The sequence below is a fragment of the Paenibacillus sp. FSL L8-0494 genome (assembly GCF_038003695.1).
Lineage (GTDB): Bacteria > Bacillota > Bacilli > Paenibacillales > Paenibacillaceae > Paenibacillus_AQ > Paenibacillus_AQ odorifer.
Genome location: NZ_JBBOPQ010000001.1, coordinates 2,188,692 through 2,246,362, shown reverse-complemented (window position 1 = coordinate 2,246,362; position 57,671 = coordinate 2,188,692). Strand labels below are relative to the sequence as shown.

The 57,671-nt window shown below is 44.7% G+C and carries 57 protein-coding genes, 2 tRNA genes and 1 riboswitch (2 of these 60 cut by a window edge); of the genes, 13 read left to right on the top strand and 46 right to left on the bottom strand.

Features of this window, described 5'->3' with window-relative positions:
- The 6 genes from NYE35_RS10000 to NYE35_RS09975 form a co-directional block, all read right to left on the bottom strand.
- A protein-coding gene (locus tag NYE35_RS10000) for a glycoside hydrolase family 32 protein (protein WP_038574312.1) crosses the window boundary here: on the bottom strand, nt 1–1,371 show its 5' portion. The gene continues 171 nt to the left of window position 1, outside the view; only the first 1,371 of its 1,542 coding nucleotides appear in the window; it begins with the start codon at nt 1,369–1,371; the stop codon falls past the left edge of the window.
- A 93-nt stretch (nt 1,372–1,464) separates the two neighbouring features.
- On the bottom strand, nt 1,465–2,949 hold the full coding sequence (locus tag NYE35_RS09995) for a glycoside hydrolase family 68 protein (protein ID WP_339212060.1): 1,485 nt from the start codon (nt 2,947–2,949) through the stop codon (nt 1,465–1,467).
- Between the two features lie 138 nt (nt 2,950–3,087).
- Entirely contained in the window at nt 3,088–4,365 is a 1,278-nt protein-coding gene (locus tag NYE35_RS09990) for an ABC transporter substrate-binding protein (RefSeq protein ID WP_339211727.1), read from the bottom strand.
- A 29-nt stretch (nt 4,366–4,394) separates the two neighbouring features.
- Complete coding sequence (locus NYE35_RS09985; protein WP_339211726.1) at nt 4,395–5,591, bottom strand: response regulator transcription factor; 1,197 nt, start codon at nt 5,589–5,591, stop codon at nt 4,395–4,397.
- Nucleotides 5,592–5,596: 5 nt separating this feature from the next.
- Entirely contained in the window at nt 5,597–7,378 is a 1,782-nt protein-coding gene (locus NYE35_RS09980; RefSeq protein ID WP_076107542.1) for a cache domain-containing sensor histidine kinase, read from the bottom strand.
- Nucleotides 7,379–7,587: 209 nt separating this feature from the next.
- Nucleotides 7,588–8,370, bottom strand: coding sequence for a helix-turn-helix domain-containing protein (locus tag NYE35_RS09975; protein WP_076098504.1), 783 nt, complete (start codon nt 8,368–8,370; stop codon nt 7,588–7,590).
- 209 nt (nt 8,371–8,579) lie between these two features.
- On the opposite strand from NYE35_RS09975, the gene NYE35_RS09970 reads away from it, so the two are divergent.
- Nucleotides 8,580–8,945: a VOC family protein gene (locus tag NYE35_RS09970; RefSeq protein ID WP_051491055.1), complete on the top strand. Its 366-nt coding sequence runs from the start codon at nt 8,580–8,582 to the stop codon at nt 8,943–8,945.
- Between the two features lie 106 nt (nt 8,946–9,051).
- On the opposite strand, the gene NYE35_RS09965 is transcribed toward NYE35_RS09970, so the two are convergent.
- Nucleotides 9,052–10,257 carry an MFS transporter gene (locus NYE35_RS09965; protein ID WP_076098505.1) on the bottom strand — a complete coding sequence of 402 codons (1,206 nt, stop codon included), beginning with the start codon at nt 10,255–10,257 and terminating at the stop codon, nt 9,052–9,054.
- A gap of 192 nt (nt 10,258–10,449) precedes the next feature.
- On the opposite strand from NYE35_RS09965, the gene NYE35_RS09960 reads away from it, so the two are divergent.
- The gene (locus NYE35_RS09960) at nt 10,450–11,025 is read left to right on the top strand and encodes a TetR/AcrR family transcriptional regulator (protein ID WP_036679201.1); all 576 of its coding nucleotides are present in this window, start codon (nt 10,450–10,452) and stop codon (nt 11,023–11,025) included.
- A 336-nt stretch (nt 11,026–11,361) separates the two neighbouring features.
- Here NYE35_RS09960 and NYE35_RS09955 read toward each other — a convergent pair whose 3' ends face one another.
- On the bottom strand, nt 11,362–12,237 hold the full coding sequence (locus tag NYE35_RS09955) for an SDR family NAD(P)-dependent oxidoreductase (protein ID WP_076317062.1): 876 nt from the start codon (nt 12,235–12,237) through the stop codon (nt 11,362–11,364).
- A gap of 168 nt (nt 12,238–12,405) precedes the next feature.
- On the opposite strand from NYE35_RS09955, the gene NYE35_RS09950 reads away from it, so the two are divergent.
- Complete coding sequence (locus NYE35_RS09950) at nt 12,406–12,864, top strand: MarR family winged helix-turn-helix transcriptional regulator (RefSeq protein WP_341120843.1); 459 nt, start codon at nt 12,406–12,408, stop codon at nt 12,862–12,864.
- A gap of 74 nt (nt 12,865–12,938) precedes the next feature.
- The gene (locus NYE35_RS31405) at nt 12,939–13,004 is read left to right on the top strand and encodes a putative holin-like toxin (RefSeq protein ID WP_368665214.1); all 66 of its coding nucleotides are present in this window, start codon (nt 12,939–12,941) and stop codon (nt 13,002–13,004) included.
- 151 nt (nt 13,005–13,155) lie between these two features.
- Here the strand turns inward: NYE35_RS31405 and NYE35_RS09945 are convergent.
- The 3 genes from NYE35_RS09945 to nrdR form a co-directional block, all read right to left on the bottom strand.
- Nucleotides 13,156–13,228: transfer RNA gene (locus NYE35_RS09945), tRNA-Lys, on the bottom strand.
- Between the two features lie 10 nt (nt 13,229–13,238).
- Nucleotides 13,239–13,314, bottom strand: a tRNA-Ala gene (locus NYE35_RS09940).
- Nucleotides 13,315–13,565: 251 nt separating this feature from the next.
- Nucleotides 13,566–14,042, bottom strand: coding sequence for a transcriptional regulator NrdR (nrdR, locus tag NYE35_RS09935; RefSeq protein ID WP_036678976.1), 477 nt, complete (start codon nt 14,040–14,042; stop codon nt 13,566–13,568).
- Between the two features lie 164 nt (nt 14,043–14,206).
- Here nrdR and NYE35_RS09930 point away from each other — a divergent pair, with 164 nt between their 5' ends.
- A complete protein-coding gene (locus tag NYE35_RS09930) occupies nt 14,207–14,425 on the top strand; it encodes an alpha/beta-type small acid-soluble spore protein (protein ID WP_036678974.1) in 219 nt (72 codons plus the stop codon).
- An 84-nt stretch (nt 14,426–14,509) separates the two neighbouring features.
- Here NYE35_RS09930 and NYE35_RS09925 read toward each other — a convergent pair whose 3' ends face one another.
- The 11 genes from NYE35_RS09925 to NYE35_RS09875 form a co-directional block, all read right to left on the bottom strand.
- Nucleotides 14,510–15,073, bottom strand: coding sequence for a lytic transglycosylase domain-containing protein (locus NYE35_RS09925; RefSeq protein ID WP_036678971.1), 564 nt, complete (start codon nt 15,071–15,073; stop codon nt 14,510–14,512).
- Entirely contained in the window at nt 15,070–15,666 is a 597-nt protein-coding gene (coaE, locus tag NYE35_RS09920) for a dephospho-CoA kinase (RefSeq protein ID WP_339811248.1), read from the bottom strand. Before coaE ends, NYE35_RS09925 begins: the two co-directional genes overlap by 4 nt.
- Before the next feature lie 9 nt (nt 15,667–15,675).
- Nucleotides 15,676–16,422, bottom strand: a complete 747-nt coding sequence (locus tag NYE35_RS09915) for a manganese efflux pump (protein WP_036678965.1) — start codon at nt 16,420–16,422, stop codon at nt 15,676–15,678.
- Between the two features lie 132 nt (nt 16,423–16,554).
- Entirely contained in the window at nt 16,555–17,391 is an 837-nt protein-coding gene (mutM, locus tag NYE35_RS09910) for a DNA-formamidopyrimidine glycosylase (protein WP_036678963.1), read from the bottom strand.
- Between the two features lie 52 nt (nt 17,392–17,443).
- Nucleotides 17,444–20,113 (bottom strand): DNA polymerase I, encoded by a 2,670-nt coding sequence (gene polA / locus NYE35_RS09905; protein ID WP_036678960.1) that lies wholly within the window; start codon nt 20,111–20,113, stop codon nt 17,444–17,446.
- Between the two features lie 188 nt (nt 20,114–20,301).
- Entirely contained in the window at nt 20,302–20,961 is a 660-nt protein-coding gene (phoU, locus tag NYE35_RS09900; RefSeq protein WP_036678957.1) for a phosphate signaling complex protein PhoU, read from the bottom strand.
- A 73-nt stretch (nt 20,962–21,034) separates the two neighbouring features.
- Complete coding sequence (pstB, locus tag NYE35_RS09895; protein ID WP_036678954.1) at nt 21,035–21,790, bottom strand: phosphate ABC transporter ATP-binding protein PstB; 756 nt, start codon at nt 21,788–21,790, stop codon at nt 21,035–21,037.
- Nucleotides 21,791–21,988: 198 nt separating this feature from the next.
- The gene (locus NYE35_RS09890) at nt 21,989–22,717 is read right to left on the bottom strand and encodes a response regulator transcription factor (protein ID WP_036678951.1); all 729 of its coding nucleotides are present in this window, start codon (nt 22,715–22,717) and stop codon (nt 21,989–21,991) included.
- A gap of 109 nt (nt 22,718–22,826) precedes the next feature.
- Nucleotides 22,827–24,623, bottom strand: a complete 1,797-nt coding sequence (gene pnpS / locus NYE35_RS09885) for a two-component system histidine kinase PnpS (RefSeq protein WP_036678948.1) — start codon at nt 24,621–24,623, stop codon at nt 22,827–22,829.
- 178 nt (nt 24,624–24,801) lie between these two features.
- Nucleotides 24,802–25,188: a VOC family protein gene (locus NYE35_RS09880; RefSeq protein WP_094901417.1), complete on the bottom strand. Its 387-nt coding sequence runs from the start codon at nt 25,186–25,188 to the stop codon at nt 24,802–24,804.
- Nucleotides 25,189–25,349: 161 nt separating this feature from the next.
- Nucleotides 25,350–26,909 carry a fumarate hydratase gene (locus NYE35_RS09875; RefSeq protein WP_076146271.1) on the bottom strand — a complete coding sequence of 520 codons (1,560 nt, stop codon included), beginning with the start codon at nt 26,907–26,909 and terminating at the stop codon, nt 25,350–25,352.
- A gap of 102 nt (nt 26,910–27,011) precedes the next feature.
- Here NYE35_RS09875 and yfbR point away from each other — a divergent pair, with 102 nt between their 5' ends.
- On the top strand, nt 27,012–27,617 hold the full coding sequence (yfbR, locus tag NYE35_RS09870) for a 5'-deoxynucleotidase (protein WP_094901415.1): 606 nt from the start codon (nt 27,012–27,014) through the stop codon (nt 27,615–27,617).
- Nucleotides 27,618–27,700: 83 nt separating this feature from the next.
- On the opposite strand, the gene thiH is transcribed toward yfbR, so the two are convergent.
- From thiH to NYE35_RS09840, 6 genes are all read right to left on the bottom strand, one after another.
- Nucleotides 27,701–28,816: a 2-iminoacetate synthase ThiH gene (gene thiH / locus NYE35_RS09865; protein ID WP_094901412.1), complete on the bottom strand. Its 1,116-nt coding sequence runs from the start codon at nt 28,814–28,816 to the stop codon at nt 27,701–27,703.
- Nucleotides 28,817–28,850: 34 nt separating this feature from the next.
- Complete coding sequence (locus NYE35_RS09860; protein ID WP_036678942.1) at nt 28,851–29,618, bottom strand: thiazole synthase; 768 nt, start codon at nt 29,616–29,618, stop codon at nt 28,851–28,853.
- 55 nt (nt 29,619–29,673) lie between these two features.
- Entirely contained in the window at nt 29,674–29,877 is a 204-nt protein-coding gene (gene thiS, locus NYE35_RS09855) for a sulfur carrier protein ThiS (RefSeq protein ID WP_076100105.1), read from the bottom strand.
- Nucleotides 29,878–29,915: 38 nt separating this feature from the next.
- Nucleotides 29,916–30,521, bottom strand: a complete 606-nt coding sequence (locus NYE35_RS09850) for a thiamine phosphate synthase (RefSeq protein ID WP_076100104.1) — start codon at nt 30,519–30,521, stop codon at nt 29,916–29,918.
- 115 nt (nt 30,522–30,636) lie between these two features.
- Nucleotides 30,637–30,738, bottom strand: a riboswitch (TPP riboswitch).
- 87 nt (nt 30,739–30,825) lie between these two features.
- Entirely contained in the window at nt 30,826–31,698 is an 873-nt protein-coding gene (locus NYE35_RS09845) for an SDR family oxidoreductase (protein ID WP_341120838.1), read from the bottom strand.
- Between the two features lie 236 nt (nt 31,699–31,934).
- Nucleotides 31,935–34,046, bottom strand: coding sequence for a GDSL-type esterase/lipase family protein (locus tag NYE35_RS09840; protein ID WP_341120836.1), 2,112 nt, complete (start codon nt 34,044–34,046; stop codon nt 31,935–31,937).
- Between the two features lie 195 nt (nt 34,047–34,241).
- Between NYE35_RS09840 and NYE35_RS09835 the strand changes: the two genes are divergently transcribed.
- Entirely contained in the window at nt 34,242–35,180 is a 939-nt protein-coding gene (locus NYE35_RS09835; RefSeq protein WP_341120834.1) for an AraC family transcriptional regulator, read from the top strand.
- 76 nt (nt 35,181–35,256) lie between these two features.
- Here the strand turns inward: NYE35_RS09835 and NYE35_RS09830 are convergent, their stop codons facing one another.
- The 4 genes from NYE35_RS09830 to citZ all read right to left on the bottom strand — a co-directional run bounded on the left by NYE35_RS09830 (nt 35,257) and on the right by citZ (nt 39,388).
- Nucleotides 35,257–35,685: a hypothetical protein gene (locus tag NYE35_RS09830; protein WP_036678923.1), complete on the bottom strand. Its 429-nt coding sequence runs from the start codon at nt 35,683–35,685 to the stop codon at nt 35,257–35,259.
- 127 nt (nt 35,686–35,812) lie between these two features.
- On the bottom strand, nt 35,813–36,754 hold the full coding sequence (gene mdh / locus NYE35_RS09825; RefSeq protein WP_038569673.1) for a malate dehydrogenase: 942 nt from the start codon (nt 36,752–36,754) through the stop codon (nt 35,813–35,815).
- Between the two features lie 78 nt (nt 36,755–36,832).
- Complete coding sequence (gene icd, locus NYE35_RS09820; RefSeq protein ID WP_038569672.1) at nt 36,833–38,128, bottom strand: NADP-dependent isocitrate dehydrogenase; 1,296 nt, start codon at nt 38,126–38,128, stop codon at nt 36,833–36,835.
- A 147-nt stretch (nt 38,129–38,275) separates the two neighbouring features.
- Nucleotides 38,276–39,388 (bottom strand): citrate synthase, encoded by a 1,113-nt coding sequence (gene citZ, locus NYE35_RS09815; protein ID WP_038569670.1) that lies wholly within the window; start codon nt 39,386–39,388, stop codon nt 38,276–38,278.
- Between the two features lie 397 nt (nt 39,389–39,785).
- Between citZ and ytvI the strand changes: the two genes are divergently transcribed.
- Nucleotides 39,786–40,901 (top strand): sporulation integral membrane protein YtvI, encoded by a 1,116-nt coding sequence (gene ytvI, locus NYE35_RS09810; protein WP_038569669.1) that lies wholly within the window; start codon nt 39,786–39,788, stop codon nt 40,899–40,901.
- An 89-nt stretch (nt 40,902–40,990) separates the two neighbouring features.
- Here the strand turns inward: ytvI and NYE35_RS09805 are convergent, their stop codons facing one another.
- Genes NYE35_RS09805 through NYE35_RS09795 form a run of 3 tightly spaced genes read right to left on the bottom strand, consistent with a single transcriptional unit; the run spans nt 40,991 to nt 43,137 of the window.
- The gene (locus NYE35_RS09805; protein WP_036678910.1) at nt 40,991–41,389 is read right to left on the bottom strand and encodes an FxsA family protein; all 399 of its coding nucleotides are present in this window, start codon (nt 41,387–41,389) and stop codon (nt 40,991–40,993) included.
- Entirely contained in the window at nt 41,386–41,913 is a 528-nt protein-coding gene (locus NYE35_RS09800; RefSeq protein ID WP_038569667.1) for an acyl-CoA thioesterase, read from the bottom strand. Before NYE35_RS09800 ends, NYE35_RS09805 begins: the two co-directional genes overlap by 4 nt.
- Nucleotides 41,914–41,952: 39 nt before the next feature.
- Nucleotides 41,953–43,137 (bottom strand): MFS transporter, encoded by a 1,185-nt coding sequence (locus NYE35_RS09795; RefSeq protein WP_036678905.1) that lies wholly within the window; start codon nt 43,135–43,137, stop codon nt 41,953–41,955.
- 127 nt (nt 43,138–43,264) lie between these two features.
- On the opposite strand from NYE35_RS09795, the gene NYE35_RS09790 reads away from it, so the two are divergent.
- Nucleotides 43,265–43,966 (top strand): G1 family glutamic endopeptidase, encoded by a 702-nt coding sequence (locus tag NYE35_RS09790; protein WP_244886450.1) that lies wholly within the window; start codon nt 43,265–43,267, stop codon nt 43,964–43,966.
- A gap of 185 nt (nt 43,967–44,151) precedes the next feature.
- Here the strand turns inward: NYE35_RS09790 and pyk are convergent, their stop codons facing one another.
- The 6 genes from pyk to NYE35_RS09760 all read right to left on the bottom strand — a co-directional run bounded on the left by pyk (nt 44,152) and on the right by NYE35_RS09760 (nt 52,421).
- A complete protein-coding gene (pyk, locus tag NYE35_RS09785; RefSeq protein WP_038569666.1) occupies nt 44,152–45,570 on the bottom strand; it encodes a pyruvate kinase in 1,419 nt (472 codons plus the stop codon).
- A 330-nt stretch (nt 45,571–45,900) separates the two neighbouring features.
- Nucleotides 45,901–46,902: an acetyl-CoA carboxylase carboxyltransferase subunit alpha gene (locus NYE35_RS09780; protein WP_036678900.1), complete on the bottom strand. Its 1,002-nt coding sequence runs from the start codon at nt 46,900–46,902 to the stop codon at nt 45,901–45,903.
- Nucleotide 46,903: 1 nt separating this feature from the next.
- Nucleotides 46,904–47,797 carry an acetyl-CoA carboxylase, carboxyltransferase subunit beta gene (gene accD, locus NYE35_RS09775; protein WP_036678897.1) on the bottom strand — a complete coding sequence of 298 codons (894 nt, stop codon included), beginning with the start codon at nt 47,795–47,797 and terminating at the stop codon, nt 46,904–46,906.
- Between the two features lie 72 nt (nt 47,798–47,869).
- Nucleotides 47,870–48,058, bottom strand: a complete 189-nt coding sequence (locus NYE35_RS09770) for a hypothetical protein (protein WP_036678895.1) — start codon at nt 48,056–48,058, stop codon at nt 47,870–47,872.
- Nucleotides 48,059–48,204: 146 nt separating this feature from the next.
- Nucleotides 48,205–48,705 (bottom strand): phosphatidylglycerophosphatase A family protein, encoded by a 501-nt coding sequence (locus NYE35_RS09765; RefSeq protein ID WP_036678892.1) that lies wholly within the window; start codon nt 48,703–48,705, stop codon nt 48,205–48,207.
- 74 nt (nt 48,706–48,779) lie between these two features.
- Nucleotides 48,780–52,421 carry a DNA polymerase III subunit alpha gene (locus tag NYE35_RS09760; protein WP_076213877.1) on the bottom strand — a complete coding sequence of 1,214 codons (3,642 nt, stop codon included), beginning with the start codon at nt 52,419–52,421 and terminating at the stop codon, nt 48,780–48,782.
- A gap of 141 nt (nt 52,422–52,562) precedes the next feature.
- On the opposite strand from NYE35_RS09760, the gene NYE35_RS09755 reads away from it, so the two are divergent.
- From NYE35_RS09755 to NYE35_RS09745, 3 genes are all read left to right on the top strand, one after another.
- Nucleotides 52,563–52,886 carry a YtrH family sporulation protein gene (locus NYE35_RS09755; RefSeq protein WP_036678886.1) on the top strand — a complete coding sequence of 108 codons (324 nt, stop codon included), beginning with the start codon at nt 52,563–52,565 and terminating at the stop codon, nt 52,884–52,886.
- 5 nt (nt 52,887–52,891) lie between these two features.
- Nucleotides 52,892–53,392 (top strand): DUF4044 domain-containing protein, encoded by a 501-nt coding sequence (locus tag NYE35_RS09750; RefSeq protein ID WP_038569663.1) that lies wholly within the window; start codon nt 52,892–52,894, stop codon nt 53,390–53,392.
- A gap of 83 nt (nt 53,393–53,475) precedes the next feature.
- Nucleotides 53,476–53,784, top strand: a complete 309-nt coding sequence (locus NYE35_RS09745) for a YtpI family protein (RefSeq protein ID WP_341120830.1) — start codon at nt 53,476–53,478, stop codon at nt 53,782–53,784.
- A 134-nt stretch (nt 53,785–53,918) separates the two neighbouring features.
- Here the strand turns inward: NYE35_RS09745 and NYE35_RS09740 are convergent, their stop codons facing one another.
- The gene (locus tag NYE35_RS09740; RefSeq protein ID WP_036678878.1) at nt 53,919–55,253 is read right to left on the bottom strand and encodes a DRTGG domain-containing protein; all 1,335 of its coding nucleotides are present in this window, start codon (nt 55,251–55,253) and stop codon (nt 53,919–53,921) included.
- Between the two features lie 306 nt (nt 55,254–55,559).
- Between NYE35_RS09740 and NYE35_RS31400 the strand changes: the two genes are divergently transcribed.
- A complete protein-coding gene (locus NYE35_RS31400) occupies nt 55,560–55,901 on the top strand; it encodes a DUF4236 domain-containing protein (protein ID WP_445255022.1) in 342 nt (113 codons plus the stop codon).
- Nucleotides 55,902–55,958: 57 nt separating this feature from the next.
- Here NYE35_RS31400 and NYE35_RS09730 read toward each other — a convergent pair whose 3' ends face one another.
- The 4 genes from NYE35_RS09730 to NYE35_RS09715 form a co-directional block, all read right to left on the bottom strand.
- Nucleotides 55,959–56,294, bottom strand: a complete 336-nt coding sequence (locus NYE35_RS09730; RefSeq protein WP_341120827.1) for a YolD-like family protein — start codon at nt 56,292–56,294, stop codon at nt 55,959–55,961.
- Between the two features lie 10 nt (nt 56,295–56,304).
- Nucleotides 56,305–56,499, bottom strand: coding sequence for a hypothetical protein (locus NYE35_RS09725; RefSeq protein WP_341120825.1), 195 nt, complete (start codon nt 56,497–56,499; stop codon nt 56,305–56,307).
- Between the two features lie 209 nt (nt 56,500–56,708).
- On the bottom strand, nt 56,709–56,915 hold the full coding sequence (locus tag NYE35_RS09720; RefSeq protein WP_341120822.1) for a transcriptional regulator: 207 nt from the start codon (nt 56,913–56,915) through the stop codon (nt 56,709–56,711).
- Nucleotides 56,916–57,576: 661 nt separating this feature from the next.
- Nucleotides 57,577–57,671, bottom strand: partial view of an N-acetylmuramoyl-L-alanine amidase gene (locus NYE35_RS09715; RefSeq protein WP_076098421.1) — the end only. The gene runs 619 nt beyond the window's last position; the window shows 95 of its 714 coding nt (coding positions 620–714); its start codon lies off the right edge, out of view; its stop codon occupies nt 57,577–57,579.

Genomic DNA, 57,671 nt, shown 5'->3' with positions numbered 1-57,671 from the left:
ATGCACTTTTTTCTTGTTCACATCAAAGGGGGCCTTGCTTTCAAGATATCTGTCACTCTTATCAGGTTGTCCAGTAAAGGCTCTGTTAACATAAGAATATTGTCCTTCAACAAACACTCCTACATCCACATGGCGCGTCTTATCTGCTGATTCACGAAGTCTTAAGCCTACATTGGTAATCTCTGACCAAGATAGATCTGCATCGAGCTGGTAATTTTCACCTGTGATATCAAGTGTTGACGAGCCGTTCACTTTTATTTTTTGCAAGGAATCCGTTGAAGTTACCATTTGATCTAATGCTTCGATGGGCTGTGATACTAACTGATACGATTGCTCTTCATCTCGTGTTAATTTTATTTGACGCACGATTGAATCCATTCCGTTAAAACCTTCGTTAAGATTGGGGGTAACATGAGGGTAATCCCAATTATTCATCCAGGCCAAAGCATATCGATGATTGTATTGATCCTTATCCTTTCCCTCTTCAAACGTTACAGCACCATACCAATCAAATCCATAATCTAGCCACTGTGGTTCATGATAATCCGTGATAAATTCATTCCCATTAAAATCTCCAGTCCAGTAGGCATACGTGTTGGGTTTACCTATCGACTTACCATTTGCACTGACCCCAAGAACCCATTTATAAGTGCCATCATTCGCCCGCATCATATAGAAGTCAGGACACTCCACAATTCCGATATTTTCTGTTTCGAAGCCGCTTGTGTAGTGCCAATCCTTTAAATTGTCAGACTCGTAAAAGCCTACTTTCGTACCTTCGGCTAGTGTCATCACCCATTTATGAGAATGTTGATCCCATATTATCTTCGGATCTCTGAAATCTTCTGTGCCCGGATTTGGCAAAATAGGATCATCACTATATGATTTAAACGTCAGCCCACGATCCGTACTGAACCATAAATATTGTTCTTGCTTCCCCGCCTCTGCAGAGGGCTGTGTTAAAATCGCCACAATTGCCCCTTCGCCAAAACCTGCTGTATTGCTATCGTCAACAACAACAGATCCTGACCAGGGATCACCATTGGGTGTTGTATATTTTGGAATCGCAACGCCTTCATCTGTCCAGCTCACCAAATCCGTTGATGTGGCATGTCTCCATTCTGTACCATTTCCATCCGGGTAATCAGCATTATAGAGATAATAGTAATGATATTTACCATCAAAATAAATGGGCTTCTGCGGATCGTTTTTCCAATGCTCAGGTACAGTGAAATGATAGCTAGCCCGAGTGGTAGGTTTATGATCAGGAACGTCGGTCCCCGGCTTATTCTTCTCTCCAGCGCCATAAGTTACTAATACTATTGTCACAATACAAATTAAACAAAGGATTAATATAGTGATTCCTATCATTTTTTTCTTATTCAAAATATACCTCGCTTTTTTCACATTGCTTATAAAAAGAAAAGTAAACGCCAACTACATCGGCATTTACTTTGTAAATAATTAATACGGTTTGTTACCTTTAAGTGTCAATTGCCCTTGTTCCAAAATGCTGTTCGGTATAACTGAAGTCTTGGAGCCTTTAATATTCAGCACAAAGCTTGGGGCAAAAGTGGAATGATGATCCCCAAAGTAACCTCTATTCGTCATGTAACTTGTGATGACTACATTATTCCCTTTCACTTGCGGAATCGCAAAGTGAGCATAAGTCCAGGTAATATCATAAGGATTAAGATCTTGATGGAGGACAAGTCCTGTACCATTTAATGGTTTATACGGTCCGTTTAAAGAATTAGATACGTACCCGAGCATGTAGATGTCTTCATCATCAATGCCATCAATGAACATTTTAGAACCTCTTGAGCTTGTGAACAGATACCACTTGCCATTCAATTTAAATATGTTCGCACGTTCAATTTCATCTGTCACGGTATTGGAGGCAAGTAGCGGCTTCATTTCTTTTTTGAATGTATAATCATTATTTAATTCAATGATACCAAGCGCACCATTCGCGGTTTCCGCAGATGTTTTGTCAGCACTGCTTAGTAATTTCTTTTTCTCCGCTTGGAAGAAGGCATTGCTATTACCATAATAAGCTTTGTTAAAGAGAGATTCTTCACCCTGGTAACCCGTAGTTGTCCCTGTATTTGCTTCAAACACAAGATACTTGTGGCCTTTATCCTCCACATAGTGAGGATCTCTTAAGGTATGATTATCGTCGTAATCGCCTTTGCTGAAACCGGTGATATCAAGACTTTGATAAATTTCACCTTGATTACCGTCATAGATGGATTTCATATCTTCTACGCCATCAATCTTAAGGGTATCCCCATCCGGGGCAGAGACATTAATTTGAGCTGTAGTTAAAGTTTGTTTCCCGTAAAATCCGCGATCTGGATCCCAAGGATGACGATTGGTGTAGAACAAGCGAACTTTGCCATCAGATGTCATGGTTGCTGAACCGGACCATTCTTCGGCTTGATTGTTTAAAACATAATCATCAGGTACAAGTTTGTCACTATCCTTAAACACCCGGCCGGCATTCTTCCAGCTGCTGATAGAGTTGTCTCCTTCTTTCTTATAGAACAAATAAATAAATGTGTCTGATCCGTTATTAGGGTCGCCCGCCAGACCAAAAACAATTTGATACCCCTTATAACTTGCTGCAGTTCCATCTGCATTTTGCAGCGGCCAAGTATCCCAAACATCCATTTCAATTTTGTTTCCATTCTCATCGAACTTAACGGCTGCAGGAATGTTCTTAATCGTTGAAGCATCAAATTTTGGGACTTGGAATTGATTACTATTTTGTTGTTTGGGTAATTTCAACATGTCAGCGCGAGTGATATGAGAGAAACCGTAGTCATTGTACTCCGGCTTGTTCGGCTTGTTATTTCCTTTCGCAAAGGTTTGAGTAGCTCCACCTAACATTAAAGCAGCTGTAAAGGTTAGGATTGTTGTTTGTTTAATCATTTTCTTGAAATTCATCATCTAACTCCTCTTATACTTTAAATTTGGGTTTCGGTCTTCCTTTGTGCTGTTCCCCTTTTAAATTCTAATGAAGAGTAGACGTTATGAGTATGTCGTGAATTGATGCATTTACAGGGTTATATTGATTTGGTTTTATTACTTCACATGGCTATCCCACGATTTTTGAAGCTCTTGAAGCAATTGATCCCGATTGATTTGCTCTCCTACATAAGCTTGCATAAGATAGCCAAACTCCTCTCTTGCTCTGGGAGGGAATTTGAACCAATTCCAAGATAATGTTTTCTGCTCATCGACGTATCGCATAAGATCTTTTACAAGCGCTCCCGAACGGTCCGTCTCTATATTTTTAAAAGCTGAAATAAAATGAAAGCGATCCTTCATGAACTTTTTCCCTGTTTCCGAGGAAACCATCCAGTTCAAAAACTTTTTGGCTTCCTTCTTCTTTTCTGGCGAAGATTCTTTATTAACAGCCCAATTATTAGATATCCCTACTGGCAACGCATTGTTTTCGGCACCATCATTAATAGGCATGGGTAAAAAACCGATATTCATATTCGGCGATATTTGATCAATTTTAGACTGAACCCAATTCCCTTGTTTAAGAATCGCCGTTCTCCCTGTTGCAAATAACTCAACTTCCGAATTATAATCTGTTGTCAAAAAATTTTCGTTACCATATTGTACGGTCAAATCCAGCATCCGAATGACATCTTTAACTTCCTTATTCTCTCGAAAAGATTGTGTTCCGTTGTTTAACCCTTGAATAAAAGCATCCGGCTCCTCCTGTTGTGCAATAGCAATATTCAACAGAAGTACAAAAAACCAATGATCGGAATACCCAACAGAAAAAGGAGTCACACCTATAGCCTTCAGCTTTTTCGCCGCCACTTTTAATTCAGTAAACGTTGTCGGGAGAGGAGTAACCCCAGCCTTTGCGAATAAATCCTTATTATAAATAAAACCGTAGCCTTCAAAATTGATCGGCATCCCGTATATTTTCCCGTCCATCTTCATCGGTTCTAGCGCCTCGTCATAAGCCTGTTCCACCCAGGGTTGATCCGATAAATCTTCAAGATATCTACTCCATGCCCTCGCTTCTTCATAACCGCCATTTGGAAAAATATCCGGACCAACATTGGCCGCAAACCTCGCCTTTAGCTCATCAAGGTAGTTAGCTCCTCCGCCAAAGGTTAGAATTTCCACGTTAATATTCGGGTTTTCCTTTTCATATTCCTTAACCATCTGCTCGAATTCTATAGAAATTTCCACTTTAGGATTCAGTACCTCCAAAGTGACTGTCTTATCCGCTACCTTCAAATCCGCTTCCTTCAGTGGACGTGTATGCGCACCACATGAAGAAAGCGTTAGCGTAATCAACCCCACGATAATCATTTGAACCCTTTTTATTTTCATAATTCCCCCAGATGCATTCAACAATGAACTTATGTATTGGCTATCCTGACTTCCGCGTCTATTTCTCTTGCTCCCTGTGAATTACGATATTCAGCAGGCGTCATACCGACGTTTTTTTTGAACAGCTTAGAGAAATAAATCTCATCTTGATACCCTAGCTTTAAGGCAATCGAGTACATCTTTTCATCCGATTCCAGTAACCACTGTTTCGCTTGATTTATTCGTAAATGAATGACGTAGTTAGTAAGAGTCATCCCTACTTCTTGCTTAAATCTCCGCGAGATATGTTCTCGGCTCAGAAAAAAACGGGTGGATAATTTGTCCAAACTTAACTCTTCCATATAATGCTCATCAACAAATGCGACAATATCATTCATACGCCTAACATCATCTAAATCCGCCAAACGATGGATTGCTCTAAAATTTTGTTCAGCCATAGACCTTTGTGCAGATTGAAAAGATAAGGATATCTCTGCGAGCGATTGAATGGAAGGGCCACTAACCAAACGAACAGGTATATCAAAATGCTGGGTAATCCATTCCTCTATCGGGAAAAACTGTCCATGAAGGGACAGAATCACACAGACATTAGGATCATTTTGAAGCGTAAATGCATTTCCCCACTCCCGTGTAACCAGTTCTTCGGTCAAAAGCTGAATGTATGGCTCCGAATAATGAGATTGGTAAAAATACATCATGGTGAAGTCGTATACGTCTGCCTGTGGGAGAGCTGAGGCAATTTCGCCTGCATCAAAAGCTTCACCGTTACAAGCAGCAGTAATCTCCCTGTTTAAGCGAAATATTTTTACTTCTTCATAAAATCCGGACTCCATATTGCGACGTTCTCCCTCTTCTTGTTCCCAGGCTCTCAACGCCCCTTCTAAAGTTTCATTCAGCATTTTCTCTTCAATTGGCTTCATCAAATAATCAAAGCATCCCAGCTTAAACGCTTTACGCATGAAACAATAATCGTCAAACCCAGAAATCATAATCACTTTTCCCGGATAGTCTTTAGCAGCCAACCACTCGATTAACTCCATCCCGCTATTTTTGGGCATTTTAACATCTGTCATTATGATCTCTGGAGATTTCTGCTCAATCAACGCCTTAGCCTCGAGACCATTTCTGGCTTCCAGCACTTCGGTAATCCCGTATTGCTCCCACCGTCCCAAAAAACGGATGATTTTTCTAACATTAGACTCATCATCTACAATAAGAGCTTTCATAAACGTTACTTCTCCTTTAGGTAGAGTGGAATTACTAGCCGTACAGTGAACCCTTGTCCCTGCATTGAATCCAGTTTGATTCCCGCTGTGTGATCGAAATGAAGAACCAAGCGATCATGAATGTTTTTTAACCCGATATGTGCAAAAGAAGGATTGCCTTCGTTAACCGGTGTGTAGAGATTATTTTTTAATGCCTCAAGTTCATCATCCGTCACGCTGTTTCCGTTATTTTCTACGACTAGATTCAAATATTCACCTTGTATTTCACCATAAATATGGATGTAAGCTTGTTCATAGCCCTCGTCATAACAGTGCTTAAAAAAGTTCTCAACGAGCGGCTGCAGGATCATACTGGGAACCGGAATATCAAAAATATCTTTAGGTATATCAATGGAATAGCTAAAATCAGTCTGAAAACGTTCCGCTTGAAGATTCAAATAAGCCTGTACATAATCCACTTCGCTTTGAACCGTCGCCTTCTGATCCACACGAATCGAGTACCGCATCATTTTGGATAAAGAGGTAATCAGTTGATATACTTTTGGAGATTCAGAGAGTAGGGCAACAGCAGCAATGGATTGTAAAGAATTAAATAAAAAGTGCGGATTAATCTGCGACTTTAGCGCCCTATGCTGATTTTTCCTGTTCTCTATCTCAAGCTTATACTCCCGGTCAATGTGACGGTTGATCCGATTCATCATCTCCTTGATATGTCTTTCTAGAATACCGATTTCGTCCTCCCGCATATCGTCGAATGGGGCATTCATATTCCTCCCCTCGATGCGCTGGACTTTTTGACTAAGCAATTTTATCGGCCGTGTAAATCCATATGAAATGATTGTTATCATTATCAAGCCCAGTCCACCTACAACCACACCTACAATGATGTTTGTATAGGCGGTTTTCCTTACATCTTCAAATAAAAAAGAGCTCGGGGTTACCTTAGCAAAATGCCACTCTTTTATCGGTTCCTGCAATGTTCTAGTAAACACAATATCTCCTTCTGGAGATTTAGTATCTGCCTGTGCCGGACTTATTTTCCTTTGCAGTTCATCAGGAACGGTTTTGCCTATCCATGTTTCATCACTGGCGTAAATGACATGATCCTCCGCATCGGAAAGCCACACGCTCTCTTTATTTTTCTGTAGAAAATGATTAGCGATATGAGCAATCTTGTCCAAATCAATATCTATAGTGATGACGCCCAGAAATTCCTGCGTTAGGACATCCACAATTTTGTGATGAACCGTCAAGACCATCGTTTTATCCGAAGGAGGCATAATGGAGGTATCGTTATAGTTCTCAATCAGATGCGGAGCTTCAATAAGATAATTGCTATTAGAGCTCATCAGCTTCTGAATGGAAGCTTGCTGTAATAAATCCGGATTCCTTTTACGGGAACTTAACATGGCATTATAAACTGTAAATGAGCTTTTCCCTTCGTTTATGAATAAACGAATCTGACGAATTTCACTCCTCATGAGATAGAAGTTAGTCATACCCTTATTAATTTCAAGCTGCTTAAAATAAAAATCTTCTTCTAACCCTTCTTCAAACACCCTGAATAAGTCTGGATTTCGGTATAAAATATATGGAAGATTAATGATTTCATCAAAATATTGCTCTAGATCGGCTGACGCCTGCTGAATTTGCTCTTGGCTGTTCTCAAGTTCATGTCGTTCCACATTCTCTTTCGTCTGCCGATAGATCAACAACACGGATAAAAAATACGGTAGAATTATAAACACAAGCAGCAAGAATAATAAGCGCTTATGAATGCTTTTCAAATAAATACTCCTCTGTAAAAATTTCGGTTTTCAGCAAAAAATCTAATATCAGGTTTTATATTTTCACAAATATCCAACACAAAATCAAAATACTTGTTGCTGAGCAACAAGTATTTTTGCCGGATCCATATATGACAAACGCCAATCGTTTATTACCCAGATTATATCCATATGAAACAACCGTAAAGAAATTTCCGCAAATTAATCAGCTATTTGAAGATTGAAATAATTCCCTGCACAATGGGCTTCCAAAGATGGGGGTATTCTTGCTGAATTAACTGTCTTACCTCCTCCCCCTTGATGTCGTTGAAATTATTATCTTGAGTAATAAAGGTATAAGCACCTTTTACGGTATCCCCTATAGCTATATGCCCGCTTGCATATCCACCCATTGCAATATGGGAAGCGATAGAGAGACCACCCAAGGAGAACATACCTACAGCTAAACCTCCAACAGCAAATATCCCCAATGCTATTCCACCAACGGCCATTGTACCCGCCGCAATGCCCCCAACGGCTAACAAAAGCCCTAGAGCCAGACCTGCAAAGCTGATGAGTCCTAAAGCAAGCGCACCTAAACATAATCCGCCCAAAGCAACAATACCAATGGATACAGCACCAATCGCAACATTACCTATGGCAATAACCCCTTTGGCAACGTATAGCCCCCGTCCGATATGGATATGAACCAGAGGAATTCCAAAGCATGTTCTCTTACTTTTGTACTCATAATGAAACAAGGAATTCAGATCTACATATACGGGGCTTGCGACATGCTCTGCTTTGGTATCGCTTGAAGCATCCTTCACCAGATGATCCAAACTTACGTGAAATAATTCACTTAAACTAATCATCTTATCCATTTCGGGATAGGATTGACCTGATTCCCACTTAGACACGGCTTGCCGCGAAACACCAATCACCTCCGCCAAGTTCTCCTGGGACATTCCTCTCTGTTTCCTATAGCTTTGCAATTTATTTGCAAAGTCCATTCGCCATCACCTCATGCTCATCATATTATAACGTTCTGTAATTGACTACCTATCTACCCTTACATACTGTCAACCACTGGTTGCACAGCTGATTTTGCGGGCTTTTATCCTCATTAAACGTTCTTGATTCCCCATTCTCCCTGTTTCCGGGCAAGATGATAGCGTATAATATACGATATAGAATATTCATCAGAGGAGACTATAAAACCATGAAATTGAGTATGAATTGGATTACGCTTCGGGTCCGCGATCTGGAGGCTTCCCTTCATTTTTATAACCGGATACTGGGGCTACCCATTGAGCGTAGATTTGAAAGCAGTGGAAAACAGATCGTCATGTTAGGTCTGGAGGGGCAACCCAAGATCGAGCTTATTCAGGGAAGTGACCCGGCTTTGAAACCGGAATGTGGCGTTTCTGTGGGTTTCGAAGTGGAGTCACTTGATGAAGCGATGGAGAGTTTAAAAAGCCAAGGTATCCCAGTAGCGCGCGGACCAATCGCCCCCAATCCCCACCTGCGGTTCTTTTATATCCTGGACCCGGACGGGTTTGAGGTGCAGTTAGCGGAGCATAACTAACGTTTATCAAGCGCGTTATTACCTCAAAAAGAAATAGACCGCCCTAACCAAAGGTAGCGGTCTATTCTGCCGTGTAAAACCTAACCCCCACTCTTAAAGCAAGGCTTTATTCAACAGCTTTAGTTGATCTTTTTTCAGTGAAAAAGTAAACCAAAGCCAATAGCGGCAGGATCACTCCGATGAGTGAGGCGAAGGTCCATCCCCCATAGGCATAAGCCCAACCACCCAAAGATGATCCAACGGCTCCACCCACGAAGAAAATCGCCATAAAGATCCCATTAAGACGCCCCCTCGCTTCACTACCCAATGAATAAATCACACGCTGTCCGAGTACAAGATTTCCGGATACGGCCATATCCAATGTAATCGCGGAAATAAAGAGCAGAATGAGAGCAAAAGTTGAGTGGCTATGGAAAAGATGAATTAGTAAAAAAGACAAGGTGGCAATGATCATGGCCAGCCCGGTTAACCATTTGCTCCAACCTTTATCTGCCAGTCTTCCAGCAATCGGCGCGGCTACAGCCCCACCAACACCTACTAAAGCAAACCATGCGATACCTTGCTGCGACATTCCAAAATCATCCGCCAACCGCAACGGAACCACCGTCCAAAAGAGACTAAAAGCTCCAAATAAACAAGCTTGATATAAGGCACGTCGGCGCAATATAGGCGTTTGTTTTAAAAGGGTGCCTAAAGAGACAATTAATTTACCATAGCTTACCGAAGGTGCAGGTTTACGTTCAGGAAGAAATCGCGACAGCAGAATGGCTAACAACGTGATGACGACCGCTGAAAAAATAAACACGGCTTGCCATCCCCAGATGCTGGTGATAAAGCTTGCCACGGGCCGGGCAAACATAATACCTAGCAAGAGTCCACTCATAACATTACCAACCACACGGCCACGCTGCTCTTCAGACGCTAAATAGGTGGCATAAGGCACCAGGATTTGGGCTACCACAGAACCGGTTCCTATAAACAAAGATGCTGTCAGGAATAAAGGCGCATTAGCTGCGAAGGCTGCAACCAGCAATGCACCCACTGCAACCATTAACGTGATTATCGTGAGACGCCGATTCTCAACAATGTCACTCAACGGCACGATAAATAACAAACCTACAACATAACCGATTTGAGTTAAAGTGACTATCAAGCCTGCGGCTGTAGAAGAAAGTCCTGTCGAGACACTGATAGGTCCAACAAGGGTTTGAGCATAATAAAGATTGGCCACGATAAGCCCACATGCGGCTGCTAACATAAACATCATCCAACTTGAAATGTGGTTCTCTTTCACCGCTTGTTCTTTTTGCATGTGAATCCTCCTCAGATGGTCTTAATAATTTAAATACTGTACGTTCAGTTCACTAATTCATGTTTAAATAATATACTGAACGTATCGTTTTGTAAATAGGTGATAGTCATTTATTTTTTTAGGTTTTTTTAGTATACTGAACGTATAGTTTATATTTTGATTGGAAACAGATTAATGAAAGGGTGATTTCAGATGGAGAGTAAACGAGGGCGTCCGCGTAATGTTGAGACGGAGAAGTCTATTCTTACCGCATCCTATGATTTGTTATTGGAAAATGGTTTTGGAGCAGTTACGGTGGAAAAAATAGCGGATCGTGCCAAGGTCAGCAAAGCTACGATATATAAATGGTGGCCTAACAAGGCTGCCGTGGTGATGGATGCATTCCTATCCTCCGCTGCGGACAGACTGCCCGTACCTGACACAGGTTCAGTATTTGATGATATTCTCATGCATGCAACGAACTTATCCCGGTTCTTGATTAGTCGAGAGGGTAAAATCATTACGGAGATCATTGGCGAAGGACAGATGGATTCAGGTTTGGCGGAAGCTTATCGGACCCGATATTTCCAGCCTCGTCGGCTTGAGGCACGGCTGCTTATGGAACGGGGTGTTCAGCGCGGGGAATTGAAGGATAATCTCGATATTGAAGTAGTTACCGATCTTATTTACGGGCCGATATTCTACCGCTTGCTGGTGACCGGCCAACCCATAGACGATGCTTATGTGCAGCAGTTGGTGAGGTACGCTTTTCAAGGAATACGTAACTAACGGGAACGGTAATGGAAAAATAGACCGCCCTCTCTCACCAGAGATGCGGTCTATTTCTGCTCGTAGTACTATAAAAGGTCGGCCTGGCGGAAGGTTGAGATACAACGGACCGAGGTGCTCTTATTTTCTGATTATGGGGCGTTTTCCCAAGATATCGGACTCCTACGCACTTATTTAGTCTTTTCAAAGCAAAATACTGCTACTGGAGAGGAAATAAGTGCGCTACGGTCCGATCACCCGACTAATTGCACCGAATATAGAAAACAAGAGCTATACAGTCCGCAGGATCATAAGTGGGTGATTCGAACGGACAGGAGCTCAGTTTCACTAATTAAATCAATTTCCAACGAAACCTTTCTGCTGCAAAATGTCTCCCGTATCGTTCCATAATTTATTTTCCATTACCTTATCTCCTCCCGGTTGTACGGGTACAATGGGATTGCCTGTCCCAACGTTAAAATATCCCCCGGTGCTCTCTTGATACTTAGGATCGGTCATTAAACGAATAATGATCTCAGCTCCTTTACGAGGATCGCCAATACGAAAGAAATTCAATAAGTGCTTAAGCATCGAAGAAAACCAAAGTTCACGCCCGAGACCTGTAACGTTAAAACCCGGATTCAATGCATGAACGCTAATTCCCGTTTCCGCCCATCGACGTGCAAGCTCACTGGTAAACATAATATTTAACAGTTTGGTTTTCCCATAAATCTCAGATGATCCTCTGGAAGTAAAAGAAGCTGTATTGAGCAAATCTTCTGGCAACTTTAGCACTCCATGCCGGCGTGAAGCTTCCGAAGCAACATTTATAATTTTTGCATTTCCTGCTGCTCTCAAAGAACGTTCTAAAGTATGCGTCAATAACCAAGGTGCAAAATAGTTCACAGCCATCATTTCTGAGAATCCATCTGCAGTTATCCGCTGTTCAAACCCATGAAGCCCTGCATTATTTATTAACACATCTATCTTCGGAAAAACACTAGATATTTCTTGTCCTAACCTAGTGACATCCTTCATTGAGGATAGATCTCCGTAAAAAAAACTAATTTCGGCTGCTGGTACGCTCTCCTTTATCATTTTTTCAGTTGCTTCCGAACGCGTATTACTCCTTGCAGTCAGAACAAGATGGGCACCTCGCTTAGCCATTTCAAGTGCAACGAGTTGTCCCAAACCGCTTGTAGCTCCAGTAATTACAATAATCGGCTTTGTCATCTTCAACATTCTCCTTTATATAAGGAATTCATAAGGGCCAATTTCATTTTGACAGCGTATTGTCCAAAACATATAATTGATATATATCAACTATATGACGATGATTGATATATGTCAACTACATAGATGTTTGATGACTTTAAAATACAAGGTTAGGTGGCTAAAACAATGAATGCCGAGCGTAAAGACACGTTGAGAGGGCAATTAGAACTGAAGCTAGGTGGACAAATTAGTGCCCTCATTAGTGCTTCGCATGCCCTAAATGTCAGAACTACTGCCGCTTTCGATTCAACTATACAGCCTGCTGCTTTCCATATAGTCCGTTGGCTGTACTCTTATGGACCAACAAGCGCCTCTGTGTTGGCAGAATCAACGGCTATGGATCGTAGTTCAGTCAGCCGTCTCATCAAGCAACTCGAGAATTTGGGTTATGTTAGAAGAGAAGATTCTCCTAATGATCGTCGAGCTATACTTCTTACTCTCACTGATCTTGGACGGCAAAAAACCTTTGACGCGTTACAGGATAAGGAGTTCATATTTTATGAGCGCATAGCCCAATGGGATAATCAACAGCTTGAAACCTTTATCCTAATGCTTCAGGAGTTTAATGGATTTAATGATAATTAATAAATGGAAACAAAAAAAGAAACAGCATCTTGCTGTTTCTTTAGATATGGATTGTCTGTAATTGGAGTCAGCAATTGTCACTGATGTTCATCTTCGGCATGTTCATTATTGCACTGCTCAACTACCTCAAAAAGAAATAGACCGTCCTCTCGCAAAGGAATGCGGTCTATTTCCTGACTAAACTTCCGAAGCCGCTTTTATCCACCCAAACTATACCACGATCAAAACCAAATAAATAGTCACTCACTCCCCAAACAGCAAAAAAACGGCATTTCTGCCGTTTCTTTAGGATGGACTCTCAGGGGCTCGAACCCTGGACAAATAGATTAAGAGTCTACTGCTCTACCAACTGAGCTAAGAGTCCATATGATGTTTGGTGGAGCCAAGGGGGATCGAACCCCTGACCTCATCGCTGCCAGCGATGCGCTCTCCCAGCTGAGCTATGGCCCCAAACTGAAATTTCAGATGTATGTAATCACACATTTTTAAATTTTAGTTTGGTCGTAATTGAGTTGTTCCGATAAACTCAAGCGTCGTAGGCGACTTCTATATAATATAAAAAATCGCCCTCTATGTCAACACTTTTTTTAAAATTCATTTTTCCACTCAAATTCCCCGCTGAGAACTTAGAGGAAACAAACCAGTAGAAGCACTCCTAGCAGACCCTAGGACTGGCTGTAACGCCCTAACTGGGCAAAACCCTATAATCCCTCTAATTCTCCCGTACTCTTGGACAGCAGCCCCTTGAGTTCCTTCATGAACATGTTAATATCCTTGAACTGGCGATATACGGACGCAAAACGAACGTAAGCCACTTCATCAACTGGGTAGAGCTGCTCCATCACGAATTCACCAATCTGTTGGCTTTCCACTTCCGCAACGGCGATGCCGCGCAAAGATTTCTCAACCTCGGACACGATCTTTTCTAGACGTTCCACAGAAACCGGCCGTTTCTCACAAGCACGGATAAGACCGCGGAGTATTTTATCACGACTGAATTCCTCACGGCTGCCGTCTTTTTTAATTACAATCAGTGGCGTCTCTTCAATCATTTCAAAAGTAGTGAAACGTTTGCTGCAACGCTCACATTCACGCCTACGACGGATTGACTTATTTTCATTCGCTGGTCGCGAGTCCAGCACTTTAGTATTTGTGTGATCGCAGTAAGGGCATTTCATAAGCTTCATCACTTCCTATTACATAATGGTATTGGTCCCGGAATGTTATAAATCCGGCTTTTGAACGGCTTTTTTATTATTTCCAGAAATCACCGTTTTTTTCTTGTAATGATAATGGCAAGTCCGGCACATAATACAGTTACCAACAGAGGAGGTGAACAGCAATGAGCCAAAGCAACAACTCCAATAACCTTGTAGCTCCAAATTCCCGCGGTGCCTTGGAACAACTTAAATACGAAGTTGCCCAAGAACTAGGAATCACGCTTTCCCCAGATGGTTACCAAGGCAATAAAACTTCTTATGAAAATGGTTCGATCGGTGGTTACATCACTAAACGTCTTGTAACCCTGGCAGAACAACAACTGGCAGGTCAATACAAATAACCTGACCAACATAAGCTTTTTGAAGAAGTATTAAACGACCTACAAGTCGTTTAATACTTCTTTTTATACATAACACGGCAGAAATTAAAATTCTTTGTAAATGTCCGTGTACTGATCATAGTAATAATTAACGCGCTGTACATAATGCCTGGTTTCACCAATGGGAATATCTTTAATGGTTGCATCTGTCCCATCCCAGATCCCTTCATCCAACCAGCGTTGAACTTTTCCGGGCCCAGCATTATAAGCTGCGATAATTGCTGTACGTTTACCTTCGAACTGACGGGATAAAGTTGAAAGATACCATGTACCCAGTTCAATATTAGCCGAAGGCTCATGCTTGAGTTCTTCCATAGATACGTTTGGAAGCTTGGCCTTTTCCAGCGCCCACTTCGCGGTATCCGGCATAAGCTGCATCAGCCCTAGTGCGCCTTTTTTGGATTCTCGTCCAGTTTTAAAGTTCGTTTCTACACGAATAATCGCGGTTACAAGAAACGGGTCTATCTCATAAGTGATGCTGTGCTTGCGAATCTCGTCTTTAAAATGGATGGGATAAAACCACGACATCCAGTTTGTACTCAGAAACAATATTGCCGTAAAACCAACAAATAGCAGAAGCAGTACTCTTTTTTTACGTAACCATTTCATGATAAACCCAGCCTGTCCCAAAAAACAGCAACCTGTTGCTCAGTGTACGCAAGATCGCCACTGTTGTCGATGATGTAGTCCGCTTTATTACGTTTCTGTTCAATATCCATCTGTGCATTCAATCGCGCTTCTGCTTCTTCTAAAGAGAGCCTATTACGTTCCATTAATCGAGCAATTTGCACTTCACGGGGAACGTAGACTACTACAATCTCATGGAACAGGGATTCAAGCCCTGATTCAAAAAGAAGCGGAATATCCACAATAATAAGCCGCTTCGGCTCTTCCTGCTCCATGCTGTACATACGATTTTTGATTTCCTGCCGGATGGCAGGATGCGTCAAATTGTTCAAGGTTTGCAGGGCCACCGGATCTTGAAAGACGATTTCACCTAATTTGGCCCTATTCAGTGTTCCATCCGAAAAAAGGATCTCTTTTCCAAATTGCTTAGCAGCAGCAGCCAACACTTCATGCCCGGGAAGCATAACTTCTCTGGCGATCACATCGGCATCAACCAGCCTCGCTCCCTTGTTCACAAGCAGTGCAGACACTGTGCTTTTTCCGGATGCGATTCCTCCGGTTAAGCCTATAATCATGTACTCACCTCATAATAGCTTCAGTATTCCCATTGCAATTAATAATAACGCTGGTAATGCGGCAGCATGCTTCATCCAGTAGTTCCCGGCAAATCTAAGTCCAGTCTTCATACCCAGTAATAGAAATGTACCACTAAATAAAGCTATTGTAAGTGATGTCCATATCGGATTGAAGCCAAGCAGCGCTGCGCCAAGTCCAGCCCCAAAAGCATCCAGAGAGAGCGCAATCCCAAGTATCATCGCCTCCATCGAAGAGATGCTTCCTGAGGCATCCATATCCGCAGAAGACGGGGTACGCAAGATCTGCACTACAATCCCCAAACGGCGTAGCTCAAGCGAAAAAACAGCTGATTTCAACGGTTCATCATTCATAACAGGTTCTGTACCCGCTTCAGAATCAGCAGCTACCTCTGCCCAAGCCTGCTCGGAAAATGAGCCCTCATCTACCGTTTCAGCTTTACGTCCGCCATCTGCATCTTTCTCTTTTTGCATCAGCATCTGAACAAGTGACCAGCACCCCATTAGCACAAGTATAACCGCACCAACCATAGAAGCTGCATTCGGAGACACTACCTTGGCAAGCAAAACCCCAACCTGCATCGATACACAGATAACTACCCCCGAACAGAGCGAGATAATCAGAACGGAGAGCAGTGGTATTTTCATTTTACGCAGCCCATATGTAATTCCTACACCAAAACCGTCCAAACTCAAGGCAAACGCTAGCAATAGCAGTGAAAATAATGGGCTGAGCACCCGCAATCCCTCCTGTGAAGAACCGGCAAACTGAAAAGTTTATCGTTTCAGCTTCCGTTCTCTATTAAGCATTCTTCACACAGTATATGGGCGGGACAAGTAGTGGGTGCCAACCTTATTATTTCAACAAATTCAGTTAACAGTCGGGCGCTGGCAATTTGGACAATAATGCGTGCCACGACCGCCTACAACCGTCTTCTCAATCATCGTTCCACAGTTACTACACGGCTGATCCTTACGACCGTAAATCAATAGCTGCTGCTGATACGTACCGCTCTCACCTTGGCCATTAACATATGACTTAACAGATGAACCTCCGGCGTTAACCGCTTCGGCCAGCGTGCTTACAATGGCATGATGCAGCTTGTCCAATTGATTGTCCGTGAGCGATTTGGCGCTGTCTTCAGGATGGATGCCCGCACGGTGCAACGACTCATCTACATAAATATTGCCGATGCCGACGATATATTCCTGATTAAGCAGCAGCGATTTAATTTTGGTGCTTTTACCTGACACGATCTGCTTAAACCTCTCCGGTGTAAAAGAAGGCTCCAGCGGCTCCTGCCCCAGCTTGTTTAAAGGCGGCAGCTGAAGATCTTCTCCCATCTGAAAAAGATGCATCGTACCGAACTGGCGAACATCCGTGTAACGCAGCTCAGTTCCATCCGTAAAATGAAAAATCACATGTGTATGCTTGTCCAGTGGGTCATCATTTGAAAAAAGTCCGTAACGGCCTTCCATCCGCAAATGTGACACAAGCACCAGACCATCAAGCACAATACGCAAAAACTTTCCTCTTCGTTCAACTTTAACAATGCTATGACCTGCCAGCAGGTGGGCAAAAGCCTGAATATCATCCGGACGCTGAATAATCCGCGCCAACCGGACGGTTACATTCTCTATCTGCTTTCCATTAACTAACTCATTAAGTGTTCTCTTGACTGTCTCTACTTCCGGTAATTCCGGCATGATGTCTTCACCTCAACTACATTATAGCTGATATGCACACCTTAAAGGGAGTCTATTTCGCCTCGTACCAGTTACTTCCAAAGCTGACCTCTGCCTTAAGTGGCACAGATAACTTCAGGGCTCCACCCATTACTTCCGGCAAAAGCGTCTTCATAAGCTCCATTTCATCCTCTGGCACCTCGAATACAAGCTCATCGTGTACTTGAAGCAGCATACGGCTCTTAAGCCCACGATCAAATAATGCCTTGTCCATATGCACCATCGCCAGCTTGATAATATCCGCTGCTGTTCCCTGTATAGGTGTATTCATTGCTGTCCGCTCCGCAAAAGAGCGCAGATTAAAGTTCTTCGCATTAATCTCCGGTAGATAACGGCGACGTTCGAGCAACGTGGTCACATAACCATACTTTCGCGCCTCTACTACGATATCGTCCATATAGCGGCGCACACCCTGATATACCTCGAAATACTGCTCAATAAATTGAGCGGCTTCCTTACGCGGAATATTCAAATTCTGCGAGAGGCCGTAATCACTGATCCCGTAGACGATCCCGAAGTTTACGGCTTTTGCGGCACGGCGCATATTGCTGTCCACCTGTTCCGCGGTCACACCGAACACATCCATCGCTGTCTTCGTGTGAATATCCATATCATGCAGAAAAGCTTCCTTCATCCGCTCATCACCTGAAATATGCGCCAGCACACGCAGTTCGATCTGCGAATAGTCGGCTGCCAGGATGGACCAGCCCGGTTCGGACGGAACGAATACCTTGCGGATTTTGCGTCCTTCCTCTAGACGAATCGGGATATTCTGCAAGTTCGGGAATTGGCTGCTAAGCCGTCCTGTAGCGGCAATCGTCTGCCGGTAGAATGTATGCACCTTCCCTGTGTTCGGGGAAATTTCTTTAAGCAGCCCCTCTACGTAGGTAGATTGAAGCTTCGCAATTGTGCGATATTGCAAAATCAAACGCACCACATCGTGGTATGGCGCCAGTTTTTCAAGCACTTCGGCATCCGTGGAATAACCCGTCTTCGTCTTCTTGACGACAGGCAGACCTAGCTTTACAAACAAGATTTCACCCAGCTGCTTTGGTGAGTTCAAATTAAACTCAGTGCCACAAATCTCGTATATTTCACTGACCAATTTGGAAATTTGCGCCTCAAATTCTTTTCCAAGCTCTTTAAGATCACCAGCATTGACTGCAATCCCCTGTTTCTCCATATCCGCCAAAATCCGTGACAAAGGCATTTCCAGATCCTCGAATAGCCCTGTCATCGCGGTCTCCACCAGCTCCTGCTGTTGCTTCTGTGCGATTCCAAGAACCGTTGCACTCTTTCGTGCAACGTGATTTCCTAAGACTTCAAGCTCAGGGATTTTGTATTTGGCACCTTTACCAAATACCTCTTCATCAGGAGAGAGCCGCGGCAAGCCGTATTTAGCAGTGAGATCGTTTAGATTCTGATTAGCCTCCGTAGGATCAAGCAAATAAGCCGCCAGCTGCACATCATGGGCTGCACCTGCAAAAGCAATTCCCTGCCAGTGTAGAGCCAAATCAGCGCGGTGAAGATCATATCCACTTTTCGGAGCCTTTTCATCTCCTAGCCAATCACGCAGCTTCGCAGCAGCCGGTTTATGCAGTAATTCAAACGGCACATAGTAATGCCGCTCCAGAGAGGACAATCCTATTCCGATTACCTCGGCACGATGCGGATTATCTCCATTCGATTCCACATGCAGCGCCGAAATGCCAGCCAGGGCTTCACTTAGCCCCTTAAGTTCTTCTTCACTTACGATCGTAATATCAAGTGCAGCTGCTTCTACTTCAGCAGCACTTTCCTCTCCCTCGGCAACAGGAGCATAAGCACTAAGAGACAAACGTTCCAACAGTGATTTAAATTCCAGCTTGGCAAGCGCTGGGCCGGCTGTATCCGCTAAAATTCCATTAAAGACCATGTCTTCCCACGAATGCTCAAGCGGCACTTCGCGATAGATGGTCGCTAATTTTTTACTCATTACCGCATCTTCCGCATGGGTTTCCAGTTTTTCTTTCATTTTACCCTTTAGCTCACCGGTTCCAGCTAAGACACCTTCCACCGATCCAAATTGATGCAGCAGCTTCAAAGCTGTCTTCTCACCTACGCCGGGTACTCCCGGGATGTTGTCACTCGCATCGCCCATCAGCCCTTTAAGATCAATGATCTGCTCTGGGGTTAGGTCATATTTCTCCCGGATTTGTTCCGGCCCATAAAGCTCAACTTCAGTGACCCCTTTGCGGATTAAAGCAACGGTCGTATGCTCAGAGGCCAGCTGCAACATATCCTTGTCTCCCGACACGATCATAACCTGCCGTCCCGCTTCATCCGCCTGGCGCGAAATGGTGCCAATAATATCATCAGCCTCATAATTGCCAATTTCAAACTGCGGTACACCTAAATTAGTCAGCAATTCCTTCAGCAATGGGAACTGCTCGGAGAGCTCGGGCGGTGTTTTTTGCCGGCCGCCCTTATAATCCTGATAACCTTCATGCCGAAAAGTAACTTTCCCTGCATCGAAAGCGACAATCATATGTGTCGGTTTATGTTCTTCAATTAATCGAAGCAGCATCGTTGTAAATCCGTACACCGCATTTGTCTGTTGCCCTGCTGTATTCGTCAGCGGGGGCATCGCAAAAAAAGCACGGTAAATAATATTGTTTCCATCTATAAGTATCAACTTGTCCATAGTGCACCTCGCCTTTTCATGCTTACTCCTTACATCTTACCATATGCCCTCTACAAGTAGAAACGGCTTTACCAACCTAAACAGTGGGATAAGCTGATATGTTAAGGATATACAACAAGTAGCCGCCCTTTTAAAAGGGCGGCTACTTAGTTTAACTAAAGATATAACAAAAGATGTGTAAGTACAAATTACTGATTCAAGTCCGGACGGCTGCCTGTGACCAGATAAACAACACTCTCACCAATGTTAGTCGCATGATCGGCAATCCGTTCAATATAACGGCCTACCAGCGTTAATAACATAGCTTGGGACACAGAATCCGGTTTTGCCACCATATAACTATATAGCTCATTGATCATCGAACCATATAATTGATCGACCTGATCATCATCTTGTGCCATTCTATAAGCCAGATCAGTGTTCTCATCCAGATAAGACTGGATAGCCTCATCAATCATGGTCGTCACAATTTCCGCCATACGTGGAATGTCTACAAGCGGCTTGATCAGCTGCTGTCCATGGATGCGCATAGTTGCTTTCGCAACATCAATAGCCAAGTCACCCATACGTTCCAAATCGCTAGATATTTTGAAAGCAACGATAATGCGGCGCAAATCTTTTGCTACAGGCTGCTGCGTAATAATTAGCCGTGAGCCAATTTCCATGATTTTATCTTCCATGGCATTCAGCTGCAAATCTGCTTTAATGATTTCCTGAGCGCGTACAGTATCAAGATTCTGTAAAGCAACAATTGCTCCACCAAGAGCATCTATTACATGTTCACCCATCTGCTGCAGCAGACTGCGCAGCTCTTCCAAATCTTTATCAAATTCTTTTCTGCGAATCATAGTAAGAGCGATCCTCCTCATTAATGTATGGTCAGCTTGCCATTTCCAAGGACGAGCGCCCTTGTAGCCCGTATCAGCCGAAACGTCCAGAAATATAATCTTCGGTGCGGGAATCCTTAGGAGTCGAGAACAACACCTCTGTATCCGCCGCCTCTACAATTACACCATTCAAGAAAAACACGGTTCGACCAGATACACGTGCCGCCTGATGCATGTTATGAGTAACCATAACGATTGTATACTTACTTCTTAATTCCTGTACAAGCTCCTCTATCTTGAGCGTAGACACAGGATCCAGTGCAGACGTTGCTTCATCCATGAGCAGGATATCCGGCTGAACTGCCAAAGCTCGGGCAATACACAGCCGTTGCTGCTGTCCGCCGGACAAGCTAAGGGCAGATTTTTTCAGAAAATCTTTAACTTCCTCCCACAGCGCGGAATGACGCAGACTTTGCTCTACAATCTCATCCAGTTCGCTCTTTGAACGAATGCCATGCAGGCGAGGACCGTAAGCTACATTGTCGTAAATCGACTTTGGAAAAGGATTTGGCTGTTGGAATACCATGCCGACCTGTTTACGCAGGCTTTCTACCTCTACCTCGTCACTATAAATATTTTTGCCACCGATGTTTACAGTTCCTTCAATACGTGTACCAGGAATCATATCATTCATACGATTCAGCGTGCGCAACAGAGTGGATTTTCCGCAACCGGAAGGTCCGATAAAAGCAGTAACCTGTTTCTCCGGAATTTGCAGATTCACATTCTTCAGTGCGTGAAATGACTCATAGTAGAGATCAAGTTTCTCTATGTCAATGATGGATTTCATTAGTATTTACGTCTCCTTCTCATCATCTTCGTTCTCCATAATAAGCTTTTAATGTAAATACAGTTGGAGAGAAATGTTAACGCAATGTAAAATTGGTGAAGATGAATTAGTCCACGTGATAGTATTCCCTACAATTCGGCGTGTAATCTCACCTGAATCTTGTTTATGAACGGGATAAAGAAGAAAACTCCTGTCATGCTAAATGACCGGAGCTCTCTTTTTGTTAACAACTAATTTATAACCTACACCTCGAATGGAATCGATATGAACGGATTCTGGATCTAGCTCAAGCTTTTTACGGAGTGAACTTACATGCACATCAACTGTACGCTGTCCACCAATATAATCAAAGCCCCAAACAGCGTTCATAAGATCATCTCTTGTCAGCACTACCCCGGGTTTACGGGCCAAATATAACAATACCTCGAACTCTTTAGGTCGAAGGTTGATGCTATGTCCTCCTAAGGAAACTTCATACCGCTCAGGATAGATTTCTAGTTGTCCCAGAATGATCGTTGAAGCAGATATAGGTGTCTCTTGTGGAGCCTCCTCAGCAAGGCCGGAAATCCGCCGTAATACAGCGCTCACTCTTGCAAGCAATTCGGATACTCCAAAAGGTTTGGTTATATAATCATCAGCACCGGATTTCAGCCCTCTAACCACATCTTCTTCAGCATTTTTAGCAGTCAATACGATAATAGGTGTGCGGATACCTTGTCCACGCAATTTATCAAGGATGTCAATGCCATTCATTCCTGGCAGCATCAGATCCAATACGATCAAGTCAAAAGGTTCCCTCGTCGCACGATCATATCCTGCCGTTCCATGATCCTCTACCGTCACCTCGTAACCTTCCTGCGTTAAGTTATAGGACAGCAGCCGGGCTAGTGTCGGTTCGTCTTCAATGACAAGCAATCGTTGAGCCATAGGTTCCCCCGTCTTCCATATAGTTTGATTTTTACAAAACAGCAACAAAACCATCATATCACCGTAATGTTAACTTAGTGTAAAATTGAAAAAGTGAATTTACAAAAATCTAATCGGTCTTTTCTTCCTGCAGCAAAGGCAATTCAATCACAAAGGAACTGCCGATTCCCAGATCACTTTCAACTGAAATCACTCCATGGTGCATATCTACCAAATGCTTCACAATAGACAGCCCCAATCCCGTTCCACCGGAGCTTCTGGATCTTGCCTTATCCACCCGGTAAAAACGTTCAAAAATACGCGGCAGATCTTTTTTAGGAATCCCCATACCCGTATCGCTAACAGTAAATTGAACATTTTCGGAGCCGTCTGGTTTCAGTAGACTCTTAACGTAGACCTTTACGTTTCCGCCTTCATGTGTGTAATTAATCGCATTAGAGAAAAGATTCATAAAGATTTGACGCAGCTTATCCTCATCCGCCTCAATGAACAGCTCCTCAGGAACCTCTACATTAAGACTAATGTTTTTCTTCTCAGCGACTTTACTGATGGTTCCCAGCACGGAATCAAAGAATTCAATGATATGAACCGGTGAGCAATCGAGCTGCACCCGTTTAGATTCGATTTTAGATAATTCCAGAATATCTCCAATCAAGCGATTTAAACGCTCATTCTCATCATATATAATTTGCAGGAAGGATCTCGCCGTCTTCTCATCTTTAACTCCGCCTCCCAGTAAGGTCTCGGCAAACCCTTTGACCGCTGCAACCGGAGTCTTTAGTTCATGCGATACGTTAGCGACAAATTCACTGCGCATCCGCTCCAAACGGCGAATTTCCGTAACCTCTTGCAATAGGAAAAGCATACCTCTGTACGTACCATCCTGGATCATCGGAACCGCGTCCATCCGTACAATTCGCTCTCTTGGGTTATAAATACTTCGCTCTTCATGAATCGGCTCCCGGCTTAATACCCCTTCTTCAAGCAGACGGGTTAGCTCATAATGCCGTTTTAACTCTTTGTACGAATGACCCGCCATTTCACTGTTGCTGACATCAAGCATTCGCTCTGAAGCCCGATTAAGCAGCGCAATCTCTTCTTCCGCATTGATCATTATGATGCCGCCAGTCATATTATCCAGTACGCTTTGCAGCAGATCCTCATTATCACGAATCGTCTTAAGCTGGTCTTGAAGACTGTCTGCCATCGCATTAATCGCGGTAGCCAGCTGTCCAACTTCATCTTTACGCTTCAAATGAACTCTGGCATCATAATCCAGATCGGTAATCCGCCGGGCGACTCTTGTGATTTGCTCCAACGGGGAAGTCATGCTTGAAGCTACTTTATAGCTCACAATAGTTGCTGACAAGAACAAGATAATAAGACCTGCAGCCATGATCATCCAAGCATGCTTAAGACCTTGAGTAACAGCATCAAGTCCCATTGAGACCCGAATATAGCCGTCAAATCCCTGATCAGAAGTTACCTTTCCAGCCACATATAGCATCTCATGCTTTAGAGTTTCGCTGTAACGGATTGCCCGTCCAGTTCCCTCTTTCGCAGCCCCTATCTCTTCTTCACGATTGGAGTGGTTGTCCATTTCCAAGGGGTTTTTCTCAGAATCGCCAATTACTTTACCCGACTTTGTAATAAACGTTATCCGAGAATCTAAAAGTTTAGAAATATGCTCCGCCTGTTCAGTGTAATACGGGATCGCATTTGAAGAATTCATATCTACAAATTCCAGTGTGCCTGAGAGCAAGCTTATTTCCCGGGACATATTCTCTTCCAGAGCAGTTATATGGGAGCTCTTAAACAGATGAGCCATCGTAAATCCAGTACCAATCATGGAAATACCGATTAAGGCCATAAGTATAAACGTAAGACGAGCGCGAAACGGTTTCATCTGAGATTTGCCTCTCCCTTTATCATTGTATCTTTTATCCTAACTTCATTTTCTCCAAAATACCAGTACGACTATGACCGTGACATAAGCCCCCCAGAGTAAATTATATAAAAATAACAGCCCGAGTTGATTAACTCTGGACTGTTACTTTGTATTACTTTTGTAAAAACACATGAGTTTATTCTGTACGGGTAGCAAGAAACCACTGATTACCCTGACGGTCTCTAACCCCTGCTCCTCTTTCTCCATAGGACTTATCCAGTGGTTCTTCAATAATAGAGGCCCCGGCATTCAGGCACTTGCGGTAGGTCTCATCAACATTTCTTACATAAAGATGAATGGCAAGCTGTACCGGTGAATACTTTTCATTCGCTTCGGAAACCTCAATGATGGAATCACCGATTCTGACCTCGGCATGCCTAATCCTACTCTCATCGTTTCGCAGCATATCAATAATTTTGGCATCAAAGCAGTGCACAACAAAATCTATCAATTGGTCTGCATCTTCCGCAATAAAATACGGCGTAACGTTAAGAAACCCATTTCTAATATAATGTGGTGCCATTCGTTGTCCTCCTTTAGACAGGCAAAAACGCCTTCGGCGTTCCTTAAGGATAATTTATAGTCTGGACATATAAATCCTTATAATTTGATTAAAACCCATGGAAAAGCCATTCAGAGAATAATCTGCCCTCCTCATGACTTATCCACCGGTTGTAACCCCATTTATTTAAACACTGGCTCCTTGAATTGAGTCAATTTAGCTGCAGAATCTTTTTCCACATCCGCATGCAGACTGTTGCCGTGAGCATCCATCGTCACAATCGCTGCAAAACCCTCCACATCGAGATGCCACATCGCCTCAGGAATACCAAATTCCATAAAATCAACAGCGTTGACCTTCTTGATGCACTCTGCATAATACTGGGCGGCTCCACCAATCGCATTGAGGTATACCCCGCCGTGCTCCTGTAAGGCTTTTAACGTTTTTGGACCCATACCACCTTTTCCGATGACTGCACGGATTCCAAATTTTTTGATGATATCGCCTTGATAAGGCTCTTCACGAATGCTCGTAGTTGGGCCCGCAGCTTTTACATGCCAGCCTTCCTCATCTTTCATCATCACAGGACCGCAATGATAAATCACAGCCCCTTCCAGATCTACCGGAGACTCATGATCCATTAAATATTTGTGCAGAGCATCACGGCCTGTATGCATTTCACCGGATAAAATAACCACGTCTCCAACACGCAGACTACGGATATCCTCTTCACTTACCGGCGTTGTAAGACGTACTTCCCGCGACTCAGACGCTGGGCTGTTAGCTCCCTCAGCAATTACCGCTTCAGATTCATGTGCTCCTTCATCATCTACAGATATCCCTGTGCCGCTCTCATATAACCAATCCTCTATATTGCCAGTTGATGGATCAACCAGCACCCCTTGACGGCGGAAGGCCCAACAGTTATAAGCAACGGATACGAAAAAGCTAGCTGGCAGACGATTCATAACGCCAATCTTACAGCCCAGCAGCGATACCTCACCACCAAAACCCATCGTGCCAATTCCAAGCTTGTTAGCATTCTCCATAATATAGTCTTCCAGCTTGCTAAGGTCTTCTATCGGATTAACATCCTCCACTTTGCGGAACAACTGCTTCTTAGCCAGCTCGTAGCCAGTCGTACGGTCACCGCCGATACCCACGCCAATAAAACCGGCACTACAGCCTTGTCCCTGCGCCTGATATACCGCGTGTAAAATACATTTACGGATTCCGTCCAGATCCCGACCCGCTTTGCCGAGTCCTTCTAATTCTGCCGGGAGACTGTATTGAATATTTTTATTCTCGCAGCCTCCACCCTTCAGAATAAGTCTAACGTCTATTTTATCCTCTTCCCATTGTTCGAAATGAATGACTGGTGTGCCTGCACCCAAGTTATCTCCGCTATTCTCACCTGTTAATGAATCTACAGAATTGGGACGAAGTTTACCATTCTTGGTCGCTCGTACAATGGCATTATGAATATCTTTTTTCATCTCAATCTGATTGATTCCCACAGGGGTGTGAATGATAAATGTAGGCATTCCCGTATCCTGACAGATCGGAGACACTTGCTGCTCAGCCATTCCGATATTTTGTGCAATCGTGGTTAAAGCAAGACCGGACCGGGTAGCCCTGTCTTCCAGCGCGCGACCTTTTGCAACTGCCCGGCGTACATCTCCCGGCAAATTCGTGGAAGTTTCTACGATAAGGTTATAAATACTGTCTTCAAAATGCTGCATCTTCATTCAAGCTCCTCTCGGCAGTTCCAGGTTATCTAAAGTTTGATACAATTAGTATAATAATATCATACCTAGCACCGCATGAAAGGGGTTACTTTAAAATTGAGCTACCATTTTTCTGCCTATCTATATCGTCTTCAGTATATTCAGCGCTGGAGCTTGATGCGCAGCACCGCACCGGAGAACGTCGCTGAGCATTCTTTTCATGTTGCATTGCTCACACATATGCTCTGTTCCATTGGTAATGTACATTTCGGGCGTTCATTAAACGCGGAACGAGCAGCAACCATAGCTCTTTTCCATGATGCCAGCGAAGTATTCACAGGCGACATTGCCACGCCGGTAAAATACAACAATCCTCGCTTGCTCACCAGCTTCCGCGAAATGGAAAAAGTTGCGGCTGATCGCTTAACTGGAATGATTCCATCAGAGCTAAAAAGCATCTACACTCAGCTCATACGACCGGAAGACAGCCCTCCCGATTCGGAGGACATTCTGCTGCACAGCTATGTGAAAGCCGCTGATCGGCTGGATGCTTATTTGAAATGCGTATGGGAGGTTGCTGCAGGCAACCGAGAATTTGCCGCCGCGAAGGAGCAGACAGCAGCAAAACTTCGTGGGCTTGGCCTGCAGGAAGTGGATTATTTTCTGACTCATATGGCACCGAGCTTCGAAATGTCTCTCGATGAGCTCTCTGCCGGAAACTAAACACCATCTACACAATAGAAAAAAGGACCTCCGCATGAATCTCGCAGGGGTCCCTTTAGTGATTAATAATAAAAATACAAGCGTTACGTTACTGATTCAGTCAGGATATCCCAGTCTTTAAAAATCGGCTGCAAACCCTTCGTATATAGCATTTCCGTAATCTCCTGCACACTGCGGCTATCGGATATTTCGAATTGCGGAGTTCCCCCTGCATTAGTGTGACCGCCCACCTCAGTAGTGACCCCGGCTGACATCTTAGTTATTCCTAGATGAATTAAATGATCGCGTAGAGAGGCAGGCTCTCTTGTAGATAAAGTAATGCCCGAACGGGGTAAAAATAACCGGTATGCCAAAATAATCTGCACTAGTGATCGATCGGTAACATCGCACTCTGGGTTAAATTCCCCTAAATAAGGCCGAAACCGTGGGGGTGACAGGCTGATCTCGCAATCTGGATACCGATCCTGCAAATAGCGGGCATGCATGGCACTTTGGAATGCCTCTTGCCGCCAATCGTACATCCCGAGCAACGTACCAATATTCACAGAACGAAAACCTGCCTGACAGCCGCGTTCAGGTGCATCCAGGCGATTCCGGTAGTTTCTTTTAGGCCCTTTAACATGCAGCTTTTTGTAAGTCTCCTGGTGGTACACCTCTTGGTATAGTGTTAGTCCATCCACCCCTGCTTGAAGAAGCTCTTTATATTCTGCAGTTGATAGAGGATTTATCTCAATACTGACGGAGGAAAAAAATTCTCTAAGTACAACTACACAATCCTTAATATATGAGACAGGATTCTCCCGGCGCGATTCACCAGTCAAAATGAGGATATGCCGCAGACCTGTAGCTGCAATCTTCTCAGCCTCCCTGCGAACCTCCTCCAAGGACAGCTTTTTACGCGGAAAATCATAAATGGAGCTGAAGCTGCAGTAGGTACAATGATTCACACAAAAATCGGCAAGATACATCGGTGTGAACATCTGCATCGAATAACCAAAATGTGCACGGGTCAGTCGCTGAGCAGCTTGCGCCATCTCCTCTAGCAGCGGCGTTGCTGCCGGAGAGAGCAATGCCAGCAAATCATTTTCGTTCAGCTTGTCTTTTCCAAGCGCCCGCTTAACGTCATCCTCCCGGAACTCCTTCCACAGCTGCTCATAAGGATACTGCTCCAAGCGGGCCAGTGTGTCAAAAAAGCTCATGCTAATCCTCCCTCCTTTGGTGAACCTATCAAATTCAGTTCAGAAATCCAGTCAACGGTGACGAAGCAAAAGCAACTTCTTCTACAGGACCGAGTCCTGCCAAATAAGCTTTGCGGCCAGCGGATATCGCCTCGCGGAACGCTTCCGCCATGACGAGCGGATTACGTGCCGTTGCGATAGCCGTATTAAGCAGAACAGCAGCGGCCCCCATCTCCATTGCTTCCGCCGCTTCCGAGGGCTTGCCAATTCCGGCATCTACAATAATCGGCAAATTCACTTCTTCAATAAGAATACGCACAAGCTCCTTGGTGCGCAGGCCGCGATTCGTCCCGATCGGCGCACCAAGCGGCATCACAGCAGCAGCACCGGCATCTCTCAGACGTAAAGCAGCCGAAAGGTCCGGACTCATATATGGCAGTACTACAAAACCCTCCGCCGCTAGAATCTCTGTAGCTCGTATGGTCTCCAGATTATCTGGAAGCAGGTATTTCTGATCATTGATCACTTCGATCTTCACCCAGTTCCCCAGTCCCGCAGCTCTTGCTAATCTCGCAATACGGACTGCCTCTTCCGCTGTACGCGCTCCTGAGGTATTAGGCAGAAGAGTCATGTGGCCGGGAATGTGGTTCATGATATTTTCTGCTCCACCTTCCGGGTCCACTCGGCGAAGCGCTACAGTAATCACCTGAGAACCAGAGCTTGCGATCACTTCGGGGATCAGAGCATTCCGGCTATATTTTCCGGTTCCGATAAATAATCTACTAGTTAATTCGATGCCTCCAATATGTAACGGGTCATGCATGAAATTACCTCCCTTTGGTTCTTATAAATTTCTCAAAATTCTATACCGCTCCATCTCAACCCCCACCAACAAAGTGCACCAGTTCCAAACGATCATCCTCGCTCAGAGCAGTACTTTCATAATTCTCCTTACTGACAATTTCTCCATTCAGCTCAATGATCATCAGACGACCCGACCACTCAGGAAGACTGATCAAATCAGCTATAGTTTGAATACCACCAGAACACTCTGCGGATTTCCCGTTAATCAACAGTCTCATTCTGAATCACCCCCTTCGCCTATGCTTTTACCTCCCGGCTATGAATGAACCGCCTTATGAATAGCTTTGGCGGCCTCATAAGGATCATCCGCTCCGCAAATTCCGGACATCACAGCAATTCCTGCCGCGCCTTGCCTAATGATCTGCGCCGCATTAGCGGGACCAATTCCGCCAATCGCAATTACAGGAATAGAGCTAGTCTTCACCGTTTCTGCAAGCAGCTCTAACCCACGTGCGGGCAGCCCTAGCTTGCTCGCCGAGGGAAATACATGGCCAAACAAGCAATAATCAGCTCCCTGCTCTGAAGCATTCGCCGCTTCTTCCGGAGAATGAACCGATCTCCCCAGCCAAAGCTGAGGTGCAATTCGCCGGGCTGTAAGCGGGCTCAGACTGTGCCCAGCCAACTGAACACCCGCGGCACCAGCTGCCAATGCTACATCGATCCGGTCATTGATTATCAGTTTGGTAGCGGGTATACCGGCAGCCAACAGCTCCTGTGCCGCAGAGAGCAGTTCGCGTGCTGGACATTGCTTCTCTCTTAAGTGAATATAATCGACCCATGTCTGCACCGTGACAGCCAGTTCAACAAATTGTCTCAACAGCTGCTTGCCGTCTGATATTAGATGGATCTCAGCTTGTACCACTCGCGATCTCCTCTCTCTCACTTCCCTGTAGGCCAGTAAAAAACAAAAAAACTGCCCCCGTAAGGAAGGCAGTCAGAATCTGTATATAGACGGTACTACAAATAGCCCGACAACAGAAATTCGTTCTCCACTTCCCTACGCTGGTCTTAACCAGATCAGGTTCAAAGGGTCCGGAAATCCATTCCGTCTCAGCCAATCGGCACCCCTAGTGACATAAATATACAATTTTGAAATACTAACGTGGTTTATAGTAACATATTTTTTTATTGAAATACACCCATTTATTCACATTAGCTGTACTAATCTAACCGTTTACTATCTCGCCACCATTTACATGAATAACCTGTCCAGTCACATAACTGGAATCGTCAGAGGCTAGATATACATAGGCTGGCGCCAGCTCCTCTGGTTGTCCAGGCCGTTTCATAGGCTGCGTGCCTCCAAACTCGCTAACCTGCTTCGCATCAAAGGTAGAGGGAATTAGCGGTGTCCAGATTGGACCTGGTGCTACACCGTTTACCCGTATGCCCTTCTCCGCCAGATTCGTGGACAAAGATCGTGTGAAACTCAGGATAGCTCCTTTAGTTGATGAATAGTCCAGCAGCTGCGGGCTTCCGCGATAAGCGGTAATTGAAGTTGTATTTATAATTGTAGATCCTGCTTTTAAATGAGGCATAGCTGCTTTTGTTAAATAGAACATCGCAAATATATTCGTACGGAAAGTACGCTCTAGCTGCTCGGAAGTAATATCCTCGATCTTAGCTTGCGGATGTTGCTCCGCCGCGTTATTGATGAGAATATCAAGCTTTCCTAAGCCCTCTACCGTCTGTTTAATAAGATCCTTACAGAATTTCTCGTCACCGATATCACCTGGAATTAGGATACATTTGCGGCCTTCCTGCTCGACCTGACGTTTAGTTTCCTCTGCATCTGAGTGTTCATTAAGATATGAAATGACCACATCAGCACCTTCTTTAGCAAAAAGCACAGCAACTGCACGCCCAATTCCGCTGTCTCCACCGGTAATCAACGCCGCCTTGTCTTGCAGTTTACCTGCTGCTTTATAATTTGCCGGCTCGTATTTGGGCAGCGGCGTCATTTCACTCTCAATCCCTGGCTGATGATGCTGCTCCTGTGGGGGTAAGGTTTTTGTAGCTTGTTTATTATTGCCTGACATCTTCCCTATCTCCTCTCGTTAAGCAAATTGATAGTTAACTGATCATCTTAGGATGGCACAACAATGCATGTTTATACGCTGGGTTTGTCATTTTCTTAAATCGCTTTACGAATCTTACTTACCACAATGCAAGTAGAAATAAACAACCGTGGATGTAAACTGCTGTAAGTGGAGAGGACTTCACTGCATACAAAAAGGCACAGCACCGCTGCTGTGCCTTGAATTGTTCACCCTAACTATTTCAAAGAAGAAACATGATTTTCTGCATTCACTTCATGTTCCAGTACCCACATAAAATAAAGAGCTTTAGCTGCTTTCTCCCGGGTCACTATGGCTTTAGGTTCTAGTTCTGTCCCATTGACCATTTGGCCTCTAGCAATCCCCACTTCAGATCTAATAAGCCCTAATTCATAAGCACTTTTCACTTTTGAAATTAAAAAAGGAGAAATGTCCGCCGTATCAACCAGCTGCTGCCAGGATACAAGTGGATAGTACATCGCTCCTCTAGCTCCTGGATCCAGATTGAAATCATAACCAGGATCTCCTAGCACTACTGCTGTGCCGTTATAATCAGTCATGTACTTAGGTTTATTAGCAAACTTTACTTGGTAAACATCATAGAGAATAGCACCCATCGTTTCACGTGACAGCTTACCTTTCGGATAATAGGCAAGATCTGATCTTTCCACTTTCATTAACTTAGAAATACTGCGTGTGAATTCAGCAACTGTCATCTCCGTATCTGGCTTAAAATTCCCTTGACGGTCTTTGCCCATTACTCCCAGCTGGATTAATTTTTCAATTTGATTGCGGTAATAAGCAGCTTCCCCGGTCGTCGTATCATTAGTTATTTCCGGAAAAACCTTATCCCAGTTGCCTGTTAGTGCCGCATGCTTAACGTTCCCTTTAAGATAAGCAGTAATGGAGGCAGCAGTAGAATCGCCAGTAGCACCTTTCTCTACAAGCTCCGTAACAATCATCCGCGAAAATTGTTTGGCGAGCGCTTCTTTAAAATGAGTCCCATCGATTTTCTTTGAAGGATGCCCGTTAGCGTAACTTCCGTCATTTGTTTTGCCTGGAGTTTCTCCGGCTTCAATTGACATGAAGAGGGCTGTTATCGCTTCTACTCCGATCTCGTTATAATATTTCAGACTTTCCGAGTTAAGGTCAATAAGTGTAACTCCAGATTCATCTGCAACCCGTTTAAGAATATCTACAAACTTTCTTGATTTAAAAGAATTCTCATAGATATATCCCGGACTTGCATTCCCTTTAATTCTGGACATTGGCGTTACCAGTACTGGTATCATGCCCCGGGCTTGGATCGCAGGGAGATAAACTTCTTTAAGGTAGTTTTCATACATTGCCTCAGTCGAACCTCTGCCGTAACGTCTGAACTCATCTGCACTCTCATCATTGTGTCCGAATTGAATAAACACATAATCCCCAATGCTGCCACTCAGTAAAATGTCGTTAAGTCGACCTTCTGTATAGGCATTTTTAAACGAGCGTCCTCCCATGGAATAGTTAGTTACACGCACTTTATGTTGATTAAACATACTGCCAATAATCTGGCCCCAACCACTCATTGGCGCTTCGTCGAAGGTGTAGGACTTGACCGTGGAATCTCCAAGTATAAATAAATTCGGAAGAGCTCCAGCCGCTCTATGCTGTGGCAAAATCGGTTCCAGTAGGATCTCCTCAATCCCCACAGCTGTGTTCACTTTGTTCGGTTCGATCTCAATATCTATATGGTCACGGCCGTTTACATACGTATAAGTCCACTCTCTCCCTTTAGCTACAGCCGTATGCTTGACAGGTACAAGCTTTGCCGCGTCCCAATGTCCACTTTTCAACAAGCGGCTGGTCTGCATTCCTGATACTGATACGATCCCATCCTCTTCGTCAGAAGTCGTTTTTACATATACGTTGTAGGTTCCAGGGGGCGCATCTATTCGAAACGCCATACCGTAGTTGTTATAATTATCTTTCTCAGATTTAGGTTCAGCCAAAAAATTAGGTTCTGTGATGAAAAAACCTGTTCCATCGGATGTAATTGAATCGGTATGCACTTCTCTAGCGGGTAAAGCGTTGGTCTCTTGGACAAAACCATAACCTAATGATGAGTCATACAATTGCGCACCGCGATTAGGATCATACCTAACGGATTGATACCCTGTTTTAACTTGGTTTGTAAAATTGAACTTGTATGCGTTTGCAATTTGAATTGGAGGTTGCCCCTCTACCCCATCTTTAATAAGGGCTGCCTCTGTTATACCGTGAGTAAGAGTCAATGAAGCCATAAGTAAAGAAGATAAGATTAGTATATCCCTACACAGCTTTCTCACTTCATTACACTTCCTTCCGTTTCTCGAAGTACTTACCTAGGTTTCTCCATTATCCCTTTTCTCTAAAGTGATTCAAATGATGATTTCATTCTTTTTTTTGACCTTTTGTAACGTAAAACTTGGAATTGATCAACGGCTCACACTGCAAAACGGTCATATGTATAGGTATCCTTGATATAATTAAGAACATCCCTATTGATCCTAAGGAGGAGAACTCCTATCGCTTACAAAGTCAGCTTTCCGAACATTATAAGTACACTGCAGCTGATCGGTGTTCATTATCGTGTAGCAGAATCTGGGTGGGCATACCCTGATCATCATCACAAAATCTTCGAACTATTGTATTGCTACGATGGCAACTCCCATCAATATGTAGAAGGAAGCTCCATCGCCTTTGGTAAAGGGGATTGGTTAATCATTCCGCCTGGCTTACGTCATTATGTAGTTAATTCAGGCCTGAGCAACTATATTTACCTCTCCTTTCATTTCGATATTGACGATTTAAAGTTTCGTGAATGGTTTCAATCTCAGGCTGTACAGAAATGGAATAACCAACAAATGCAGCGTTCGGGATTAAATCACCAGTTGGAACATTTGGATGAATTTATTAAGAACAATATTCTCGCCACGACGGCATCCACTGGATTTCCCGAGGAAATTGAAGAAATGATCCTTGTAAAAGAAAGGCTTCGTTTGCAAGCGATCATTCTGATGATTTTGACTGAACTCATTGATGTACAGCTCTCGAATTCAGAGAATTCCAACACAGCGAGACAAGCAAACTCTTTGTACGAGGTGGAAACTGCTCATCAGATCGAAAAATATATTGCAGCCAATATTCATTTACCGGAGCTCACGGTTAATTTGATTGCTGAGCAGCTTTGCTTAAGTCGGGTGCAGTGCCATAAGTTGTTTACAAAGGTGTATAAGATATCTCCTAGGCAGTACATAACTAACCTAAGATTAAAGAAGTCAAAACATTTACTGCTTCATACCGATTTAAAAATACAGATGATTTCTGAACAACTCGGGTTTGCTTCCCAGAGCCACTTCAGCCGACAATTCAAGCGATGGACGGGTGTTTCTCCCTTAAACTACCGGCCGAAATCTTATACTAATCCTATCAGGGATTAACGTTTATGAAGATAAATCACCGGAACATACGAAAAACCCGCTCTCCATTACGGAGGCGGGTATAATTCGCTGTAAGTTAAACTATGTCGTTAAACACCATGAAGAATACCATCAATAGCAATGACACCGTAAGCAGTGCACTAAGTGTGCGCAATTTGCCAGTCTCTGCGCTAACGTCGCGGTTCTCACGAATTCCAGCTGCTGCAAGACGCAAAGGCTTGCTCATAATACCGCCAAGCGCAAACATCGCTAGCAGTAACACAACAACAATAATCATCCACGCTACTGAATAATCACCTTTGGTCATCATATAACCGCCTGTAAGGAGTTGGATCACCAATCCATACTGCGCAAAACGATTAAATCCGGTTACGGCACTTAAAGTTCCTTCTTTCGCCCCAGACGACAGTTTCTCTGCACGTCCTAGAATGAAGGGTAGCACAAGGTAGAAGCCAAGTGCCAAGGTTCCGATCATATGTAAGAAAAACAAAACGTTCCAATCCATAACATATCTCCTCCGATTTAACTGTGATAATAGTTACATTTAATTATACCCATTATTGCTTAAGAAGAAAAGGAAACCCCCATTTTAAGTAAACAAAATGGGGGTTTCTTCATACCTCTGTCACAATCTATACAGTTATTACAGCTGTTACGCTACGCACGGACTCAGCAGACTTATCCAAAGCCGCTTTTTCCTCAGCTGTAAGCTCCAGTTCAAAAATCTTCTCGATACCATTGGCACCAAGTAACGCCGGAACACCCATGAACAGGTTATCATAGCCATATTCTCCTTCGAGCAAGGCGATAACCGGAATGATCCGTTTTTTGTCCTTCAAGATAGCTTCCGCCATCTGAACTAAAGAAGCCGCTGGTGCATAATAAGCACTACCATTTCCTAAGAGGTTAACAATCTCTCCGCCACCCACACGTGTACGTTGCACAATCTCATCAATACGCTCCGCAGATATCAATGTATCAATTGGAATGCCACCGACACTGGAATACCTTACAAGGGGTACCATATCGTCGCCATGTCCGCCTAATACGAAACCACGTACATCTTCAACGGATACCTTCAGCTCTTGTGCAATAAACGTGTTATAGCGGGCTGTATCCAGCACTCCGGATTGTCCAATTACGCGACTCTTCGGAAAACCCAGCGCATTAAATGCTGCATAGGTCATAGCGTCAACTGGATTGCTCAGAATGATTACAATGGAATCTGGTGCTACACGTTTTATGTTCTCGCATACCGACTTCACAATACCTGCATTGGTGTTCACGAGATCATCGCGACTCATTCCAGGTTTACGGGCAATCCCTGCAGTGATGATTACAATATCTGAATCCGCAGCATCTTCATAGCTTGAGGTTCCTGTAATTTGACTGTCAAATTTCTGTACAGGACCTGCTTCCAGCATATCTAGTGCCTTCCCCTTGGTAGTGTTCTCCATTTGTGGGATATCAAGCAGCACAACGTCACCAAGCTCCTTTTGAGCAAGCATAAGAGCTGTAGTAGCACCAGTAAAACCGGCACCTACAACTGTAATTTTATAACGTTTGATTGCCAAGGATTCTCCTCCTAGAACGGTGTCGGTATAGCTTGTATTAGCTAAACTTCAATATATTCAGTTGGTTGAGCCAGTCTCTTAGAGGTGATTAATAATCTCGTCGGCAAATGCAGAGCATTTCAGTTCAGTTGCGCCTTCCATCAGGCGGGCAAAGTCATAAGTCACGGTCTTGTTATTAATAGCTGTTTCCATACCTTTATAAATCAGATCTGCTGCTTCCTGCCAGCCCAGATGCTCCAGCAACATTACACCGGACAGAATCACGGAACCAGGGTTCACAACATCTTTGTCCGCATATTTAGGTGCGGTGCCATGAGTGGCTTCAAAAATCGCATGTCCAGAAATATAGTTAATGTTCGCTCCAGGAGCGATACCGATACCGCCGATTTGCGCAGCAAGCGCGTCAGACAGGTAGTCCCCGTTCAGGTTCAAGGTAGCAATAACATCAAAATCAGTCGGACGAGTCAGAACTTGTTGCAATGCGATATCCGCAATGGCATCCTTGATGATGATTTTGCCTGCAGCTTCAGCATCCTTCTGAGCAGCATTGGCAGCAGCTTCACCTTCACGTTCTTTAATCACATCATATTGATTCCAAGTGAAGACCTTACCTCCGAACTCTTGCTCAGCAACTTCATAACCCCAGTTTTTGAAGGCACCTTCAGTGAACTTCATGATGTTTCCTTTGTGCACAAGCGTTACGCTCTTGCGTCCGTGTTTGATCGCATATTCAATCGCAGCGCGCACCAAACGTTTCGAACCTTCGGAGGATACTGGTTTGATACCAATACCAGAAGTTTCAGGGAAACGGATTTTGTTAACTCCCATCTCTTTTTGCAGGAATTCGATGACTTTCTTCACTTCAGCAGAACCTTCTTGATATTCAATCCCTGCATAAATATCCTCCGTATTCTCACGGAAAATAACCATATCCACCAGCTCAGGACGTTTAACAGGAGAAGGAACCCCTTCGAAATAACGAACTGGACGCAGACATACGTACAAATCCAACTCTTGACGCAAAGCTACGTTCAATGAACGAATACCGCCTCCGATTGGAGTCGTAAGCGGACCTTTAATAGCTACAAAATATTCACGGATTGCCTCCAATGTATCATTTGGCAGCCATTCGCCATATGTATTGAAGGCTTTTTCGCCAGCAAAAACTTCGTACCAAGCGATTTGCTTTGTGCCGCCATAAGCTTTAGTTACTGCTGCATCAAGTACGCGTTTGGAAGCCTTCCAAATATCACGGCCTGTGCCGTCACCCTCGATAAAAGGAATGATTGGATGATTAGGAACCTGCAGTTTACCATCTTTAATTGTGATTTGTTCGCCTTCTGTTGGCAGATCGAATTTTTCTAGTTTCAACATTTGAGTGTATTCCTCCTAAAGTTTTGTGGGATTTAATTTCTCATGGACAAGCCTCGAACAAAACTCTCTACGTATGAATATGCATTATTGCATATATTCTAGGGTTCATTCTACTAAACTTTAGGAGCAGCCTGCAAGGCTGCCCTTCTATCTTTCGTCTACTGGAACGTATTTCTGTTCAATCATACCTGTGTATTCTGCACGTGGCCGGATAATACGGTTATCTGTATATTGCTCCAGAATATGCGCAGTCCAGCCTGAAGTCCGGCTAATTGCAAAGATAGGAGTGAACAGCTCACGTTCAATACCCAGCTGTGTATAAACTGATGCCGAATAGAAATCAACATTTGGTTTAAGTCCCTTTTGTCCGGTAATCAATTCCTCGATATTTACGGACATATCATACAGCGTAGTATCATTCTTCATTGTGCCAAGTTCAAGTGACATTTTCATCAGATGTTTAGCACGTGGATCACCATTCTTGTATACTCTATGGCCGAAGCCCATGATCTTCTCACGGTTATCCAGCTTCTTATGAATATAAGGTTCAACCGCTTCCAAACTTCCGATCTCTTCAAGCATCTTCATAACGGCTTCATTCGCCCCACCGTGAAGTGGACCCTTGAGTGCACCGATAGCAGAGGTTACGCCTGAATAAATATCGGACAAGGTTGCAACCGTAACCCGGCCTGCAAAAGTTGAAGCATTCAGCTCATGGTCCGCATGAAGCACAAGTGCGGTATCAAGCGCTTTAACAGATACACTGTCAGGCTCTTTTCCCCATAGCATATACAGGAAGTTCTCGGCAATCGAGACGCCTTCTTTAGGAGCCACAGGTTCCAGACCTTTGCGAATACGCGATAGGGCTGCCACAACCGTCGGGAGCTGTGCCTGTAGTTTTACTGCTTTAATCTCGTTAGCTTCTCTACTCATATCGTCAGCCGCTTCATCATAGAGAGCAAGGCTTGATACAGCAGTCCGCAATGCTGCCATGGTGTTGGTGTCTTTTGGATAGAGCTTCATTTGCTCGATAACTGGCTCAGGAATCCGTGCGAAAGCACTGAAATCCCGTTTGAGCGCTTCCAGCTCTGGTGTTGTTGGTAGACTGCCAAACCACAATAAATAAGCGGTTTCTTCGAAGGTAGCATTTTCTGCGAGATCATCAATATCATAACCACGGTAAGTGAGTACCCCATCCACAATAGAGCTAATGGATGAAGTTGTTGCAACGATACCTTCCAAGCCTTTGGTAGCTGTCATAGCATATCTCTCCTTTGCCAACAAGGTATAAAAAGCATTCTCGGTTTCATGAAAACATTTCCAATTTAAAGCATTGAAAAATCTAATAAGTGCAGTTCAAGGACATATCCGGCGAGGATGTTGTCTGACTTTCGTAATCGAATCTTTATTCATCATACTGGATTTTGTCGGTTATGTGAACAATGTGGAAGCTTTGCAGCGCATCAAATGATTTTATCACAGAGATAGAAAAAAACTTCTAAACCCTTGATTCACAGTTGGGATTTTAGTTTATAGCATCCGGTTCAGCCCAATATTTATCCCGTTTCCTAGTCTTTAAATACGTTCTATGAATATATATGAAGACGAGCTTTTATTCCCCTGCATCAGCAGGAATGAAGGAGGTGTAGATCTTCGTATGGACCGATTAGCATTAAAAAGACTGCTGCGCGGCCTGTGGGTCGTTCTGGCTACCTCTATCCTCCTGCTGGCAATCTATTTATTGCTTCCGCTGTTATACCCCCTCCTGCTCGCTTGGTTGCTCGCTTATATCATGCATCCACTAGTGTTGATTCTTAAAGGTCTTAAGCTCCCAGCGTGGCTCGCAGTGTCGCTCTCGCTGCTATTTTACATAGGCGGAACCGCACTAGTACTGACCGCGATGATTACAAGGCTAGTGAAAGAATTGATCGTATTGCTGCAGACCTTTAATCTTCATACGGACCAATGGAGAGAGCTTCTGCTGTCTTTGAGCCAGAATGCAAGCATACAGAATATCATTAACCAGATAAATCAGTTCTACCGCGACAATCCTGACTATCACGCCACCATTGACAGCAATATCAGCAGAACAACGGAAACAGTTGGTTACGCAGTTACGCAAGTGGTGACCGGATTTTTTAATGTGATCTTAAAGCTGATCTCTGCTCTACCCAGTATGGGTACAATTCTTATCGTGGTCGTTCTCGCTGCCTTTTTTATTAGTACTAGCTGGGAAAGACATAATGCCAAACTCACAAGCTGGCTGCCAGCACCGTTCTTAAAGCCTGTATCGGATATCTGGCGGGATCTGCGAAAAGCTCTCTTCGGCTATCTCCGGGCTCAGCTAATCCTCATCTCGATTACAGCGGTCATTGTCGTGACCGGGTTGCTGCTCTTGGGTGTAAAATCTGCTTTCGCTATTGGCTTAATGATTGGTTTTGTGGATCTGCTGCCTTATTTAGGGGTTGGAATCGTAATGATTCCCTGGGCTTTATACTCTTACATGACAGACAATCTGGCACTGGGGATCGGACTTACTATCCTATATGCCGTTATCCTTATAACCCGCCAAGTGCTTGAGCCGAAAGTGCTCGCCAGCAGCATTGGGCTTGATCCCCTTGCTATGCTGGTCGGTATGTTTGCAGGTTTGCAGCTGTTCGGCATGCTTGGGCTGATCATCGGTCCCGTTATTCTAGTTATCCTTGTAGCCTTTAACCGAGCAGGTGTATTTCACGCGTTACACAGCTATATTGTCAGCGGAAGACTAAGATAATAAACAATACCCTACAATTCCTAGAATAGCAAAACAGAGCGGATCCCTATCAATGACCGGGATCCGCTCTGTTTTTGTTTTGATTATAACTAGCGGCGGTAAAAAGTGAAGGTGCCGTTTTTCATCTTTTTCTCAATCCACTTCAGCAAAAATATACGATACAAAGGCCGAGTCAACGGAAACACCAAGGAGAAACCTACAATATCCGTTACGAAACCAGGTAAGATCAGCAGTAAGCCCCCGAAAAAAATGCATAGGCCATCCAGCATCGTCCGGCCAGGAACGCGTCCCTCCTGCATATGTGTTCTGCTGTCTTGCAGCACCTTATTCCCTTCGAAACGCATCATCAATAAACCAATAACCGAGGTGGTCAACATAAGCAGCAGCGTTTTGAATGCTCCAAGCTGATCTGCTACAAAGATAAAGCCGAATAATTCCACGGCAGGAATGATAAATAATGCAGCCCACAACCATTTGCTTCTAATCATACAGAACCCCTTTCTTCCCGCAGCGCTCCTTTAATCGCGTGAAACAGCTCCGGAAGGGCTCTATCCAGCCTGGCAGGCTTCCATTCTCGATTCACCCAAACATGATTTGTCGAGCCGGTAACCAGCAGTTCCCCGGGGAGGTCCATCGACCGCAATTGTCCCAAAGTAGCCGCTGAACCCTCTAAATTCCTACCTTCTGCTTCCGAGAGCCTCCGCACCTGATACTCAAATGCGACTCTTAACGCCGAAAAGGTAGTCATTCGCGCATACACGGAGATAAGATCATCATATCGCGCCGGACTTTTAAATTGCAAATCGGCTGAGGTAACAGGAAGCAGCACTCCCTGATTCTCAAGCTCACGATAAGTAAAGCCAAGCTGACGTAACAACTCCGTACGGCCAGACTCAAACCAGTTCAAATAATTCGCATGATACACAACGCCCATCTGATCACTTTCCTGGTATCGAACACGCAGGGTCGATTCATACCACCGGCTTCGCAAGCCGTCTTGCTGTAATTCCATTTATAAATACTCCTTTCGGCATAGGCAGCAGGGAGAGCTTTATGCCCTGGCCCCGTCTGAAGATAGCTTTGTCGTTGATAGTTTGCTTCGGGAGCTTCTGGCGACATAAAATAGCAGCATCGCTCCTGCGATTGAACTCAACATACAAGACAGGTTCATCACTTCTACACCGCCTTGATTGAGCAAGAATCCATTTAATAAATTGCCAACAACACCGGCAAAACCCGAGAACACCATATTAAAAACACTTTGCCCAGTCGCCTGCATCTCGTTAGAGGTGATCTGAGATACATATTCAACGGCAGCAATATAAAAGAACCCGAATGACAGACCATGCAGTACCTGCACTCCAATCATTACGGATGGATAAGGGAATGCCACCTGAATGCCCCACCGCAAGACATAAATAAGTGCACCAAGGAGCAGCGTCCGCTCGCGACCCAGCTTTTTGATTACCTTGGAAGCAAACAGCATGGAGGGCACGTTCGTTACAGATGCGAGAAAAAGCGCAATTCCTGCATAACGAGTTGAACCTCCAACCGACTGAAACGCGATAACGAAGTAGGTTCCAAAAGCAGTCATCGTCTGGTTCACAAGAAAACTGCCACCCAAAAACGCTAGGAACACCCGATTCCCCAGCAGCTTTTTAACCCCCTGAGAAAACGATTGCCGCATCATATGATTCTCTTCTGCCTGCTTTGGCAGCGTCAATGCAATAAGAACCGCAATTAGATTAAACATAAGAAAGGGCAGCCATATCGTGGATACAGAGAAGGACGATACATACAATCCGCCTAAATAGGCTCCCACTGCCGCTCCAATGCTCATCATAAGCCTTATACTACCATAAGTAGCCCCAGCCCTCTTCGCCGCTGAAATCGCGTAAGAATCGGCTATAGGCGCCTGTGTTGAGGAAAAGATTGTTGAGAGGGTATACACCAGCAGTAACACTATAAAATATTCCGAACGGTAAAAGACCGCTAATAAAGCCGGTATCGCCACACTTAGGATTAGTACCAAACGTGTCTGATTATACCGATCCGAGACAATTCCCCATATTGGCTGAATCGTGATCGCAATTAGCGTGCCTGTTGCCATTAGTATACCTATTTGCCCGCTATCAAGTCCATTGTGTACAAGCAGCAGCGTTAGATATGAGCCAAATGAACCACCGGCCAATCCTAAAAACAGATAAAAGCCACGCAGCTTCGATAATTTTTCCATTTTAAGCTACAAATCCTCTCCAGCTTCTTAATCAAGCATTGCACTCTCTTATATTTTAGCAGAACACCCGTACTTCCTATGTAATCACCGCATTTAATATAGCAGTACTATAAAGGCGGTGGACAAGTTGAATGATAAACAAAATTCTATTCGGGTCAATCATCCATGTCTAAAAGACAAATCTAATGCGAACAAATTTCAAAGCTCCGGCTTCGGCTGGTCTTCAACAAACTGGAGCGGGTATACAATCACTGGAAAAAAGGGGACCTTTAACCGCATTGCCGGCGAATGGATCGTTCCCTCCGTAAAACCAACCTCTAAACCTTCCTATTCCTCTGCTTGGATTGGAATCGACGGTTTCAAGAACAGCAGCCTGATCCAAACGGGAACAGGCCATGAATTCGTAAATGGCCGTGCCCGGTATTACGCTTGGTGGGAAATCCTACCTGATGTTGAAACGGTAATTCCCCTTCCAGTGAGCCCTGGAGACCATATAAAAGCTAACATCACGAAGGTAGGCCGCAACAAATGGACGATTACGCTCCGCAATTTGAGCCGAAATTGGATTTTTCGAACATTGCAGCGATACAACGGACCACAAACCTCTGGTGAATGGATTATGGAGGCTCCCGAGGTAGACGGCTCGATCGCAAAGCTGGCGCGCGTCTCCCCTACTTGCTTCTATTGCTGTCGAATTAATGGCAAAAGTCCGAGGCTTACCCTAAATATGGGAGGAATCATGGTGCAAAATAACGCTACTATCGCCGTTCCTTCTTGTCCAAACCATCGTGGGGATTCTTTTACTGTCAAACGAACATACCCCAAATAAAAATTCTCGAACCTGTCATTCAAGATTTGTTACTAACAGCATAAATGGATTTAACATAATCTTCAATCGAATATGTTGATAAACACGAAAAAAGGGCTGCCTCGCTTGTAGATTTACACTACAGTTGAGACAACCCTTTAATTAAGCTCTATGGAACCTGTTAAACAGGTGAAGCCAGTCGAAAACTACTCGATTGTGCTTACTTTTACCAAGTTAGTGGAACCAGAACGTCCAAGTGGAATTCCTGCAGTAATCACAACTAGGTCACCAGTTTGAACCAGACCGGAATCCTTACCACCTTTGATTGCTGTTTCCAGCAGCTCATCTGTGGAAGATGCAACTTGTCCGAACACTGGCGTTACGCCCCAAACGAGGGACAATTGACGCATAGTTCTTTCTTGTGTTGTAACGGCAATGATTGGTGCTTTAGGACGGTATTTGGAAACAACGCGTGCAGTATGACCTGTTACAGTCGAAGAAATGATAGCCTTAGCGTTCAGATCCAAAGCAGAAATTGCAACGGATTGGCTGATTGCTTCTGTAACTGTAGTTTCTTGTGCAGTTTGTTGTTTCATGAAGATTTCATGGTGGTTCAGAGCGGATTCCGCTTTCTCAGCAATGCGGGACATTGTAAGTACGGATTCTACTGGATATTTACCAGCAGCAGTTTCTCCGGAAAGCATGATTGCATCTGTTCCATCTAAAATAGCGTTTGCTACGTCACTTGCTTCAGCGCGAGTAGGACGTGGGTTGCGTTGCATGGAATCCAACATTTGTGTAGCTGTGATAACTGGTTTACCAGCAACGTTACATTTTTGAATCATCAATTTTTGAGCCAAAGGTACATCTTCAGCTGGGATTTCAACACCAAGGTCACCACGAGCAACCATCAGGCCGTCAGAAGCTTCTAAAATTTCATCAAGGTTGTCAACACCTTGTTGGTTTTCGATTTTGGAAATGATTTGGATGTGAGAAGCGTTGTTTTTCTCAAGCAGCTCACGAATTTCCTGAACGTCGCTAGCTTTGCGAACGAAGGAAGCGGCGATAAAATCGATGTCCTGTTCGATACCAAAAAGAATATCGTTGGTGTCTTTTTCCGTAATACCCGGCAAGGAGATGTTTACTCCTGGTACGTTAACGCCCTTCTTGCTCTTAATCGTACCACCGTTTACAATACGGGTCTTGATTTCTGTACCTTGAATGTCGACAACTGTCAAACCAATCAGACCGTCATCAATAAGGATTGTGGATCCTACTTGAACATCGTTAGGAAGTTCGCTGTACGTGATGGAAATACGATCTTGATTACCAAGGATCTCTTCCGTAGTCAGTGTCAGGTACTCGTCCTGAACAAGTTCAATCGGTTCTACTTCCAGCTTGCCTGTGCGAATCTCCGGTCCTTTAGTATCGAGCAGGATAGCAACTGTTTTGTTCAGTTCCTTAGATGCTTGACGGATCGTATTGATCCGAGCACCGTGCTCTTCGAAATCGCCGTGGGAGAAATTCAGACGGGCCACATTCATACCAGCCAAAATCAATTTTTTGATATTCTCCAACGATTCACTCGCAGGTCCGATCGTACATACAATTTTACTTTTCCGCATTAGGTTTTCCTCCGTTTTTTCGTTCTCTCTGTCTCACTTTTTCCAACTACAAAATCTACTACAAGGCTAACTAATAAAATAGGAACTTTGTCACATGTGCCTTTAAGTACGCCCTTATGAATATTACTGCAAACCAGACACAAAATCAATGTTGTAGGCACTTTTGGGTGTAACTTTAAGTCGAATTTTCTGTAAACATAAAAAAAATTAAAATAATCCCGTTAGTGGATCGAGATTATTTTAATTCCAATAAATTGTATATTTTACACTATATCCAAAAGACCCACTAAGTATAGCTATATGTCTTAAAGTGCAAATGATTTTGCACTTTTACACTTCTGACTTCACTTCTTCTTCAATGAAAATTTGTTCCTGCTGAGCCTCTGCAAACTCACCAATTTTACGGAATTTACGGTATCGATCATCCTTCAATTCCACTGAGTTCATCTGGGTTAGCTCCTGCAGATGCCGCCATAATGCATCCTTAATCGCCGCTGCCGTTGCTTCGTAATCCCGATGAGCGCCGCCTTTAGGCTCTGGTACGATCTCTTCTATAACTTCCATCTCAAGCAGATCAGCAGCCGTTATCTTCATGGCTTCTGCCGCTTGATCAGCCTTCGAAGCATCCTTCCACAGAATAGAGGCCGCTCCGTTTGGAGATATCGCCGAATAAATGGCATGTTCCAGCATGAGCACTCTATTTCCAACCGCCAATGCCAGGGCGCCACCGCTTCCGCCTTCACCGATGACCACACAGATTACAGGGACACCAAACTGAGACATCTCGCGTAAATTACGGGCAATCGCTTCGGATTGACCTCTTTCCTCGGCTGTGTTGCCTGGGTATGCACCTTTCGTATCCACGAAGGTAATAATGGGACGTTTGAACTTGTCCGCTTGCTGCATCAGACGCAGCGCTTTACGGAAGCCCTCAGGGTGTGCACTGCCGAAGAATCGTAAAATATTCTCTTTGGTGTCTTTACCGCGCTGCTGGCCAATAACTGTAACCGGCAACCCATTTAGTTTACCGATGCCGCCTACAATAGCAAGATCATCCCCAAACATCCGATCACCGTGGAGCTCAATAAAATCTGTGAAGATCTGCCCCATAAGATCAAGGGAAGTCGGACGTCCTTGATGTCTAGCCAAATGCATTTTTTGCGAAGGAGAAATATTAGAATATATCTCTTCCTCCAGCACACGGTATCGTTCTTCCAGCCTAGCTACCTCGTCCGTAAAATCAATACCCTTCTCTTCGCCAAACTGCTTCAGTTCAGCAATCTTCTTGCGCATTTCTACCAGAGGCATTTCAAAAGGCAACTCTCCTGCCAACCTAAAATCCCCCTTTCACGTCATGCAGCTCCAAAATTTTAGTCAATGTAGCGCGCATTTCTTTGCGGTGCACGACCATATCAAGCAACCCATGCTGAAGATTAAATTCAGCGGTCTGGAAATCATCCGGAAGCTTCTGGCGAATGGTCTGCTCAATGACTATACGTCCTGCGAAACCAAATACCGCTCCAGGCTCTGCAATAATTATATCACCAAGGCTGGCAAAACTCGCAGATACTCCACCGGTAGTAGGATCCGTAATTATCGAGATGTAAAGACCTCCAACCTCGTTAAAACGAGCCAGCGCAGCGCTGGTCTTCGCCATTTGCATTAGACTAAGAATACTCTCCTGCATTCTCGCTCCACCTGAAGTAGAGAAAATAAGGAGTGGAAGCTGTTGCTCCGTGGCCTCTTCTATCGCACGGGTGATCTTCTCCCCTACTACAGAGCCCATACTGCCTGAGAAAAATTCAAAATTCATCACAGCTACGATGACTGGATGGCCACCAATGGAACCCTGACCCGTAATTACGGCTTCAGTTTGTCCAGATTTCAGCTGCTGTTGCTCCACTTTGGAAGCGTAACCCGGAAATTTCAGCGGGTCGATAGAATACATTTCACTGTCAAACTCAATAAAGCCCTCAGGGTCTAATGTCATCGCAATGCGCTCCACAGCATTTAGGCGCATGTGGTGACCACAAGTAGGACATACCTTTAGGTTCTTCTCTAATTCCTTACTATACTGGATCGTTCCGCATTTATTACATTTGCTCATTAATCCTTCAGGGATTTCACGTTTGGGGCGTTCGCCTTCCGCAGGCCCGCCGCTCCGCTCCAGACGTTCTGAAGGAATAGTCGCGTACTTCCGTTTCTTCTGAAATAAATCTTTGAACACACCCGCACCTCTTCAGCCGTTTATTTGCGTTATGCAGCTTGCCGCTGTCATGACTTTTGTCTTGTAAGAAACTCAGGGATGCAGAATAAGATTAAGGACTTCCTGTACTTCCTCCAGTTCACCTGAAGGAACCAATATCTCAAACTGCTGCTTGGACATATTGATTGGACGGCATTCTACCAAAAAACCTTCTTCTGTTAGCTTACTCTTAATCATATCCGCCACTCTGGCGGTCGGCGCGATATATATTACCGTCCACATGCCCTGCAAGGCCTCCCCAATCTTAATTCCCAGCCGTATCCCGTATAATGGAATTATGATAACACAGTTTTCTTTTTTCCCGCAACAGGAGTAGGGCATAGGAAGCAAGACTGAGGAACTTGTTCAAACGAAATAAAGGGGCTCAATTATTCCTTGTCCGTGCCTAAAGGATATACTTTTGCCCCTTCATGCCGATGAGCAATTCTGGCGGAAGCGGCGGCAGCAATGCCGGCAACAAGGTCATCCAAGAATACATGAATCCTACCTTTATCATCGTTCAGTTCACCAATGATTCCAAGCTTTATTTTGTCCAAATACCCAAAACCTGTCAGTCCGATCATCCCATATACCCCTGTAATACCAAGCGCCAGAGTCTCGTCCGCTCCGTAGAGGGATTCATCAGCCTCCATTACCGCCTGCAGCGGCTGTGGAAGCAGTTTTTTCTCGGCTAATTCATCAAGAGCAACACCTGTCATTAAAGTATACTGCACTTCTCTTTTGCCCAAAACAGACTTGACGCTGGACAGACATTCATCCTTGGTTAAACCAGGATAATAAACCGATTGTAAAATATATACGATTTCAGCAATGGAGGAAAGTGATACACCTCTGCGTTCCAACAGATCTACTGCCATTTGATAGGACATGCTGCGACTCCCCTTTCCGTACAGGGATGTGCCCTGTGGTTTCCTAATGTATGCGGAAAAGGGGAGAATTGTTCTTATTTTATTCTTACCGTACCTGCACCCAGCATAACCTCGATCGCCGCGAAAAGTTCCTCGGACGGCTTAATTCGATAATTATCGCTAAGAGCTAGGAGCTTCTGATCCTGTTCATAGAACAGAAGCGTCGCAGCTGGACCGGGATGATTCTGCAGCAGCTCTTTCAGGCGCGACAGCAACGCTGCATTCTCTGAGGCCGGCGTGATCTTGATAAAGACACGCTGGCCTGAGGTCGCCGCTGTTGTTGGCGCGGCCTGTGCAGTTGTTGCAGGCGGCGTTGTGCCGCCTGCTGGCCTGGCAGCCGGACCAGTGGCGGCACCGCTGGTCCGGGAAGCAGGAGCTGCGCCGCGTGGCGGCGCTCCTGCTGAGGCCGAGCGTCCCGCGCTGTACGAGCGGGACGCGGCGGCACTGCGGCGCTGCAATAGCCCGCGGAGAGCCTCCGCAGACAGCAGCGCCACTTCCTCGGCCAGCAGCTTGAAGCCTTCGTCTTCCTGCTGCACCTTGGCGCGCAAGGCCAGCAGCGCGCCCTTGGCAATCAAGCTGCGGCTTCGCTTCCACACCTCAGGGAAGAGCACGACCTCGCAGCGCTCGATCTGATCTTCCCATTCGACGAAGGCCATCGATTTTCCTTGCTTCGTCGTAATTTCCTTAACGGATACGACCATTCCGGCCGTAACCGTCTGGCTCTCATCCGCGGCTTCACCAAGATCCATCAGCCGCTGCATGCCGGGCTCCTCAAGCAGTTCCGCGCTATCATCAAGCGGATGGCCCGAAAGATATAACCCCAGCAGCTCACGTTCCATCTCCAGCTGCTGGCCAATGGTGAACTTAGGGATATCCGGATAGCGGATTTCCCAGTTCGGTGTCTCCACCAAATCGTCGAACAGCTGGATTTGCAGCTCATCCCGCTCCTTGCGCCATTTCAGCGCAGCGTCAACCGTCTCGTCCAGCATAGCCAGCAGCTGGGCGCGGTGACCCGGCAGACAGTCAAAAGCTCCCGCCTGCAGCAATGATTCCACTACCCGCTTATTGCAGACCCGCAGGTCCACACGTCGACAGAAATCTAGCAGACTGTCGAACGGACGCTCCTTGCGGACCGCCATAATGTTCTCCACTGCCAGCGTGCCGACGTTCTTAATGGCTGCGAGTCCAAAGCGGATATGCCCGGTTCCGGTTCCTTCGCCTGGAACCGGAGTAAACAATACGCCGCTCTCGTTCACATCCGGCGGCAACACGCCGATGCCCGTGCGGCGGCAGTCCAGCACATACTCCGCTACCTTGCGGTGAGTGCCCATTACAGCGGTCAACATAGACGCCATAAACTGCACCGGATAATGTGCCTTGAGATAAGCTGTCTGGAAAGCCAACACTCCGTAAGCCGCGGCATGAGCACGCGGGAAGCCGTAATCGGCAAAGCGCACGATCATATCATAAACAGCATTCGCATCCGTTTCATTATACCCCTGCTGCAAGCTGCCTTGAACAAAATGGCTCCGTTCCTTATCCAGAGTCTCACGTTTTTTCTTAGAGACCGCTCGACGGAGCAGATCCGCTTCTCCTAACGAGAAGCCCGCCATCAGAGAAGCAATCTGCATGATCTGTTCCTGATACACAATGATCCCATAGGTGTCCGCTAAAATAGCCTTCAAATCAGAATGTGGATACTCTACTTCAATCTCACCGTGTTTGCCTGCTATATATTTCGGGATAAATTCCATCGGACCCGGACGATACAGCGCTAGAACCGATACAATATCTTCAAAGCCGTTAGGCTTCAGATCTTTAAGTACTCGTCTAACGCCCGCCGACTCCAGCTGGAAGACCCCTGTTGTCTCACCAGCCCCAAGCATTTCATACGTAGCTGGATCATGATCTGGGATGACACGGAAATCCGGAACACTTCCGCTCATTTCTTTAATCGAATTCATACAGCGTTCGATAATCGACAACGTGCGCAAACCCAGAAAATCCATTTTCAACAGCCCGACGCTCTCCAAATGCTCCATAGAGTATTGGGTTAACGCCGTACTTTCATTACCTTCCTGAAGTGGGACTGCATCTGTCAACGGACCCTTCGAGATAACAACCCCAGCAGCATGTGTCGAAGCATGGCGGGGCATGCCCTCCACCTTCATTGCCATATCCAGCAACCCTTTAATCTTTGGATTGCTATCATACAGTGCTTTAAGATCTGGTGTACTCTCCAGCGCCCTGGCAAGGCTGATCCCTAGTTGTCCAGGTATAAGCTTGGCAGCTTTGTCTACCTCGTTATAAGGCAAATTCAGCACCCTGCCTACATCACGAACGGCAGCACGTGCAGCCATAGTTCCGAAAGTAATAATTTGCGCCACATGTTCTTTGCCGTATTTCTCCACTACATAACCAATAACCTCATCACGCCGTTCATCACTAAAATCGATATCAATATCCGGCATGGTGATCCGTTCTGGATTTAGAAAACGTTCAAAGAGCAAGTTATATTTCAATGGGTCCACGTCAGTTATTCGCAAAGAGTATGCGGTGAGACTACCCGCTGAAGATCCCCGTCCGGGTCCCGTAGCAATTCCCTGACGATGACAATAAGCAATAAAATCCCACACAATTAGAAAATAATCGCTGAAGCCCATACTCTCGATAACGCCCAGCTCATAGGTGAGACGCTTCTCAGCCGTCTCTCTTTGCTCAGGTGTAGCCCATTGCGGTGTATCTATATATCGTTCCTCCATCCCCTTCCAGCAGAGCTCACGCAAATAAGCAGCGGAATCCATGCCTTCAGGGAGCGGAGAATAGGCAGGCAGAATATGATTGCCGAAGGTCAGCTCCAAATTACATTTTTCTGCGATCAATAAGGTATTGGCGATAGCCTGCGGCACATGCGGAAACAATGCCGCCATTTGCTCGCTGCTTTTTAGAAACAGCTGATCTGTTCCGATCTTGAGACGTTCCTCATCATCCACCGTTTTGCCTGTTCCGATGCAGATCAGCACATCCTGAACCTCAGCATCTTCCTTCGCCAAATAATGGACATCATTCGTCACCACAAGTGGAATTTCACATTCCCCGGCAAGGGCGATCAGCTTGGGATTCACTCTCTTTTGCTCGGAGATCCCGTGGTCTTGCAGCTCCAGATAGAAATCTTCGCCAAAAATCGCCTTATATCGCAGCGCAGCCTTTCGCGCCTCCTCATCACGACCATGCAGCAGATGCTGCGGCACTTCTCCACCCAGACAAGCACTAAGGCAGATAATCCCCTCTGAATGAGCTGCCAACACTTCCATATCGATCCGGGGTTTATAATGATGGCCTTCCAGATGGCCGATAGAGATCAGCTTCATCAGGTTCTTGTAGCCGGTTTCATTCTTGACGAGCAGAATCAAGTGGTAGATCGGTTGATCTTTTCGACTGCCCCGCTCACGGCGTGAACCCGCGGTTAAATAAGCTTCACAGCCAATAATCGGCTTGATTCCATTCTCTTTACACGCTTTATAAAAGGGGATGGCCCCGTACATCACTCCATGATCCGTAAGCGCCAGCGACTTCATGCCGTATTCGCCGGCCCGGCGCACGAGATCGGTAATGCGCGCCGCCCCGTCCAGTAAACTGTATTCGCTGTGCACATGCAAATGCACGAAAGGGCTCATAACCCCACTTCCTCTCTACTGCAAAAATCAAACATAAGATGAAACTATTTTATCATATTAAAGGGGGACCCGCCCATACAATGGATTAAGAGCATAAGGACAGGCAAAGCTTGTAAATGCCTCGTCCGGGAAGGGGCCTGTATGAGCATTTTTATGAGCAAAGCTATCCTCGACTTCTTTATCGCCTTCGGCATCGTGCTTGGCGGAGCTATGCTCGGCGGAATCGGCGCCGTTGTATCCCTGCAACCGCCGACGCAAACGATGCTGGATGTGGCAGATCGGATTAAAATATGGGCACTAGCAGCCGCTGTAGGAGGTACTATGGACCCCTTACGGGTCATTGAAAGTAACATGATTGGAGGCAACCTCTCCCCCGCCATCAAACAAATCATGTATCTTGCCTTCGCTTTTCTAGGAGCACATATGGGCAGTGAGCTAGTAAAATGGGTGTGCGGCAGGGGGTAACGCCAGTGAGAGTTCCACCATTCAGTCGTTTTCGCAGATTCACCCAGATCTCCGCTATATTCATGCTAGGGATCGTCGTAGGAGCTGTCATATACAATGCTATTTACCATGTAGGATATAACGTATTATGGCTGCATAATCAAGATCTGCGTGTACAGATCGAGCAATATCAAAAAGATATTCAGACACTCAAAAAATACAATAATACCTCAACCGTGATCAGAGAAATCAAAATTCGATCGGAGGAAAGCAAATCCAAAGAAGATACCCCACTTGACCCCGTAACTGTAAAATTAATCATAAGCCAAATGGGCTCAGATCTGGAACCGATGCGCGGCCGCAGCATGTTCGATATTGATACTGACAGCAAACTGGTTAGACTGCTGTTGGATGGCAAGCTATACATTGTGCGTGACAAGGAATACTCTGTCAAAATCCGAACCATGCTCGTCATGGAAGGCGTCCTACAAATCTGGGTAGAAATCAGTCCTTTTAAGCGCAGCTGACAGCCATCGTGTGATACAATAATGGACAGACGTGGAAATTACTTCTTGGCTACTGCAAGACACGATAAAGGAGCTGGCTGTCCATGGTTTTATTTATCAAGTATTTATTGTTTATCCTGCTGGTGATCTTTGTAATCGGTGCCGCTGTGTTCAGCATATCCTCCCGCCGTGCCTTACATCCCCAAGATAAAGGGCTGAAACGCTCCGTCATGAATGTGATGCTCGGTGCTATGCTCGTAACGCTATCCTTGATATCCATGTTTTTGTTTCGCGGCTCTACCGTTAATATCATTGTTGAAGCTGCCTTTCTGCTGATTGGTGCGTTCAACATCTTCTCGGGTCTACGCAGCTATAGTTTTTACAGCCGTAGCCGCAGCCAGGAACAACACTAGTCGAAAACTTAGCTGCTGTTCTGACGGAATAGAAAGAATAAAATAGACTCCCCTCTCTTTCAATGATGAGGGCAGTCTATTTAGCATGTATACGATCCTATTTACCGTATGCTATCCAGCTAGCAAACCATTTTTTAGCCATGATCAATGGATTGCAGCATCAGAACAGCTTTGGCTACCAGAGTATCCGAGTGGCTGATCTCAATTTCAAGCTTACAGGTACGGCGGCTGATTTCGAGCAGTCTCGGCATTACAATGATCGCGTGTTCGATCTGTACCGGTCGGATAAAATAAGTGGACATATTATCTAGTACATAATCATTTCCTGTGATATCCTTAGCTGCTTTAAATGCCGAAAGCGTCATAAGCGTAGACAATATTCCTTCAGAAATCGTCCCAAGATCCGTGGCCATCTGCGGCGTAATAAAGCCATGGAAGAACAATCGTCCCTCTTCGTCCCGCTCATCCGCAAAACCATTCCAAATGAGATGATCAAAAGTCTCTCCCAGCTGAGGTTGGTTCCGAACATCGCGTAAGCTTTGCAGCACTTCTTTACGGGTTAGGGAGCCTACCAGTTTGCGGTTACGGTCCACTATGGGCAGAAAATCCACGCCTTCCCACATCATGATCTGGGCCGCGGAGGCTAGTGAGGTTTGCAGTGCAGCCGTAACCGGACTGCGAATCATCGCTTTTTCAATGATCTGCCCTTCCGTCAATTCCTCTACATCACGGCGACCGATAATGCCAATGACTCGGTTCCATTCATCCGTAACGGGAAAGCGCTGCTCTCCAGTTTCCTCAGAAACCTGTCGTAGCTCACCGACGGTGCTAGAGATTTTTAACGTATTCAGGCGCGGTTTGCTGTCGATAATATCCTCTACCAGCATAATTTTTTTCTTAATCAATCTATCAAAAATGGCACGGTTAATCATTGAAGCGACGGTAAACGTGTCATGTCTCGAAGAAATAATGGGAAGATCCAGCTCGTCTGCCAATGCCTTCACTTCACGGCTCGTCCCGAAGCCCCCTGTCACCAGAACCCCTGCTCCCTGCTCCAGCGCCAGAGAGTGAACATCATCGCGGTTACCCACAATCAACAGACTGTCAGCGTCTATATAACGGATCATCGCATCGACCTTCATCGCTCCGATCACGTATTTATGCAGATGTTTATTTAGTCCACTTGCCCCGCCAAGCACATGCCCTTCAACAATATCAACTACATCGCCAAACGTCAGCTGCTCTGAAATGTTCCGAGGTTTCTTTTCTACACGAACTGTACCAATCCGTTCCTTCGTGATGACTATCCCGAGATTCTCAGCTTCCTTCACTGCACGGTAAGCAGTCCCTTCGCTGACTAACATTTCTTTGGCGAGCTTGCGAACAGATATTTTGGTGCCTACCTTAAGACTTTCAATATGCTGCAGCAGTTGCTCGTGTTTAGTAATCGCATCGCCTTGACCTTCCAACTGTTACACCCCCATGCTCCGATCTGTACTATACTGTACCTATATATTATATACTTTCGCTTACCTGCGCAACCTTTCATTAATACACTATATACGGTTCTTTATTATCTTAACTATTAATAAACTGCCGTTTAGTTTCGCGTACTTTCATTAATATTGTGATTTTTTAGTTATTTCTTTCATGTGCTACGTTAAAAATAAACCAACCCACATTTCGAGTGCAAACACTAACAATGATAACTTATATATCATCATTCCTTAATGTATTATACAATAGGAATAAATTTCCTTGTTGGAGTGATTAATATGGGATCGTTCAGATTTAGAAAGTCTATAAATCTTGGTGGCGGTGTAAAGTTGAACGTAGGTAAAAAGGGCGTTGGAATTAGCGCCGGTGTAAAAGGTGCGCGAGTTAGTGCCGGTCCTAGTGGGAAAAGGGCTACAGTATCCCTTCCTGGAACCGGGCTTTCATACTCTAAAAAAATTGGTGGAGGGAAATCGTCACATTCTAGTCGTAGTAACCCGACACTAAATGTGGATGAAATGACACCAAAACAAATTGAAAATCGAAAAAAGAATCTTACTATATTTAAGTTTATAGGTATTGCCTTTGCTCTATTGATTGTGATTCTTATCATCTTTACATAGCTAAACCCCGCCAATCAAAAGGCGGGGTTTTTAAATTCGTAAGCGCTTGGGAATTTACTATGTATTAGCACCTACAACATCCTCTATTTTAATCCATTCCCAATCATCATCATGACGAAACTTAATCTGACCCAGCTGACGGTCAACCCTCATAACTATTCCATGGATGGATCTGTCTTCATATTCCCCGAACAATTTAAGTGTGATCGGACTACAATCCTCTAACGATTGCGCTAATACCTCTGAGATTTCAGTTAAGGCTTGAGGGTCTAATTCGGGCTTTTTACGAGTCTCTTCGTTTAGGGCATCGTCAAGTATCCTGATTTTGTGTTCTGGCATAATCATTCGACTACTTTCCCACAGACCATTACCTTCTAGTTTTTTTCTCTGCATACATATCCCCCTAATAATACAGCCAATAGTCAGTGCTGCTAGCTACATTTTTAACCTTTTGTGCCTCTTCTGGATCTCGGTGTGATGGATTATCTCTTTCCCAACCAGAGATAATGCAGCCCATTTCAGGTGGCGTATTTGGATTCCATTCGATGTAGTTTTCCTCCGTCAACTCTTTCAACCCATTTCGGATATCAACTGGCATTCGTCCACTCAATCGTTCTAACTCAGGCAATGAAGGGAGACGACCAAAATGTCGTGAGTAGTGAGTAATGAGTAATGATCAATAAAAGCTTACGCGGTGTATCGCTTAACATAATTAACGCCCCCAAAATAAGAACACTTGTTTGTATTTTATGTGCTTATTGGTTTTTTAATCAATGGTTTTTTATGACAAAAAAGAGCCGTTCAGGACTACTCCTGTGGCGGCTCTGTACATTCTCTTGATATCTTTTCTTCTATCGCTTCCAAAATGAAGGCGTTGCGACTCTTATCAAGTTGTTTAGCGACAGCGTCAATCTTTTCCCTGTCACCTTTCTTAACCCAAAGTTTCACTTGATCATAATTTGCGGCGTTGTACTTATCCTTTGCTCGTGTTGATGCCTTACCTTGCTGTTCCATAGGTTATCACCCCTTTGCTATAGGATACCACAAAAAATATACTGTTACCAGTATATAAATATGTTGACAATATACTGGTACCAGTATATAATTAAGATAAGAAAGGAGGTGAACAAGGCACATGAAGGATTGGGTTACGCTCCTTACAGCAATCATTCAACTCATTACCGCAACGCTGCTGCTAAAGGACAAAAAGAAAGGAACCAAAAAACGCCGCGGACCACGCAAACGTAAATAGGTTCCCGGAGAGTGAGGGTTGCACCCCTTGCTCTCCACCCAATCATAACATAAACGGTTTGAACGATACAATTAGTCGGCGGGCATATACAGGAGGAAAAAAGGAAATGGCAAGATTAGCTATAGTTCTCTGGAGTTTTGGTGGATCAAATGAAATTTGGGTGACTGAGGAAGAACTTTTTGATCTTGAACAGTCACCGTCAGTTTCTAAGATTTTCTTTAAGTAACGGGGGCTGCGGCCCCTCTAAAGGAGGAATAAATTATGTTGAACGTGATTACCTGGATAGTAATTGTTGCTGCATTGGTCCTCTCGATTGCAGCACTAATTAAAGCCAGTGGACGCCGTTAATCCTTATAATAAAAAAAGCCCCACCGACCTGTTAAGGTTAGTAGGGCTTTTTTCATATCTCTAATCGTTAGATATTTACTTTTTGGTAGTGATAGTAGCCGTTTTAGTTTCGTTATCAAAAGATACTACTGCACCCAACGCTTTGCCGATGGCTGCCAATGGTACGTAAG

Coding starts and splice junctions, on each gene's coding strand:
- NYE35_RS09995 (WP_339212060.1), bottom strand. CDS start 2,949: ATGAATTTCAAGAAAATGATTAAACAAACAACAATCCTAACCTTTACA.
- NYE35_RS09990 (WP_339211727.1), bottom strand. CDS start 4,365: ATGAAAATAAAAAGGGTTCAAATGATTATCGTGGGGTTGATTACGCTA.
- NYE35_RS09985 (WP_339211726.1), bottom strand. CDS start 5,591: ATGAAAGCTCTTATTGTAGATGATGAGTCTAATGTTAGAAAAATCATC.
- NYE35_RS09975 (WP_076098504.1), bottom strand. CDS start 8,370: ATGGACTTTGCAAATAAATTGCAAAGCTATAGGAAACAGAGAGGAATG.
- NYE35_RS09970 (WP_051491055.1), top strand. CDS start 8,580: ATGAAATTGAGTATGAATTGGATTACGCTTCGGGTCCGCGATCTGGAG.
- NYE35_RS09965 (WP_076098505.1), bottom strand. CDS start 10,257: ATGCAAAAAGAACAAGCGGTGAAAGAGAACCACATTTCAAGTTGGATG.
- NYE35_RS09960 (WP_036679201.1), top strand. CDS start 10,450: ATGGAGAGTAAACGAGGGCGTCCGCGTAATGTTGAGACGGAGAAGTCT.
- NYE35_RS09955 (WP_076317062.1), bottom strand. CDS start 12,237: ATGACAAAGCCGATTATTGTAATTACTGGAGCTACAAGCGGTTTGGGA.
- NYE35_RS09950 (WP_341120843.1), top strand. CDS start 12,406: ATGAATGCCGAGCGTAAAGACACGTTGAGAGGGCAATTAGAACTGAAG.
- nrdR (WP_036678976.1), bottom strand. CDS start 14,042: ATGAAATGCCCTTACTGCGATCACACAAATACTAAAGTGCTGGACTCG.
- NYE35_RS09930 (WP_036678974.1), top strand. CDS start 14,207: ATGAGCCAAAGCAACAACTCCAATAACCTTGTAGCTCCAAATTCCCGC.
- NYE35_RS09925 (WP_036678971.1), bottom strand. CDS start 15,073: ATGAAATGGTTACGTAAAAAAAGAGTACTGCTTCTGCTATTTGTTGGT.
- coaE (WP_339811248.1), bottom strand. CDS start 15,666: ATGATTATAGGCTTAACCGGAGGAATCGCATCCGGAAAAAGCACAGTG.
- mutM (WP_036678963.1), bottom strand. CDS start 17,391: ATGCCGGAATTACCGGAAGTAGAGACAGTCAAGAGAACACTTAATGAG.
- polA (WP_036678960.1), bottom strand. CDS start 20,113: ATGGACAAGTTGATACTTATAGATGGAAACAATATTATTTACCGTGCT.
- phoU (WP_036678957.1), bottom strand. CDS start 20,961: ATGATTCGCAGAAAAGAATTTGATAAAGATTTGGAAGAGCTGCGCAGT.
- pstB (WP_036678954.1), bottom strand. CDS start 21,790: ATGAAATCCATCATTGACATAGAGAAACTTGATCTCTACTATGAGTCA.
- NYE35_RS09890 (WP_036678951.1), bottom strand. CDS start 22,717: ATGGCTCAACGATTGCTTGTCATTGAAGACGAACCGACACTAGCCCGG.
- pnpS (WP_036678948.1), bottom strand. CDS start 24,623: ATGAAACCGTTTCGCGCTCGTCTTACGTTTATACTTATGGCCTTAATC.
- NYE35_RS09880 (WP_094901417.1), bottom strand. CDS start 25,188: ATGGCACCACATTATATTAGAAATGGGTTTCTTAACGTTACGCCGTAT.
- NYE35_RS09875 (WP_076146271.1), bottom strand. CDS start 26,909: ATGCAGCATTTTGAAGACAGTATTTATAACCTTATCGTAGAAACTTCC.
- thiH (WP_094901412.1), bottom strand. CDS start 28,816: ATGAGCTTTTTTGACACACTGGCCCGCTTGGAGCAGTATCCTTATGAG.
- NYE35_RS09860 (WP_036678942.1), bottom strand. CDS start 29,618: ATGCATGACCCGTTACATATTGGAGGCATCGAATTAACTAGTAGATTA.
- thiS (WP_076100105.1), bottom strand. CDS start 29,877: ATGAGACTGTTGATTAACGGGAAATCCGCAGAGTGTTCTGGTGGTATT.
- NYE35_RS09845 (WP_341120838.1), bottom strand. CDS start 31,698: ATGTCAGGCAATAATAAACAAGCTACAAAAACCTTACCCCCACAGGAG.
- NYE35_RS09830 (WP_036678923.1), bottom strand. CDS start 35,685: ATGGATTGGAACGTTTTGTTTTTCTTACATATGATCGGAACCTTGGCA.
- icd (WP_038569672.1), bottom strand. CDS start 38,128: ATGTTGAAACTAGAAAAATTCGATCTGCCAACAGAAGGCGAACAAATC.
- citZ (WP_038569670.1), bottom strand. CDS start 39,388: ATGACAGCTACCAAAGGCTTGGAAGGTATCGTTGCAACAACTTCATCC.
- ytvI (WP_038569669.1), top strand. CDS start 39,786: ATGGACCGATTAGCATTAAAAAGACTGCTGCGCGGCCTGTGGGTCGTT.
- NYE35_RS09805 (WP_036678910.1), bottom strand. CDS start 41,389: ATGATTAGAAGCAAATGGTTGTGGGCTGCATTATTTATCATTCCTGCC.
- NYE35_RS09800 (WP_038569667.1), bottom strand. CDS start 41,913: ATGGAATTACAGCAAGACGGCTTGCGAAGCCGGTGGTATGAATCGACC.
- NYE35_RS09795 (WP_036678905.1), bottom strand. CDS start 43,137: ATGGAAAAATTATCGAAGCTGCGTGGCTTTTATCTGTTTTTAGGATTG.
- pyk (WP_038569666.1), bottom strand. CDS start 45,570: ATGCGGAAAAGTAAAATTGTATGTACGATCGGACCTGCGAGTGAATCG.
- NYE35_RS09770 (WP_036678895.1), bottom strand. CDS start 48,058: ATGTGGACGGTAATATATATCGCGCCGACCGCCAGAGTGGCGGATATG.
- NYE35_RS09765 (WP_036678892.1), bottom strand. CDS start 48,705: ATGTCCTATCAAATGGCAGTAGATCTGTTGGAACGCAGAGGTGTATCA.
- NYE35_RS09760 (WP_076213877.1), bottom strand. CDS start 52,421: ATGAGCCCTTTCGTGCATTTGCATGTGCACAGCGAATACAGTTTACTG.
- NYE35_RS09755 (WP_036678886.1), top strand. CDS start 52,563: ATGAGCATTTTTATGAGCAAAGCTATCCTCGACTTCTTTATCGCCTTC.
- NYE35_RS09745 (WP_341120830.1), top strand. CDS start 53,476: ATGGTTTTATTTATCAAGTATTTATTGTTTATCCTGCTGGTGATCTTT.
- NYE35_RS31400 (WP_445255022.1), top strand. CDS start 55,560: ATGGGATCGTTCAGATTTAGAAAGTCTATAAATCTTGGTGGCGGTGTA.
- NYE35_RS09730 (WP_341120827.1), bottom strand. CDS start 56,294: ATGCAGAGAAAAAAACTAGAAGGTAATGGTCTGTGGGAAAGTAGTCGA.
- NYE35_RS09725 (WP_341120825.1), bottom strand. CDS start 56,499: ATGCCAGTTGATATCCGAAATGGGTTGAAAGAGTTGACGGAGGAAAAC.
- NYE35_RS09720 (WP_341120822.1), bottom strand. CDS start 56,915: ATGGAACAGCAAGGTAAGGCATCAACACGAGCAAAGGATAAGTACAAC.